The 57,671-nt window shown below is 46.9% G+C and carries 49 protein-coding genes (2 of these 49 running past the window's edge); 20 read left to right on the forward strand and 29 right to left on the reverse strand.

The window, feature by feature from the left end; all coding sequences use genetic code 11:
• Window positions 1–81 carry the end of an NAD(P)/FAD-dependent oxidoreductase gene (locus GV64_RS09135; RefSeq protein WP_020585151.1) on the forward strand. The gene continues 1,218 nt to the left of window position 1, outside the view, so only the last 81 of its 1,299 coding nucleotides appear in the window; its start codon lies beyond the left edge, outside the window; it ends in the stop codon at window positions 79–81.
• A gap of 109 nt (window positions 82–190) precedes the next feature.
• On the opposite strand, the gene GV64_RS09140 is transcribed toward GV64_RS09135, so the two are convergent.
• Window positions 191–682: a hypothetical protein gene (locus tag GV64_RS09140; RefSeq protein ID WP_020585150.1), complete on the reverse strand. Its 492-nt coding sequence runs from the start codon at window positions 680–682 to the stop codon at window positions 191–193.
• Window positions 683–794: 112 nt separating this feature from the next.
• Between GV64_RS09140 and GV64_RS09145 the strand changes: the two genes are divergently transcribed.
• Window positions 795–1,187, forward strand: a complete 393-nt coding sequence (locus GV64_RS09145; protein WP_020585149.1) for a hypothetical protein — start codon at window positions 795–797, stop codon at window positions 1,185–1,187.
• A gap of 35 nt (window positions 1,188–1,222) precedes the next feature.
• On the opposite strand, the gene GV64_RS09150 is transcribed toward GV64_RS09145, so the two are convergent.
• A complete protein-coding gene (locus GV64_RS09150; protein ID WP_020585148.1) occupies window positions 1,223–1,987 on the reverse strand; it encodes an SDR family NAD(P)-dependent oxidoreductase in 765 nt (254 codons plus the stop codon).
• Between the two features lie 304 nt (window positions 1,988–2,291).
• Between GV64_RS09150 and GV64_RS09155 the strand changes: the two genes are divergently transcribed.
• Entirely contained in the window at window positions 2,292–2,810 is a 519-nt protein-coding gene (locus GV64_RS09155) for a porin family protein (protein WP_020585147.1), read from the forward strand.
• Window positions 2,811–2,860: 50 nt separating this feature from the next.
• Here GV64_RS09155 and GV64_RS09160 read toward each other — a convergent pair whose 3' ends face one another.
• From GV64_RS09160 to cutA, 5 genes are all read right to left on the reverse strand, one after another.
• The gene (locus GV64_RS09160; RefSeq protein ID WP_020585146.1) at window positions 2,861–3,445 is read right to left on the reverse strand and encodes a DJ-1/PfpI family protein; all 585 of its coding nucleotides are present in this window, start codon (window positions 3,443–3,445) and stop codon (window positions 2,861–2,863) included.
• 29 nt (window positions 3,446–3,474) lie between these two features.
• A complete protein-coding gene (locus GV64_RS09165) occupies window positions 3,475–3,792 on the reverse strand; it encodes a DMT family transporter (RefSeq protein ID WP_020585145.1) in 318 nt (105 codons plus the stop codon).
• 151 nt (window positions 3,793–3,943) lie between these two features.
• Window positions 3,944–5,257, reverse strand: a complete 1,314-nt coding sequence (locus GV64_RS09170) for an amidohydrolase (protein ID WP_020585144.1) — start codon at window positions 5,255–5,257, stop codon at window positions 3,944–3,946.
• A 177-nt stretch (window positions 5,258–5,434) separates the two neighbouring features.
• Entirely contained in the window at window positions 5,435–6,220 is a 786-nt protein-coding gene (locus GV64_RS09175; RefSeq protein WP_020585143.1) for a hypothetical protein, read from the reverse strand.
• 40 nt (window positions 6,221–6,260) lie between these two features.
• Window positions 6,261–6,803 carry a divalent-cation tolerance protein CutA gene (cutA, locus tag GV64_RS25610; protein ID WP_201772474.1) on the reverse strand — a complete coding sequence of 181 codons (543 nt, stop codon included), beginning with the start codon at window positions 6,801–6,803 and terminating at the stop codon, window positions 6,261–6,263.
• 31 nt (window positions 6,804–6,834) lie between these two features.
• Between cutA and GV64_RS26240 the strand changes: the two genes are divergently transcribed.
• From GV64_RS26240 to GV64_RS09190, 3 genes are all read left to right on the forward strand, one after another.
• The gene (locus GV64_RS26240) at window positions 6,835–7,011 is read left to right on the forward strand and encodes an RING finger domain-containing protein (RefSeq protein WP_081622235.1); all 177 of its coding nucleotides are present in this window, start codon (window positions 6,835–6,837) and stop codon (window positions 7,009–7,011) included.
• A gap of 409 nt (window positions 7,012–7,420) precedes the next feature.
• Complete coding sequence (locus tag GV64_RS09185) at window positions 7,421–8,812, forward strand: DEAD/DEAH box helicase (protein WP_020585141.1); 1,392 nt, start codon at window positions 7,421–7,423, stop codon at window positions 8,810–8,812.
• Between the two features lie 32 nt (window positions 8,813–8,844).
• Window positions 8,845–9,282: a GNAT family N-acetyltransferase gene (locus GV64_RS09190; RefSeq protein ID WP_020585140.1), complete on the forward strand. Its 438-nt coding sequence runs from the start codon at window positions 8,845–8,847 to the stop codon at window positions 9,280–9,282.
• A 60-nt stretch (window positions 9,283–9,342) separates the two neighbouring features.
• Here the strand turns inward: GV64_RS09190 and GV64_RS09195 are convergent, their stop codons facing one another.
• Together GV64_RS09195 and GV64_RS09200 are read right to left on the reverse strand one after the other, a co-directional pair.
• Complete coding sequence (locus GV64_RS09195; RefSeq protein WP_020585139.1) at window positions 9,343–9,720, reverse strand: YybH family protein; 378 nt, start codon at window positions 9,718–9,720, stop codon at window positions 9,343–9,345.
• A 66-nt stretch (window positions 9,721–9,786) separates the two neighbouring features.
• Complete coding sequence (locus GV64_RS09200; RefSeq protein WP_020585138.1) at window positions 9,787–10,530, reverse strand: NYN domain-containing protein; 744 nt, start codon at window positions 10,528–10,530, stop codon at window positions 9,787–9,789.
• Window positions 10,531–10,740: 210 nt separating this feature from the next.
• On the opposite strand from GV64_RS09200, the gene GV64_RS09205 reads away from it, so the two are divergent.
• A complete protein-coding gene (locus GV64_RS09205; protein WP_020585137.1) occupies window positions 10,741–11,124 on the forward strand; it encodes a group II truncated hemoglobin in 384 nt (127 codons plus the stop codon).
• A gap of 70 nt (window positions 11,125–11,194) precedes the next feature.
• Here GV64_RS09205 and GV64_RS09210 read toward each other — a convergent pair whose 3' ends face one another.
• The 6 genes from GV64_RS09210 to GV64_RS09235 form a co-directional block, all read right to left on the reverse strand.
• Entirely contained in the window at window positions 11,195–12,823 is a 1,629-nt protein-coding gene (locus tag GV64_RS09210; RefSeq protein WP_020585136.1) for a hypothetical protein, read from the reverse strand.
• Between the two features lie 98 nt (window positions 12,824–12,921).
• Window positions 12,922–13,500: a lysophospholipid acyltransferase family protein gene (locus tag GV64_RS09215; protein ID WP_020585135.1), complete on the reverse strand. Its 579-nt coding sequence runs from the start codon at window positions 13,498–13,500 to the stop codon at window positions 12,922–12,924.
• A 92-nt stretch (window positions 13,501–13,592) separates the two neighbouring features.
• Window positions 13,593–14,630: a 2,3,4,5-tetrahydropyridine-2,6-dicarboxylate N-succinyltransferase gene (gene dapD / locus GV64_RS09220; protein WP_020585134.1), complete on the reverse strand. Its 1,038-nt coding sequence runs from the start codon at window positions 14,628–14,630 to the stop codon at window positions 13,593–13,595.
• A gap of 127 nt (window positions 14,631–14,757) precedes the next feature.
• Window positions 14,758–15,108, reverse strand: coding sequence for an ArsC family reductase (locus GV64_RS09225; RefSeq protein WP_020585133.1), 351 nt, complete (start codon window positions 15,106–15,108; stop codon window positions 14,758–14,760).
• 204 nt (window positions 15,109–15,312) lie between these two features.
• Window positions 15,313–15,732, reverse strand: a complete 420-nt coding sequence (locus GV64_RS09230; RefSeq protein WP_020585132.1) for a DUF1499 domain-containing protein — start codon at window positions 15,730–15,732, stop codon at window positions 15,313–15,315.
• A 38-nt stretch (window positions 15,733–15,770) separates the two neighbouring features.
• Window positions 15,771–16,448, reverse strand: coding sequence for a type 1 glutamine amidotransferase domain-containing protein (locus GV64_RS09235; protein WP_020585131.1), 678 nt, complete (start codon window positions 16,446–16,448; stop codon window positions 15,771–15,773).
• Between the two features lie 244 nt (window positions 16,449–16,692).
• Here GV64_RS09235 and GV64_RS09240 point away from each other — a divergent pair, with 244 nt between their 5' ends.
• The gene (locus GV64_RS09240) at window positions 16,693–17,604 is read left to right on the forward strand and encodes a pentapeptide repeat-containing protein (RefSeq protein ID WP_201772475.1); all 912 of its coding nucleotides are present in this window, start codon (window positions 16,693–16,695) and stop codon (window positions 17,602–17,604) included.
• Window positions 17,605–17,630: 26 nt separating this feature from the next.
• On the opposite strand, the gene GV64_RS09245 is transcribed toward GV64_RS09240, so the two are convergent.
• Window positions 17,631–18,131 carry an aminoacyl-tRNA deacylase gene (locus GV64_RS09245; RefSeq protein WP_020585129.1) on the reverse strand — a complete coding sequence of 167 codons (501 nt, stop codon included), beginning with the start codon at window positions 18,129–18,131 and terminating at the stop codon, window positions 17,631–17,633.
• A gap of 338 nt (window positions 18,132–18,469) precedes the next feature.
• Between GV64_RS09245 and nhaD the strand changes: the two genes are divergently transcribed.
• Window positions 18,470–19,852 (forward strand): sodium:proton antiporter NhaD, encoded by a 1,383-nt coding sequence (nhaD, locus tag GV64_RS09250; protein WP_026258659.1) that lies wholly within the window; start codon window positions 18,470–18,472, stop codon window positions 19,850–19,852.
• A gap of 69 nt (window positions 19,853–19,921) precedes the next feature.
• Here the strand turns inward: nhaD and GV64_RS09255 are convergent, their stop codons facing one another.
• The gene (locus tag GV64_RS09255) at window positions 19,922–20,521 is read right to left on the reverse strand and encodes an acyloxyacyl hydrolase (protein ID WP_020585127.1); all 600 of its coding nucleotides are present in this window, start codon (window positions 20,519–20,521) and stop codon (window positions 19,922–19,924) included.
• A 336-nt stretch (window positions 20,522–20,857) separates the two neighbouring features.
• On the opposite strand from GV64_RS09255, the gene GV64_RS09265 reads away from it, so the two are divergent.
• On the forward strand, window positions 20,858–22,027 hold the full coding sequence (locus tag GV64_RS09265) for a hypothetical protein (RefSeq protein ID WP_152553984.1): 1,170 nt from the start codon (window positions 20,858–20,860) through the stop codon (window positions 22,025–22,027).
• Window positions 22,028–22,117: 90 nt separating this feature from the next.
• Here GV64_RS09265 and gatB read toward each other — a convergent pair whose 3' ends face one another.
• The 3 genes from gatB to gatC form a co-directional block, all read right to left on the reverse strand.
• Window positions 22,118–23,566 (reverse strand): Asp-tRNA(Asn)/Glu-tRNA(Gln) amidotransferase subunit GatB, encoded by a 1,449-nt coding sequence (gene gatB / locus GV64_RS09270; protein ID WP_020585124.1) that lies wholly within the window; start codon window positions 23,564–23,566, stop codon window positions 22,118–22,120.
• Window positions 23,567–23,577: 11 nt separating this feature from the next.
• Window positions 23,578–25,029 (reverse strand): Asp-tRNA(Asn)/Glu-tRNA(Gln) amidotransferase subunit GatA, encoded by a 1,452-nt coding sequence (gene gatA, locus GV64_RS09275; protein ID WP_020585123.1) that lies wholly within the window; start codon window positions 25,027–25,029, stop codon window positions 23,578–23,580.
• A gap of 128 nt (window positions 25,030–25,157) precedes the next feature.
• Window positions 25,158–25,445 carry an Asp-tRNA(Asn)/Glu-tRNA(Gln) amidotransferase subunit GatC gene (gene gatC / locus GV64_RS09280; protein WP_020585122.1) on the reverse strand — a complete coding sequence of 96 codons (288 nt, stop codon included), beginning with the start codon at window positions 25,443–25,445 and terminating at the stop codon, window positions 25,158–25,160.
• 434 nt (window positions 25,446–25,879) lie between these two features.
• On the opposite strand from gatC, the gene GV64_RS09285 reads away from it, so the two are divergent.
• The 6 genes from GV64_RS09285 to GV64_RS09310 all read left to right on the forward strand — a co-directional run bounded on the left by GV64_RS09285 (window position 25,880) and on the right by GV64_RS09310 (window position 35,468).
• Window positions 25,880–26,917, forward strand: a complete 1,038-nt coding sequence (locus tag GV64_RS09285) for a rod shape-determining protein (protein WP_020585121.1) — start codon at window positions 25,880–25,882, stop codon at window positions 26,915–26,917.
• 283 nt (window positions 26,918–27,200) lie between these two features.
• Complete coding sequence (mreC, locus tag GV64_RS09290; RefSeq protein ID WP_020585120.1) at window positions 27,201–28,178, forward strand: rod shape-determining protein MreC; 978 nt, start codon at window positions 27,201–27,203, stop codon at window positions 28,176–28,178.
• Entirely contained in the window at window positions 28,175–28,660 is a 486-nt protein-coding gene (gene mreD, locus GV64_RS09295) for a rod shape-determining protein MreD (protein WP_020585119.1), read from the forward strand. Before mreC ends, mreD begins: the two co-directional genes overlap by 4 nt.
• Window positions 28,661–28,697: 37 nt before the next feature.
• Window positions 28,698–29,282 (forward strand): Maf family protein, encoded by a 585-nt coding sequence (locus GV64_RS09300; RefSeq protein WP_020585118.1) that lies wholly within the window; start codon window positions 28,698–28,700, stop codon window positions 29,280–29,282.
• 455 nt (window positions 29,283–29,737) lie between these two features.
• The gene (gene rng, locus GV64_RS09305; RefSeq protein WP_020585117.1) at window positions 29,738–31,228 is read left to right on the forward strand and encodes a ribonuclease G; all 1,491 of its coding nucleotides are present in this window, start codon (window positions 29,738–29,740) and stop codon (window positions 31,226–31,228) included.
• Window positions 31,229–31,508: 280 nt separating this feature from the next.
• Window positions 31,509–35,468 (forward strand): YhdP family protein, encoded by a 3,960-nt coding sequence (locus GV64_RS09310; RefSeq protein WP_020585116.1) that lies wholly within the window; start codon window positions 31,509–31,511, stop codon window positions 35,466–35,468.
• Between the two features lie 876 nt (window positions 35,469–36,344).
• Here GV64_RS09310 and GV64_RS09315 read toward each other — a convergent pair.
• On the reverse strand, window positions 36,345–37,988 hold the full coding sequence (locus GV64_RS09315) for a hypothetical protein (RefSeq protein WP_020585114.1): 1,644 nt from the start codon (window positions 37,986–37,988) through the stop codon (window positions 36,345–36,347).
• Between the two features lie 633 nt (window positions 37,989–38,621).
• On the opposite strand from GV64_RS09315, the gene GV64_RS09320 reads away from it, so the two are divergent.
• Window positions 38,622–39,353 carry a hypothetical protein gene (locus tag GV64_RS09320; protein ID WP_152553985.1) on the forward strand — a complete coding sequence of 244 codons (732 nt, stop codon included), beginning with the start codon at window positions 38,622–38,624 and terminating at the stop codon, window positions 39,351–39,353.
• 88 nt (window positions 39,354–39,441) lie between these two features.
• Here the strand turns inward: GV64_RS09320 and GV64_RS09325 are convergent, their stop codons facing one another.
• The 3 genes from GV64_RS09325 to GV64_RS09335 all read right to left on the reverse strand — a co-directional run bounded on the left by GV64_RS09325 (window position 39,442) and on the right by GV64_RS09335 (window position 44,498).
• Window positions 39,442–40,050, reverse strand: a complete 609-nt coding sequence (locus GV64_RS09325; RefSeq protein ID WP_020585112.1) for a YceI family protein — start codon at window positions 40,048–40,050, stop codon at window positions 39,442–39,444.
• Window positions 40,051–40,346: 296 nt separating this feature from the next.
• Window positions 40,347–43,397, reverse strand: a complete 3,051-nt coding sequence (locus GV64_RS09330) for an efflux RND transporter permease subunit (RefSeq protein WP_020585111.1) — start codon at window positions 43,395–43,397, stop codon at window positions 40,347–40,349.
• A 3-nt stretch (window positions 43,398–43,400) separates the two neighbouring features.
• On the reverse strand, window positions 43,401–44,498 hold the full coding sequence (locus GV64_RS09335) for an efflux RND transporter periplasmic adaptor subunit (RefSeq protein ID WP_020585110.1): 1,098 nt from the start codon (window positions 44,496–44,498) through the stop codon (window positions 43,401–43,403).
• A gap of 260 nt (window positions 44,499–44,758) precedes the next feature.
• Between GV64_RS09335 and GV64_RS09340 the strand changes: the two genes are divergently transcribed.
• The 3 genes from GV64_RS09340 (at window position 44,759) to GV64_RS25235 (ending at window position 50,383) form a co-directional block, all read left to right on the forward strand.
• Entirely contained in the window at window positions 44,759–45,367 is a 609-nt protein-coding gene (locus GV64_RS09340; protein ID WP_020585109.1) for a TetR/AcrR family transcriptional regulator, read from the forward strand.
• A gap of 493 nt (window positions 45,368–45,860) precedes the next feature.
• Window positions 45,861–47,300, forward strand: coding sequence for a metalloprotease TldD (gene tldD / locus GV64_RS09345; protein WP_020585107.1), 1,440 nt, complete (start codon window positions 45,861–45,863; stop codon window positions 47,298–47,300).
• Window positions 47,301–47,788: 488 nt separating this feature from the next.
• Window positions 47,789–50,383: an autotransporter outer membrane beta-barrel domain-containing protein gene (locus tag GV64_RS25235; RefSeq protein ID WP_020585106.1), complete on the forward strand. Its 2,595-nt coding sequence runs from the start codon at window positions 47,789–47,791 to the stop codon at window positions 50,381–50,383.
• Between the two features lie 77 nt (window positions 50,384–50,460).
• On the opposite strand, the gene GV64_RS09355 is transcribed toward GV64_RS25235, so the two are convergent.
• The 5 genes from GV64_RS09355 to GV64_RS09375 all read right to left on the reverse strand — a co-directional run.
• The gene (locus GV64_RS09355) at window positions 50,461–51,099 is read right to left on the reverse strand and encodes an NUDIX hydrolase (protein ID WP_020585105.1); all 639 of its coding nucleotides are present in this window, start codon (window positions 51,097–51,099) and stop codon (window positions 50,461–50,463) included.
• A gap of 11 nt (window positions 51,100–51,110) precedes the next feature.
• The gene (locus GV64_RS09360; RefSeq protein ID WP_081622234.1) at window positions 51,111–52,247 is read right to left on the reverse strand and encodes an AI-2E family transporter; all 1,137 of its coding nucleotides are present in this window, start codon (window positions 52,245–52,247) and stop codon (window positions 51,111–51,113) included.
• Between the two features lie 39 nt (window positions 52,248–52,286).
• Complete coding sequence (locus GV64_RS09365; protein ID WP_020585103.1) at window positions 52,287–53,777, reverse strand: carboxypeptidase M32; 1,491 nt, start codon at window positions 53,775–53,777, stop codon at window positions 52,287–52,289.
• Window positions 53,778–53,825: 48 nt separating this feature from the next.
• Window positions 53,826–55,247, reverse strand: coding sequence for a guided entry of tail-anchored proteins factor 1 (locus GV64_RS09370; RefSeq protein ID WP_157237129.1), 1,422 nt, complete (start codon window positions 55,245–55,247; stop codon window positions 53,826–53,828).
• Between the two features lie 1,070 nt (window positions 55,248–56,317).
• Window positions 56,318–57,671, reverse strand: partial view of an efflux RND transporter permease subunit gene (locus tag GV64_RS09375; protein ID WP_020585101.1) — the 3' portion only. The gene runs 1,775 nt beyond the window's last position; the window shows 1,354 of its 3,129 coding nt (coding positions 1,776–3,129); its start codon lies off the right edge, out of view — the gene reads right to left on this strand; its stop codon occupies window positions 56,318–56,320.

Here is a 57,671-nt window from a genome sequence, read left to right on the forward strand (position 1 = left end):
ACCTTCCCCGGTGGACGGTATTTCCGCTCGCCGCTACTGGCGCTGGGGATGCTGTGGTATCGGTTGAAAGAGGTTGTTTAGTTTGAGCTAACTGGGTTTTAGAATGCTGAAAAGCCGTTTGGGGCGCTCTTTTTCTCCACGATTCCGGTGTATGTTGAAGATGTTCAGACAATGAGGACATCCCTACAATTCAATGAATTGTTCTGCCCGAAGGGGAGGGCTGAATAGAAAAATGGTTTTGGCTTTCGGGTAAGAGTTGTAGATCCGGCCAACTGAGACTTAGCCACTCTTTGGCCTCATCGAGATGGTGCTGACAACACTTACAGATACGATGTTTTCTGGAAAATTCCAGCAGCGGTATCACGGTGCATTTTATAGCCCTGAGTAATGGGATCTTAAACTCTTCTGACAATCCTCCTGACTTTACCAGCGTGATAATCCTCCGGTAAGGGAAAACCAGAAACTCACTGGCTTTCTGAGGCATTTTCTGGCCTTCATACAGGGCTGCCAGATTATGCATAGTGGCGATCCACGCCATCATTAACTGAGGATTATCCAAATTCTGGAACCACTCATGCTCCAGCATCTGTGCAGCTTCCAGGTAAGCTGCTTCAGCTGGTCGCCATCTGCATTGATGAAAATTAACGTTCCCTTGATGAAGCTTCTGTTGCCACTGGCTCACGGTTAAGATCTCTTATTGCTTATTTTAATGAGAATGATTATCATTTGTATCTCAAAAAGTGGTTGATGTAAACTTTTCACGCTAAATCGTTGTTGATCAGCAGGAGGTGATTGTGTCAGACCAGTGGATTACCGATTCCTATGCGCTGCGCTGGAGGTGTGCACGTCCGGAAGTGTTGGGTTATATCATTCGATATGCAGAAATGTCTGATAACCCTGAACTGTTACCTTCCTGGGTAGAGCAGACCGTCAGAGTACCAAAGCTCTCAGTGAGTGAGCGCTGGCAGCGAATGCAGGATTGTATAACCCTTTTGCTGGAAACCTATGCAGACATGCTGAACCCTGTTCACTGGCGCAGTACCTGTCTCGATTTTCTTCACAGTTTACTGGCAGAAGTCGATTCGCTTGCTGGTATGGCGAAACAGCAGGAGCAGCAAAAGAAACTGCTTTGGGAAATACAGGTGACTGGTTTTTACTTTGACCCCTGTGCGAAAAGAGGCGTGTAAATATTGAGCCCATGGATAGAACCGGCAAATGCTGATTAAACCAGCAGTCTTCCTCCATCCACTGGCAGTGCCTGCCCGGTAATAAAGGATGCCTCATCAGAACATAAAAAGAGAGCAGCTCCAGCCACTTCTTCAGGTGTGCCGAATCGACCGACCGGGTAGCGTAACTTCAACTGAGATGTGAGCTCATTATCCGGCTTTACCACCTCGTCAGACATAGGTGTTTCAATGATGGCGGGGCAAATGGCATTCACTCTGATACCTTGAGCTGCATATTCTTTGGCGGCCACTTTAGTTAATCCGATGATTCCGTGCTTGCTCACGCAATAGGCAGAGGTCGCAAGACTGGCAATCAGGCCTGCAACGGAGGACATGTTGATAATCACGCCAGAACCCTGTTGAAGCATGATCGGGATTTCCTGCTTCATGCACAGCCACATGCCTTTCAGATTGGTATTCATCACCCGATCCCAAGTATCCTCATCGTAGTCAGCGGTTGCTACTTTAGCAGGTCCAAAGATGCCGGCATTGTTGATTGCATAATCCAGTTGGCCAAATTCGCTGATGCAGGTATCAACCATGGCCTGAATATCGTGCCTGCTGGTGACGTCCGTTTTTACAAATTGTGCATTACCACCATGCTTAATAATCTCTCTGGCAGTCTGCTCCCCCTCATCACTGCGTCGTGCAGCGATCACTACATTACAACCTTCACTGGCAAATGCCAGTGCAATGGCTTTTCCAATACCGGAGTTGCCTCCGGTGACCAGTGCCGTTTTATCTTCGAATTTTCTGTTCATTGATGATTTGTCGGGAAAGTGATGAGTTCACAGATAAAAGTAGATGAGTGTCTGCAGATTTTCCGAGCATTCAGAAAGTTTTTGGCATTTGATAAATGCTGATGATGCTTTATTAATCAGAGGGTAAATCTAAAACTGTAAGAAAATGAAGGGCTTTAATTCTGAAAAATAGATTTTGGTCAATAAGTGTAAGTTTTTCGTGTTTCTTTTGATTAAAGATCTTTACTTTTTTATGGCTATTTATAAGATTTGAGTCCGGTGAAAGTGTGTTTTCTTTTATTTTCTTTTGATAAGGATTGCTGCAGTGAACAAGCGTTCCGCCCTTGCCCTGATGCTCTCAGTGTTCAGCCCTTTTGCTTTAGCAAACATCTATGTTGGCGGCAGCGTATCTGCCATGGATTACTCTGAAGGCGGTATCGAAGATGTCGCTCCTGTCGCACTTTCTGGCCTGATGGGAATAAAGGCGAATGAGCATTTCTCAACAGAGGTGCGGGTCGGGTTTGGCGTAGGCAATGACAGTGCGAAATATCAGGGTGAGAGTGTTACTCTGGATGTGGATAATTTCTTAGGTGTCTATGGCCGTTTGGGGATGCCTGTGGGCAAGGTTTATCCTTATGTTGTTGCTGGCCTGACTCAGGTAGAAATGACCATCGATATGGCAGGTCAGTCTGTGTCTGAAACGGATTCCGATGTTTCCTACGGTGCGGGCATTGATTACAACCTCAATAAGGCACTCAAACTGAATCTTGAGTACATCAACCTCTATGATCGAAGTGACACCAAGATCAACTCCATCAATATTGGTGCGACCTATCACTTCTAAGCGGCAGTGGTCATGAGCTCATTGTGAACACTGTCTGGTTCTTTGTGTTATCAAGCCTTCTGCCAGTCAAACTCCATTTGTCTGGCAGTCTTTTCTGCCAAAGCTTCACTGTGCATACGGCTGACAATATGCAGGCTCATATCAATGCCTGCGGATATACCCGCTGATGTGATAACAGAGCCTTCATCCACCCAACGGGTGTTCCTGATAACGTTTAAATCGGGGAACTGCGTTTGCAAATCCGGAATATCTTCCCAATGAGTGGTGACATTCTGCTGGTTGCTGAGTAAGCCGGCTGCCGCCATCAGGAAAGCACCTGTACACACTGAAGCGGTCAGCCTGGCCTGTTTTCCTTGAGAATGAATCCATTGTAAAACGCTGGGCTTATCCATCTCTGCGTTATGGACACCACCAACAACAATCAGCAGGTCAATCGAAGGATGGTTATGAAAACCATAATCCGGTTGAACCCGGTAACCCCCTCTGGCAGTAACCAGCGTGCCGGATTCACTGACCAGAAAAGGGCTAAAGGCTTTTCCATTGAAGGAGAGGCGTGCCGCTGTGGCGAACACTTCATAAGGTCCAGAGAAGTCCAGAACTTCAGCCTGATCGTAAATAAAAATCCCTGTATTCATTATTATTCTTTATTACTGTGATGAAAAAATCAGTACGCCAGCTTAAGAGTGACCACGCCAGCAATAATCAATAATACACCCATATAACGCATGAGGCTGGCGGCTTCTCCGTAGAAAATAATCCCGACAAAGAAAGCCCCCGCAGCACCCAGTCCAGTCCATACGGCATAAACAGTACCCATGGGTATCTCTTTTTGAGCCAGCCACATGGTGTAACCACTGAGGCCAATGCATATTATTGCAGTAAATATGCCCAACCATCGGGTGTCAGGGCTTTGCGCCATTTTCAGGCCAACAGGCCAGCCGATTTCGAACATACCAGCCAGCAGAAGATATACCCAAGCCATACTCACTCCTGATTCCTAGAGTGTGGAACATAGTACAGGTTTGATAAGAACCAAGTATTTTGCTTATGCAATTTTATCGCCGTTTGGGGGATTGGTGTTAGGTTTAGTGTTTAAATCGGGGCAGGCTATAAAAACCTGCCCGGATATCTGTTTATTTGCTCAGGAAGGATAGCACCACAGAAGTTAGTGCGGTTGTACCTGTTACAATCGCTTCAGGTTCGACAACATAGCGTGGATTATGGTTCAGAACCTCAGGCAAAATTCCTTTTTCCATAAAGTTGCTATAGACATCTTTGGCTCCTGAGCCTATTTCAATATAAAGAATACGGGTGTCAGGATAAGGTGATCCCAGCATATGGAAATCTTCAGAACCCATAACTGGAGGCATTCCCCTGAGTACTTTATTTTCGCCAAGTGCCGCCTGCATGGCCGAGCGGGCTTGCTGGGTATCTCCTTTGCCGTTAATCACTGGCTTGGAATACCCCTTCATGGTGTAGGTTGGCATTCTATCGTTGGGTATGCCGTACATTCTGGCAATATTATCAGTCACTGACTTGATGCCTTTGATCATTTGATCCCTATCTGCTTCGGTATACCAGCGAAGGTTGACCTTGAGTGTGGCTGAATCCGGAATGATGTTATTACTGTCGCCAGCCTGAATGGCCCCAACCGTAAGGACTGCGGGCTGTGATTGGTCAACTGAGCGTGATACGACGGCCTGGTATCCCATAATGGCCATGGCCGCCATGATTACCGGGTCTTTTGCTGCATGGGGGGTTGAGCCATGTCCTCCAACACCTTTTATCAAGACATCCATTTGATCGGTGCCAGCCATTCTTCTTCCATCATGAATGGCAACGGATCCTGCCGGGACAACCCCCATCGTATGGCCAGAAATAATGATATCTGGTTTGGGAGCTACTTTATAAAGGCCATCATTGACCATGGCCGTTGCGCCAAGGATAGGTTCTTCTGCGGGCTGTGCGACCAGAACAGCAGTTCCTGACCATTCACTTTTTCGCGCAGCCAGCTGTTTGGCCAAGCCTATAAGCCAAACGGTGTGTGCATCGTGCCCACAGGCATGCATGACTGGTAGCTCAATACCATTTGCGTCTTTTTTTATCGCGGTGCTCTTGTAAGGCAGGTTGGTTTCTTCTTTTATCGGAAGTGCATCCATGTCACTGCGAAACATGACCACAGGACCGGGGCCATTTTCCAGAATGCCAACAACACCAGTTTTAGCGATGCCAGTATGGACTGCAAACCCATGACTTTTTAATTCTTTGGTAACCAGCGCAGCGGTCTCAACTTCCATAAAAGCATGCTCTGGGTTTTGATGCAGATGCTTGAAAAGACCAAGAAGGCGTTGTTCATCATCTGCTATGGATGTTGCAAGGCTAGCTGAAGCACTTTGTAAAAACAGTGAGTATAAAATGAGCGTTGTGATTTTTTTTATAATATTCATGTCGGGCTCGTAATGCTTTTTTACGTAAATACCAATAAGCAGGAATTTTCGTCCATTACTCTCGTTAAAATGGGTGGTGGTTGAGCGTTATCTATTGTAGAGAATTTATACGATAAGGCTGATCAATACTGCCTTGTGACAACTCAGCCTGTCAATTCACTGAAAAGAGGCGAGCTCTTAATTGCCCCAGTTTATTTCCTCTGCGGTTGTCTTGCCGACGACTGTCTGGGCAAGGCTTCCGGGCATCTGACTGGATGATTCATTTACTGGAATATGGCCACCCATTATTTCTGCAAAGCGTTGTGGGTGAAGTGGGGTTTTATCTGGCTCTGCGTAGCCATCCGGAAACATTGGGCTGCCTGTAGAAAGGTCGTATTTGTCAGTAGCCCCCAGGGTGTGCATTAACTCATGAACCATCACTACGGCATTGCTTTTAGTATAGCGCCGGTCGCCATAGGCATTAACAATACCCACCATGCCTTTTTGCAGGCCGACAGAGTGCTCGAGAACTGGCAGCAAATCCGGATCGTGATAAACAACATAGAGGTGGATATCAGCGCCAGCCAGAGGGCTCTCTCCCTTCATTTGCCAGTGCCAGAAGCGAAATTTCAGAGACCAGAGGAAAGATGAGAGCATGTTGCTATCGGAAGGCAGGGCGGGGGGGAGCTCCTGAATCGTATCTCCTAAGTGAACAGATACTGGTTGGGAGGATGACTGCCCATAAAGTGTGACGCGATAACGAGCAGCTTGAGTTGCAAGAAACAGTTCAATGTCATCGAAATGCCACTCTTCCAGACGGTTAAGGTATTGCAGGGTCTTACTGCTGCTATCACCACTGATGGGATGAATGGCTACAAACAGGGGGGCGTCCCAGTCGGTGCTGCGAATCTGGGTCAACCAGGTATTCATTCCAACGACAAGCAGAATCAGAAGTAGAATGGTCACCCTGATGGTCTTGAACATTGATAAATCCTTTTTTTGATGAGTCGTATCCGATCGTTTTTTACTGGCTGCTGAGCGTAGTTTCTTCCCTGACCCAGTCAAGGTACTCTGGCAGGCCGTTTTCTATGGGTATCATAATTACCTGCGGCACATCATAGCTGTGCTCAGCTTTAAGGTATTGCTCCAGTGCTGTATAACGTTCACAGGTGGTTTTAATACGAAGCAGTACTTCCGAGTCTGATTGAACTTCACCTTCCCACATATAATAGCTGTGAATTGGGCTGCTCTGAACACAGGCACCTAAACGCTTTTTTATGATTGCTCTGGCGTGGGCATCTGCTTCCTGTTGATTCGGGCAGGTAGTCTGTACCATACAGAACTCAGTGGAGTTTTTCATGGGCATTTGGCAACCGGTTAACATCATTATCAGCAGTAGCGGGAACCAGAAGGCTATGCGCTTTAAAAACATGCTGAGTTTGTAATCTATCAGGTTCATGGGAGAGAGAATAGAGCAGGCCTGAATCTCAGACCATTCATTAGCGCTTGATGAATTATTGAGGTGTTGGATACGGAGCTTTAAATATTGAATAGGGGCAGAGATCAATAACTCTTCTTATTCTTGGATTATAGTCTTTATGATTTCCTCTGGCTCATCATCCTCTTCTTTGAGTTTTAGCCCCGAATCTCATTGTGTTGTGTGCAGAAATAGGTTTGATTCGGGAGTATCGCTGAAAACATTCAAGTGCGGTCATACTTTCCACAAAGATTGCATAGATACATTGATTTACCACTGCCCCGGAGATACTGTGTAATTCTCTAATTGGCGAACTAATATCTTGAGTCGATCATAATAATAGATATGTATGTACCTTTCGCATAATCATAAGAGCATTTTGGTAGATGCAGAGGCGCGTCAACAGTCCCAGTTATCGGAGTAACCAGGCACCAGACTACCTGAGTAAAGGTTTGGTCTCAGAAAACAGCCTGGTTCGTATTCTCGCAGCCTGATCTGGCGCAGTGGCCGAAGCCTTTGAACTCTATGTAAAATGTAAAAGCATGAAACCAAGGCCCTTACTGCATTTGATTTTCTGGTAGGCAGGCTGGAATTCTGATGAAATTTGTACAGTTGCGAATGGTATATAGTGACCACTCCCTGTATGCTACAGCCCCCTCCAGAAAAGTCACTGCTATATAAATGGTGACCCTTAATGAGACAGTTTCATGACCTTCGCCAATCTCGGGCTCTCCCTTCCTATCCTGCAAGCTATTACTGAGCAGGGCTATGAACAACCTTCCCCTATTCAGGCTAAGGCGATTCCTGCTGTTCTGGAAGGTCAGGATGTCATGGCCGCAGCACAGACGGGGACTGGTAAAACTGCCGGGTTTACGCTGCCAATTCTGGAGTTGCTGAGTAGAGGCGAGCGGGCTGGTCCCAACCAGGTTCGGGCATTAATTCTGACGCCAACCCGGGAATTGGCCGCTCAGGTGGGAGACAGTGTTGCGACCTATGGCCGGCATTTGCCTATTCGTTCTACTGTGGTATTTGGCGGGGTCAAAATTAACCCTCAAATGATGAACCTGCGTCGAGGTGCGGACATTCTGGTGGCGACGCCGGGAAGGCTGATCGATCTGTACAATCAGAATGCGGTGAAGTTCAAACATCTGGAAATCCTGGTTCTGGATGAAGCCGACCGTATGCTGGATATGGGTTTTATTCACGATATTCGCCGCATTCTGGCACTGCTTCCCAAACGTAGACAGAACCTGATGTTCTCCGCGACTTTTTCGGATGAAATACGGCAACTGGCCAAGACCATTGTTCATCAGCCTGTAGAGATCTCAGTTTCTCCTCGAAACACCACTGCAAAGACGGTTAAGCAGTGGGTGTATCCAGTGGATAAAAATAAGAAACCAGCGCTGTTGACCCGGTTGATTAAGGAGAATAACTGGAGTCAGGTGTTGGTATTTACCCGTACCAAGCATGGTGCGAACCGTTTGACTCGCCACCTTGAGGGTAAAGGCATCCAGGCCGCCGCGATTCATGGTAATAAGAGTCAGGGGGCTCGTACCAAAGCGCTGGCCAACTTTAAGAGTAATGAAATTACGGTGCTGGTGGCGACAGACATTGCTGCCCGTGGTCTTGATATTGATCAACTGCCACAAGTGGTTAATTTTGACCTGCCTAATGTACCTGAAGATTATGTACACCGCATTGGTCGGACTGGGCGGGCCGGTGCTGAAGGCAAGGCCGTATCGCTGGTCTGTGCCGATGAGAGCAAGCAGCTTCGGGATATTGAGCGGCTGATTAATGAGTTATTGCCAAGAGAAGTGATTGCCGGTTTTGAACCAGTCAATGACGTTGCGGTTACCCAGCTTTCCAATAAGCCTCCCAAGCCGAAGAAGCCTAAAAAGCCAAAAGTGATGGATCGGGCACGTCAAGATGCACTTGAAGGTAGGCGTAATCCCTCAGAAAAAAAGCACCATCATAGCAATGGCAAAACGGGCAGAAGGGCTGAGGGCGATGGCGCTTCTGGTCGAGTATTTACTGATAACAACCGTAAACCAAGACGGCGTAAAGTGACAGATTCACAAAGCACTTCTCGCTCTTCATAAAACGGATACGTGAAAGGTATAGGGTTATAGCAATGAGCACGGAGATCAGGCTTTATCAGGATAGCGATGTAAATGCGTTGTTAGCTGTCTGGGAAGCCTCATCTCGTCTGGCTCATCCGTTTATGACCGAAGCTTTTTTTGGTCAGGAACGCCGCAATATACCAGAATTATATCTACCCAATGCAGAAACATGGGTTGTTGTGCAGGATAGGACTGTCGTTGGCTTTATTGCCCTGATAGGAAATGAAGTGGGTGGCTTGTTTGTTGATCCTGCTCTTCATGGCCAGAAATTGGGTAAGGCGTTAATGGATAAGGCCAGGGAGTTACATGGTAGTCTGGTGGTTGAGGTATTCAAGGATAATACGCTGGGGCGCCGTTTTTATGATCGCTATGGCTTTCAGCTTATTGAAGAAAAGGTGTTTGAGCGAACGGGTGATGTACTATTCCGGATGGAGTTGGCTGCCAGTTAATAAACGGATTGGATAGCGATGAGGCCAGAGTTTAATCTGCTGGCCTGTGGAATCAAAACGTTAACCGGTTACTTCAAAATCATCATCCCTCAGTTTGGCGAAGCCATCCTTCTGGAGCACCCACAATTCTCTGTGGATGACTCCAGAGGCTTTATTCATCTTCCAGCCAGAAGTCAGCAAAGCACTTTGTTCGTCCACCACTTCAAACGTTGGGTTAATGTATTCCACACTGTGAAAACCATCATCTATTAGTTTTTGCCAGAAAGACTCAATTTCTTTATGACCTGTGAAGGTACCAAATGGGCGGGCATGCATAACGGCATCTGGCTCATACTGGTCGGCACAGCCTTTAGCATTCCCGGAATTGAACGCTGCTTTCCATTCACTGCTGGCCTGCTTTACTGCTTTGATCAGAGGCGAATCTTGCTCATTCGTCATATCAAACACTCTTTGTCAAAGTAATCAGACAACTATAAGTTATAGCAGTCAAACGCACCAGAACCGCTAATGGCCACCATTCTGGATGTGGTTCCCCCGTCGTTTATCTCGAACACTCATCTGGTTGTTGTCCATTATCTGGGTTTCAAACAGGTCAACAGCCCTGATCAGGTCCCCCAGCTTTTTATAACCATAGTTACGAGGGTCAAAAGAAGCCTGATTCGATATAACTGCACCAATTCGGCCTAGATACGCCCAGCCATCATCGTCCTGTTCAGTGTCAATTGCGTTGCGTATCAGGTTCATCAGTTTGGTGTCGGCTTTCAACTCATGGCCACTTTTCTTGCTGTTTTCAGGGACTTTTTCAGGGTCTGCCTCAGGCTCATCCAGATAGAGAAAGCGTGAGCAGGCATTAACAAAGGGAGCTGGTGCTTTACGTTCTCCGAAGCCGTACACCACTTTTCCTTCCGAGAGCAATCGCATGATCAGTGGCGTAAAGTCGCTGTCAGATGACACGATGCAGAATGCATCCATTTTTTTTGTGTACAGGGTGTCCATGGCATCAATGGTCATCGCCATATCGGTGGCATTCTTCCCTTTGGTCAGGTCGAATTGCTGGATTGGTTGGATGGCGTACTCATGCAGCTGTTCCTCCCATCCTTTCACGGTATGACTTTTCCAGTTGCCGTAGGCTCGACGAATGCTTACAACGCCGTACTTCGCCATTTCAGAGAGAATCTTTTCAATTTTTCTGGCGGGAGCATTATCCGCATCAATAAAGAGCGCGATTTTCTGGTTTGACTCTGCCATTGGCATTCCTTGCTACGTATTATTCTTTTTGCTTGCTGAACAGTGTCCTCTGATTCAAAGAAATTTGCAAAAGAGAGCATTCTTATGGGGTTATCTGGTCGGTAAATTTCTAGTCCATTTGTGCTTGAGATTGGTGAATGCCCCTATTAAGCTGCGATCAGCAGTAATGACGTATGCTTGGCCAAATAAGGCGAACAGAGATTAATAACAATGACAGAACAGACGCCCTATCACCTGTTGGGTGAAGATGAAGGTATTCGAACCCTTGCCAATGCATTTTATGATGCGATGGATGACCTGCCAGAAGCGGAGCACATCCGGAAAATGCATGCCCGTTCGCTGACTGATGTAAAAGAGAAGCTTTATGAGTACCTCTGCGGCTGGCTTGGGGGGCCTCATCACTATCTGGAGAAGTATGGGACTGTTTGTTTAACTGATCCGCACAAGCCTTATGATATCAGTGAGTCGGCGCGTGATCAGTGGCTCTATTGCTGGGACAAGGCACTGGATGAAGTGGGTGCCAGTGCTGAGTTAAAAGGTATGCTGAAAGAGCCAATCTTTCGACTGGCTGATTTTATGGTCAATCAGCGGTAGTTTTGAAGCATTGTATAGGCTTGAGGTATATTTTCTGCTACTTCGAGCCTGCGTATTTTTGAGATGCTTGCTAGCAGCGTACAATATCCCACTCAAGATTATGGAGGGTGTTAGTTAGACATCGATAGGTCTCATCATGTTGCTTAGTTCTCAGTTCATTTGAAAACAGATTTAAGTTATCCAAGACCCTATCAATAGCCTCGCTTTCTTCGAGTTGATGTTGATGCTCTTTTATATTCTCCAGTATGGATTTTAGCTGCATCAATGAGTCTCTAAACTGGGTGAGTTTTCTTCTTTGAGTTCTTTTACACCAAGTGCCCCGTTTATCTTCAAGCTTTGCAATCAAAGGCTCTGCCTCAGAAAGAACTTGAGATTTTTCTCTTCTGTACGGTTCAATGGCTAAGATTGACATTAAACTGTTATAACTTTTACTCTCCAGGAAAAAACAGGTGAAATCTCTCATTCGCCGTATTAATTCGGAGATTGATACTAATTCCAGTCCAGGTTTATCAGGTAATGTCAGAGTGGATGCCTCTTTTTGCAGAACCTTTAGTCTGGCGATTAGATGTTCAAGCTTTATTTTTTTATGCTCATACTCTTTTTGTGCCCTGACTAAATCAGCCATTTTTTCATCAAAGATTTTCCGCAACTCTTCAGTTTCGGGAAGTGCTTTAAATTGAATCTCTCCATCTGAACGGATTGCTAAGTTTTCTCTGGCATCACGATAAGCATCCCACTTAGTGGTTTCCTCCTTGAGGTCTTTTACACATATAGTGATCTGCTGGAATAAAACTCTTTTTTTCTTCAAAATATTTTCGAGATTAATACGAGGTTCAGGAGTCACAGTAGAGAGGCTGCTTCTGCATTTTCGAGTCTCTTTAAGTGAAGGACTCATCTGATAAAAGGGGATAAAGTCAGTAACATCAAAGAGGCTTTCATCAAAATGGACTTTCTCACTTTCTTCCTCATTTGCTTCTCTGGATAACTCCAGAAAATCTTTCATCAGTGGTTGGTTGAGCAGCTTTGCATTTTCAAAAGGCAGCACAGCATTCTCAATAGGAGTGTCTGATAACCTGCTTTGTTGCAAGTAATCCGGACTTTTTGTTGTTTGAATCAGCAGAATTTTTGTATGAGGGACACAGTTTTTGGGGTGATATTTTTCTGGCCATACATTCCACTCAGGGCATTCTGACTTTGCTTCCATTTCCATCCCCGAGTCGAGCTGCTCACTTCTTTTAGCTCCTTTTGGTAGGTAACCGTACTTTTTAAAGAGTACTTCATCGTTTGGCACATTGTTTGGCTTCACCTTTCTGGCCTTGTTTTTCTCTGGTAGTCTATATTGTTCATCAAAGGGTAATTTCTTTTTTCTTTTCCGATTTGATTTTCTGACAGGGGGTTGGTTGTCTTCGGTACTGGTTTCTGAATATACAGCTGATTCTTGCCTTTTTTGATAATTGGTTTGGCCAATATTATATTCACCGATAGGCGTCTTGGTTAGAGGTACCTGTCCTGAAGGGATATATTTTTTGTTTTCTGTAGCACTGTCTGATTTATCTTGGCGTGGATGATCGGTCGGATAAATTAATAGGCTGTTCAAATTAGCATGTTCAGGTTTCATATTATTAGAATACTTATCTTTCAATTTTTTATGATGTGGATTTATTAAGCCTTTGATCCTCTTTTTCTTAAATGGTTCCATAGTTTTATTTATGAAACGCTTTATTGGTTTATGGTCTGCTCACTAGTTTGGTAGACCGGTGAACAGCCATATCAAAAGCATAAGTTAGTATTTTGGGGTCAGGTAAATTGCTTCGGGTTCTTACCAGTCATATGCTGATAAAATTCCTGTATCTTTTCCAAGTCTGATTCATAGTTGCCTGTAGTAAAGAACATGGGGCCAAAACCACCAACTTTCTTTTTAAAGTCTAGAAAACCCAGTGCTATGGGGACCCCAGCGCCGTGAGCCACGTGGTAGAAGCCACTTTTCCACTGGCGGACTTTACTGCGAGTGCCTTCAGGAGGAATGGCAATGGCGAAGTCCGAATAGTTATGGAAGGTATCTACCATCTGTTGAACCAGGCCATTGGCTTTGCTGCGGTCAACCGGTACGCCTCCCAGCCACTTCATTATGCCGCCAAGCGGACCCTTGAACAGGCTGCTTTTCCCCATCCAGAACACTTTCATACGGAAACAGAAGGCGAAGGCAATGGTCAGGACAAAGTCCCAGTTACTGGTGTGCGGAGCGGCAATAATGACGTACTTGCGGGCTGCAGGACGCTGTCCTTCTAGCTTCCAGCCAAACAGCTTCAGACCAAGACGGGATAAAAGGCGAAAACAGCTGTTAACGACAGGTGTATCAAAAATCGTATGACGCATTTTTATTGTAAAGACCTAGTCCATTGAATTGCCCCGTTATTATGCAACGGGGCTATCCAGACTATCTAGTACTTTAATGCGCGACAATATGATCAGTTATGAGAATGCAACTCGTCATTGAGCTCAATGGCGGACTTGTTGGTCAGGCATTCCAGTGCTCCAGTCAGTGAGTTTCTGCGGAACAGCAGGTCTGATTTACCCGCCAGATCGCCGGCTTTTACGACTTCAGCCACATTTTTCTGATCATCAAGCACTTGAACCTTACTGGCGGCTGTGAGGTAAAGCCCTGCTTCAATAATACAGCGGTCACCCAGTGGAATGCCAAGGCCAGCATTAGCACCGATCAGACAGTTTTCGCCCACAGAGATCACAATGTTGTTACCACCGGAGAGTGTTCCCATGGTACTGCAACCACCACCAAGGTCAGAGCCTTCGCCAACCATGACGCCTGCGGAAACACGGCCTTCAATCATGCTTTTGCCTTCGGTACCTGCGTTGAAGTTGATAAAGCCTTCATGCATCACCGTAGTGCCTTCCCCCACATAGGCTCCCAGACGAACCCTTGCGGTATGGGCAATACGAACGCCTGCAGGTACAACGTAGTCGGTCATTTTCGGGAATTTATCCACTGAATTGACGCTCAGAACACGACCTTCAGCACGAGCCTTTAGCTGGCGAGCGGGGAGCTCATCCAGATCTATAGCACCTTCACTGGTCCATGCAACATTGGGTAGCAGAGGGAAAATGCCTTGCAGGTTCACACCATGAGGTTTAACCAGACGGTGAGAAAGCAAGTGAAGCTTAAGATAGGCTTCTGGTGTGCTGGTGGGGGCATCATCAGTTTCCAGAATGGTGATGACCCGAGGCTGATGACTCTCTTCCAGGCTGCTGGTAATTGTGGCCAGCTCAGTTTGCTCAATATCGACAAACAGGTCTTCAAGGGCATGCAGTGTTTTGCTATCAAGCTCGATAAATTCGTTGCCACCCTTATAGTCAACCAGCTTGGCAATACTGTCTAACAGTTCAGGTGCAGGATTAAGAATAGGTTGTGGATAGAACACATCCAGCCACTGGTCTTTCTGGTTCTTACTGCCAATACCAATGGCCAGACTAAAATGCTGTTTACTCATTTATCATTCCTTCAATTTTCAGGAGCCTGTTGGAATTAAGACGGTCCTGCTGCGGTTACGATAAATTGGTCTAGAAATTCTCGTAATCCTCGTTATAGACGCTTAAGTTCGACAGACACCACGCTCGTTATAAAAGCTGGTCACTGTATTCTTGTTCAGAAAAACCCAGTAACTTCTGGTTGCCCGTATCCAGTAAAGGGCGTTTGATCATGGCTGGCTGTTCCAGCATCAGGCTAATTGCACGCTCGGCATTGATTGCAGGCTTCTCTTCTTCAGGAAGTTTCCGCCAGGTAGTTCCACGACGGTTCAGTAGAGCTTCCCAGCCCAACTCCTTTGTCCATGCTTCAAGCATGCTTTTTTCAAGGCCGTCCTTTCTGTAGTCATAGAAGCGGTATTCAATACCGTTACTCTCCAGCCAGCGCCGGGCTTTTTTAATGGTGTCGCAGTTTGGTATGCCGTATAACGTTAAGGTGACCACATTACCTCCTGTCTTTATGGAATACCTTTATCCCAAGGGTGTCTAACCCATTGATTTGTGTCGACCATAATCCAAACCAAAATGGCCCGGTGATCACTACACAAAATGAGCAAAGCTTACACGTTTCTGGCGGGGTTTGCCTAGGCTGACTGGTCTAACTGCCTGCTAGAGAGCTTGTTAAGGCTGTTTGGCTTCGGCTTTCTGTTATTGAACTGGAGTTAACGTTGCTCTCAGCAGTTCAACACGGCGCCGGTTAGCGCCGAAGTCGTAATATCCGATACGGGAGGAAGAGCGAACATCAACCCTGCCGTCAGGACGGATGATCAGTATCAGGTCATCTTTGAACTTAAGCCAGGGCGTTGTAAAAACAGTAATGACAACCTGTTCATTACTACTGATGACCTCTGCATTAGGCCAGCTCTGCAGAGTGTTCACCAGTCTTTCTTTTATTTGTGAGTTATCGGTATCGTTGAAATAGAGCGGTGAAATATTCTGCTTGCCAGAAACCAGGCTGCTGACACAGTTTGGGCTCTCAGGGCAGGGGAGCTCGTCCGAATCAGCTTGCACTGTCGTATTGATCATAAGCGGAAGTGCAAGCAGGCATAGGATCGCGGATTTTTTCACTGTTCTTGGTTCCTTGAGTTTCTGGTGATGCAATCTATCTACGCGAGCAGAGCGATAACGGCATCGGCAACGGCTTCCGAAGAGGCTGGGTTCTGTCCGGTTATTATAAGACCATCGTGAATCGTGTAGCTATTCCAGTCGGGGCCTTGTGTATAAATGCCTCCCGCCTTTTTGAGTTCGTCTTCCAGAGAAAAAGGAACAATTCCTTCCAGTTGTACGGCAACCTCTTCACTGTTACTGAAACCAGTGACCTTCTTGCCTTTAATAAGAGGCTCCCCATTTTGGTTAAGGGCTTTTAGAAGAACTGCCGGAGCATGACATACAGCAGAAACCGGCTTGCCCTGTTGGTAAAAACGTTCAATAAGGGCAATGGAGTCAGGGGCATTGGTTAAGTCCCAGAGAGGGCCATGTCCTCCAGGGTAAAATACTGCATCATAATCATCTGCAGAAACCTGGGCTAATTTGCCAGTGCTGGCCAGTTTCTCCTGAAGAGCTTGGTCTTGTGCAAAGCGTCGGGTTGAGTCGGTTTGAAAGTCAGGCAACTGGCTTTTGGGATCAACCGGAGGCTGGCCTCCGGCAGGAGATACCAAGGTAATGTCTGCACCAGCATCCAGAAAACGGTAATAGGGAGCTGCAAACTCCTCAAGCCAGAACCCCGTCTTTTCACCGGTCGCACCCAGTTCATTGTGGGAGGTCAGTATAAACAGAATTTTCATGGGAGGAGCCTCTGTTAACTATCAACTTTTCAGTGTGTTGAAAAGATGGTGATTTGTAAAGCGAATGGCTATTTAAACCCCTTCGTGAGTGCGCCGATATATCCATGAGTGTGGGCTTTTGCTGGCAGGTTTTGTTGTTGTCAGCACCGTAAATTATGGAAGATATGGGATTCATGGTTTGAATCAGTTGCAGGTTTCAGAGCATCAGTGCTCTTTTTTCGGTAAATCTGGCCGGTGTAAAGATTTGGCTGAATCGGGAAGTCAGTTTTGTTTCTGGCACGATCCTGATGCGGACAAAACCGGTGATGATGTAAAAGGAAGGCTTGAAGAGAGAGCGAAAAATGGACAGCCCATGGAGGGCTTTATTCTCCGAAAAGCCAATCTGGATAATGTGAATTTGGTCAATCATGGCAGCAGCAAGCCATTTCAACTGATCAATGGTGACCTGAGTCGAGCCAGTCTTCATAAGGCCCACCTGTATCGTATTGATCTTTCAGGTACACGCCTGTTAAAAGCCAATCTTTCCAATGCAAATTTACACCGGGCAAACCTCTCAGGGTGCAATCTGTTGGGGGTTAACCTGAAAAACAGTCTATTGGATCATGTCTATTGGGGCGATAAGCTGTATCAGGAGCAAGAAGCTGAAGCAGATCCCGATAATGCCATTACCATGTATGAAGAGGCGGAAGAGTCTGCAAGAAACATTCGGCGTCACTGTGAACATCTTGGAATGATGACTGCGGCGGGCCATTTTTTCTATCGAGAAAGGGTCTTTCATCGCCTGCAGATGCCGAAATATTCCCGGCAACGACTTATCTCTTACCTGGTGGATAAGATCAGCGGGTATGGTGAGTCACCATTGCGAGTGGTCGTTTTTTCCATCGTACTTATTATGCTTTGCTCATTTGTATACTTGTTTACCGGTGTACAGGATGGGGACACGGTTGTTCGTTTCAGCGAGAGTGCTGGATTATCTCAAAATCTGCTGTACTGGTTGGATTGTCTGTATTTTAGTGTCGTAACGTTTACGACATTGGGGTACGGAGACTTGACGCCCCTTGGGCTGTCTCGAATCTTTGCTGCCTGTGAAGCTTTCACAGGCAGCTTTTCCCTGGCTCTGTTTGTGGTGCTTTTTGTTAAAAAAATGATTCGCTGAATATTCAATTTATTGCCGGTAAATACTCAATTATCAGTTGCGTATGCATCTACCTCATCGGGATCACAACTGATAGCGGCATGGGGCTGTCCTTGAAGCAGTTTTTTAAACTGTTCTCTCTGGAGATGAATCAGCTCACGGTGGTTTCCACCCTGAAAGTATAAATCCTGAACAGCGTTGAGCTCATCATCCCAGCAGGTTTTCATTCCGTAAGCGATGCCCATGGCTGGCACTGCACCCATCTCACAGTCCGGGAAAAGCTCCTCAAGGCTATGTTCACTGACAAGGTGCAGGTGTCGGTTAAGCTTGGTGTTGACCCAGCGTAGCATGAGCTTGTTCATTGAAGGGACGATTGCCATTACGTAGCCATCATCGTCCTGAAGAACAATTGCTTTAGCCATGTTTTTAACAGGAACGCAGGCGACATGGGCTGTATTGAGTGCGCGGTCTGAATAAGGGTGACTGACCACTTCATAATCTACCTGGTTATGATTCAGAAAAGCCTGGAGTTTTGGAGCGATAGACATCAGACACTCTCTTTAAACTGAGAAATACATAGGACAGTTGTTTTATAAAGTCTATACGCAAATCTGTTGAAATATTGTTCAATATGAACCGGTTTTTAAGTTAATAGAGTATTAATAATTTATTTTTCAGAGCGTTTTAGTTTACAGGCTTGTATCCCCTGGCAGTTAGCACGTTTTGAATGCTTTTAAATAATACTTTTCAGGGTGATGCTTTTTTGCACTCTTCTGTCTGTAGCGGTATCCTTCGCGGCGCTCAATAGGCTCTTAGCTGATAAATTAACCAATTCAATCACTGGCTTTTAAATTAGAGCCTGTGGGACAGAATGATGACGACAATAATGAAAAGACTCCTTTCTGTAGGAGCATTAACCTGTCTACCAACTACTGCAATGGCTGGCGATAAAGTGCTTGGTGTGACATCAAACCCGCTTGCCTGGGCCTGCATTGCTATTTTTGTGATTGCTTACTGTCTGGTGATGACAGAAGAGCAGCTTCATCTGCGTAAATCCAAACCGGTCATTATGGCAGCGGGAATTATATGGGCTCTTATAGCCTTCATTGCCGCACAGAAGGGTGTTCCTCATGAAGAATTAAAACAGGCCGTCATGCATGATCTTGAAGAGTATGCGGCGATGTTCCTGTTCCTGCTGGTTGCTATGACCTACATCAACGCCATGGAGGACCGGCAGGTGTTTGCCACGCTTCGAAGCTGGTTGATCAGCAAGGGCTTTAATTACCGAAGCCTCTTCTGGATTACAGGTATCATGGCATTCTTTATCTCTCCGGTGGCTGACAACCTGACCACAGCGCTGTTAATGGGTGCAGTGATTATGGCCGTCGGGGAGGGCAACCCAAAGTTTGTCACGCTGGCAATGATCAATGTGGTTGTGGCTGCCAATGCCGGTGGGGCCTTCAGCCCCTTTGGTGATATTACTACGCTGATGGTCTGGCAGTCGGGTAAGGTTGAATTTTTTAAATTCTTCAGCCTGTTCTTGCCGTCTGTCATCAATTATCTGGTTCCTGCCGTTATCATGAGTATCTTCATCGATCAGGGGCGGCCCGTTGGAATTAAGGCCGATAGCTCCATTCGGCGTGGCGGCATGATGATTTGTTTCCTTTTTCTGGTCACCATTTTCCTGGCAGTCAGCTTTGAAAAGGCGCTTGGGCTTCCGCCGTTTATGGGGATGATGACCGGCCTTGCCTTACTGATGTTCTATACCTATTTCATGCATATTCAAGGGTTGACCAGTAATCGGAGGTTAACCGCTCGACCGGCAGCAAAGGATGAGAAGATTGATATTTTTCAGGAGGTTGCCCATGCAGAATGGGATACCCTATTGTTCTTCTTTGGGGTTATTTTCTCCGTAGGAGGGTTGCGCTATCTTGGTTACCTCGACCTTGCCTCGGAAACCATGTATGCCGACCTGGGAGCCACGTGGACCAATATTATTGCCGGTGTGGTGTCTGCGGTGGTAGATAATATTCCAGTGATGTTTGCTATCCTGGGTATGGATCCTGAAATGGATACGTTCCAGTGGTTGCTGATTACTCTGACAGCGGGGGTAGGAGGGAGCTTGCTCTCAATCGGCTCAGCTGCTGGTGTCGCCTTGATGGGAACCTCAAAAGGTGGCTACACCTTTATGACCCACCTGCGGTGGAGTTGGGCCATTGCTTTAGGGTATGTTGCCAGTATCTGGGCTCACTTCCTGGTTAATGGTTGATAACTGATCGTTAGGCCTGAAGGGGAGCGGGCAGCCTCAGGCCATTATTTTGTAAAAATTAGCTGTCAGTTAAAAGCGATAGGCCAGCTGGAGGGTTTGGAAATCAAGCCCTTCATTATCGCTGTTCAGGTTGGCATTTGAATAGTGCATCCAGCCATAGCTGACTTCAAATGGATTATCCTCTCCCAGTGTCAGGCCGACCATTGCCCGGGTTTCAAACTGCCAGTGTCCGCCCATATTGATTCCGGAAAGGTGCTGCTGCTCAATATCTTTTTCACTCTGATAACTAACGCCAACACCAAGATCAAGAAAAGGTGAGGTTTCACCAATTAATGGGCCGTTACTTGTGAAGCGAAAAATAGGGCTTAAGCTGATCTGTTTTACGCTGTCAGCACCTATTCGACGGCTGTCTTCAGTTGGGCTTAGAGTACTTTTCCAGTGACCTAAAGCCAGTTCTGCATAACTCTGCAGAAGAATTGACTCTGAGGACCACAGAGCGTCTGAAAGGTTCCAGGCAAGAGCCAGTCGATATTGATTGATCTCAGCCTGCCGGTCAGTAAATGGTGCAATAGACTGACCATAAGCCAGACTTATTTTATCGGGTTGCCAGTCAGCATTGGTGATTGAGGGCAGCAAGGCAAGAACAGCAAGAGATAATGCCTGTTTCATATGGAAGTCCTTTCTGGCTGTGTTGCTTGAAATCAAACAGCACGGCGCTAACAGTTATTATTATTTTTAATCAATATATTTCATAAGTTATCAAAAGACTACTGTTTTGGAAAATTATATTTAAATTGTCGTTTATTGTCCTATTGGCTGGTGATTGTTGAGTTTCAGGTGGGAAGAAAGCTTTTTCTAAGGGGCCTCAGGCACAAATGGCAGGAAGTATGAGTAAAGAGATACATTGCCAACACCTCCGAAAAGGTAAAAATGCTTGTTAGCGCTTGCATACTGATACCTCAACGCTAGTTTTAGGGGTTCGCACCATTTCATAGTGGCCAACTTATGTTTCCAGAAAATAAATACTCAGGACTTGATCCAAACTATGGGGTAGTGAAGGAGCAGCAAGAGCCGGCTGGTACAGAAGGCCGGGAGTTGGATGGAAAACAGAATCGATCCAGAGAGGTTCGACCAGATAGTGGGCCAATAATACCAATGCATCATCGTAAGGTAGATCCTTATGACCCCGGGTTTTCAAATAGTCCTCAAGGCTCTCCATTGAATTTGACTACACAACACCCTTCACAAACTGCCTCCTGTTCAAGTGGAGAGATGAACATTGCTAGAAGAGCGTACCTTGTGGAGTGTTTCGATCAATTGGTGGCAGAAATATGCCCCAGAGGTACGAAGTTCTCAGAAATTGGAGTTAATATCTTATGTGGGGAGTGGCGAGAAAAGCTGTTTAAGGTATGCCAGGGTTTGAAAGATGATCAGGGGTTTGCAAAAGAAGTATTAAAGAAATCATTGATGTATCTACGATCGGGTAACCCTGAAAAACAGGAGAAGATCCTTCCAATCACAATCAAAAACTTCCTTATGCCTTTTTTAGAAAGCTGGGTTGCCAGAAATTTTCAAAATGAGTTTGGTGCTATCACTTCAGCGTTGAGTAATTGCATCTTTTTCAAGGCTCTCAATGCTTGCATCGTCTATAGCAGACACCCCGATACCCATCAGCATCATCCAGCATTATCTTTGAACCTGCAAGGTACAGGCTGGAGCAGGCCGGTTAGCCTGACTTACTTTATTGAGAATGCTCTTGGCGGACATGAGCAAGGTTTTCGACATAGCATGCTGTTTGATCTTGAAATACTTTGTTTCATGAAGCAATGGGAGCATAGGCACAATGGTTTTCATGTGGATGTAAGAACCTCATTGAATTTCAGAGAATACAGCAAATCTATTTTAGAGATCATTCTGATCAACAATATAAACCGTAGTCGATGGACTGAGCCGCTTGATTTTTCAAGCTTTTTTCAAGTTGATTGTAATGGTCCCGAATTGTGTAAAGGTGATCTGCTTTTCAGGCTGGGCGAAATACATCAACAACTGGCCCACAACGAAAGTGGGCATAGAACTGGCGATGATGTGACAGAATACAAAAGCTTTAAAAAATTATACCTGGCGGAAAAAGAAAAACAGCTGTCGGGAAATACTACAAAGTTTGAAGCGTTATAGAAAAACGTTGATCATCGTATGATTTTATATGGACTGTGGATTTAATATGGGGGTTGACTCCCTCAGTCGCAAACTGAGGGAGGGACATATTTATCCATCCAGCTTCTGTTTTAGAATCTGGTTAACCATACCGGGGTTGGCCTTGCCTTTGGAAGCCTTCATGCACTGGCCAACAAAAAAGCCGATCATTTTTCCGCGCTTGTCTTCAGGTGCTGCGCGATAGTTTTCGACCTGCTGGGCATTGCTTGCCAGAACTTCATCAATCATGGCTTCAATGGCTCCCGTATCGGTCACCTGCTTGAGACCTTTTTTCTCGATCACTTCATCAGCGGTGCTGCACTCACCTTGCCAGAGGACTTCAAAGACTTCTTTCGCGATTTTGCCGGAAATGGTGTTGTCTTTGATGCGTTTGATCAGGCCACCGAGCATGTTGGTAGAAACCGGGCTTTCAGTAATGCTGATACCGTTCTGGTTCAGGGACTTGGAGAGTTCACCCATAATCCAGTTGGCAGAGAGCTTGGCATCATCACTGACACTGACTGTGGCTTCAAAGTAGTGAGCGGTTGCCTGATCTGCTGAGAGAATCTCGGCGTCATAATCGCTCAGACCAAAATCAGTGATAAAGCGTGCCTTTTTGGCATCGGGCATTTCGGGCATTTCTGCCTTCAGTTTTTCAAGGCGACTGTCGTCAATAATAACAGGCAGCAGGTCTGGGCATGGGAAGTAACGGTAGTCGTTAGCTTCCTCTTTGCTGCGCATGGAGCGAGCCTCTCCGGTATCGCCGTTATAGAGACGGGTCTCCTGAATAACGGTACCACCATCTTCAATCAGTTCAATCTGGCGCTCTACTTCCTTGAAAATAGCTGCTTCCATAAATTTGAAAGAGTTCAGGTTTTTGGTTTCTGTACGGGTGCCTAGTTCCTTCTGGCCCTTTGGACGAACAGATACGTTTACGTCAAAGCGCATGGAGCCCTGTGACATTTCGCCATCACAAATACCCAGTGTGGTGACAATAGAGTGCAGTTTTTTAGCAAAAGCCACGGCTTCTTCAGCATTGCGGATATCAGGCTCAGTAACAATCTCAATCAGTGGAGTGCCTGCACGGTTCAGGTCGATACCACTCATGCCGTGGAAGTCTTCGTGCAGGCTTTTTCCTGCATCTTCCTCCAAGTGGGCATGGTGGATTCGAATGCGTTTGGTGGAGCCGTCAGTCAAGGTGATATCAACGTGGCCGGCACCAACAATGGGTTTTTCCAGCTGGGTAGTCTGATAGCCTTTTGGCAGATCCGGGTAGAAGTAGTTTTTACGTTCGAAGACGTTGACCTTGTTGATCTCGGCGTCGATGCCCAGGCCAAACTTAACGGCCATGTTAATAGCTTCTTCGTTAACTACCGGCAGAATACCTGGCAGGCCAAGATCTACCGCACAGGCCTGAGTGTTCGGTGCTGCACCAAAAGCAGTGGAGGCACCGGAAAAGATTTTGGTTTTGGTGGCGAGCTGGACGTGAATCTCCAGTCCGATAACGGTTTCCCATTGCATGTTACTGTGTCCTATACCAATGCCGGAGATTTCTGGTGCCAGTCTGTCGCCTGCTGGAAGCGGTGACCAATATTCAGCAGACGGGCCTCATCAAAGTGCTGCCCTATAATCTGCAGACCTACAGGGCGATTATTTGCCATACCTGCTGGAACGGATAGTCCGGGAAGGCCAGCCAGGTTAACCGACAGTGTATAGATATCCGAGAGATACATGGCTACCGGGTCATTACTCATGGAGCCGATATCAAAGGCGGATGTTGGTGCATTTGGCCCCATAATGACATCACATTCTTTGAATGCGTTGAGGAAGTCATCGCGGATCAGACGGCGAATCTGCTGTGCCTTACGATAGTAAGCATCGTAATAGCCTGCAGAAAGGGCATAGGTACCAACAATAATACGACGTTTGACTTCTTCTCCAAAGCCTTCACTGCGGCTACGGATGTAGAGATCCATCAGGTCTTTTGGATCTTCACAGCGGTATCCAAAACGAACCCCGTCAAAGCGGGAAAGGTTGGATGAAGCTTCTGCTGGCGCAATGACATAGTAGGCAGGAATGCACAGCTCGGCATTGGGCAGACTGACTTCCTTAACCTTTGCACCAAGCTTTTCATACTCGGTGATAGCATTACGAATCTGCTGTTCGACTTCACTGTCCAAACCGGCCGTGAAATACTCTTTTGGCAGGCCGATGGTCAGACCTTCCAATGAATCATTCAGTGATGCTGTGTAGTCTGGTACTTCATGGTTCAGACAGGTGGAGTCTCTGGTATCGAAGCCAGCCATGGTGTTCAGCATAATGGCAGCATCTTCTGCAGAGCGGGTCATGGGGCCGGCCTGATCGAGGCTTGAGGCATAGGCGACCATGCCATAACGGGATACTCTGCCGTAGGTTGGCTTGAGGCCGGTAATGCCGCAGTGGGAGGCAGGCTGGCGAATGGAGCCTCCAGTGTCTGTGCCGGTAGCGCCTGCTGCCAGCAGTGCTGATACGGCTGCTGCCGAACCACCGGAGGAGCCACCCGGGATTGCTGATTTGTCCCATGGGTTTTTGACTGGGCCGTAATGGCTGTTTTCATTGGAAGAGCCCATGGCGAACTCATCCATATTGGTTTTGCCGAGCATTACTGCGCCGGCATCTTTGAATTTACCGGTTACGGTGGATTCGTATGGGGCAATAAAGTTGTCCAGCATTTTGGAGCCACAGGAGGTCTTAACGCCTTCCGTGCAAAACAGGTCTTTATGGGCAACAGGAATCCCGGTCATGGCATTGGCATTGCCTGCAGTACGCAATGCGTCCGCTGCTTTTGCCTGTTTCAGGGCTAATTCTTCAGTCACCGTAATGAAGCTGTTAATGTCACCATCATACTGCTTGATTCGGTCAAGATAACTTTGTGTCAGTTCGACACTGGATATTTCGCCACTGGCTAATGCCCGGCTCTGTTCTGTAATGGTTTTATCGTACATGGGATTCGGTCGGTTGGAAGACGTATTGTATAGAAGAGGCTCAGCTTCTACCGGACTCAGAGCAGTTACTATGAAAATAATGCCATTTCGGCTTTTCTACCATGTTTACTGCTTCAGCAACTATCGTGTTACTCAATAACACGGGGAACCAGAAAGAGGCCTTCTTCGACGGCAGGTGCACAGCTTTGTAATTGTTCCCGTTGATTTTCTTCGGTTACGATGTCAGGCCGCAGGCGCTGGATTGCATCCAGAGGGTGTGCCAAGGGCTCAACGCCCTGTGTATCTATGGCCTGCATTCTATCGACCAGTTCCAGTATACTGCCGATGGTGGCGGTTGTTGCTTCCACGGCATTGTCGTCAATGGATAAACGTGCAAGGTGTGCAACCTTTTTGACTCCAGAGGCGTCGATGGCCATTGGTTTGATTTCTCCATAAATAAACAACAATGAGTGAAAAAATCACTTATTGTGTAGTCAGGCTATGAAAGTGATTATCGAATTTCAGATAATATCACTTCTAAATAAATAAGGAGCTAATGTATGGGTTGGCCACTTATTTCTCAAGGGTTTCATGGATATGGATGCGGTAAGTCAGCGGAGTTCTCTCTATAGGAAAGGTAAGCAGAGTGCGGGTTGCTGTAAAAAATAAACCGCTATCCATTGGGGAAATGCATGGGCTGCCACCTGATTTTTCGGTAAATCCCAGTAATGGAGCCTTTGTCCGAATGCTTTCACTGAGGTAAATGATTCAGGCACAGTTCCCACAGAGCACAATTGCTGCTTGCCCTCTGGAGACAGCATTGTTAGAGTTTCTAGAATTACCCAAGCCTTGAATCAAGGTACACCATAACATGCTGAAAAGGTTACGTGGCCTGTTTTCCAGCGATCTCTCGATCGACCTTGGAACTGCCAACACTCTGGTCTATGTCCGTGAAAAGGGCATAGTGTTAAATGAACCCTCCGTGGTTGCTATCCGCAATCTGGGCACCCAGAAGAGCGTTGTGGCCGTTGGTGCCGATGCTAAGCGGATGCTGGGTCGGACGCCTGGCAATATCACCGCAATACGCCCAATGAAGGATGGCGTTATTGCAGACTTTGATGTCTGTGAACGAATGCTTCAGCACTTTATTAATAAGGTGCATGAAAACAGTTTTATTCAGCCCAGCCCGAGAGTGCTGGTCTGTGTGCCCTGCAAGTCAACCAAGGTTGAAAAGCGGGCCATCCGTGAATCGGTACTTGGTGCCGGTGCACGGGAAGTGTATCTGATTGAAGAGCCTATGGCTGCCGCCATTGGTGCCGGGCTGCCTGTTGAAGAAGCCAGCGGCTCCATGGTGGTGGATATCGGTGGTGGTACTACTGAGATTGCGATTATATCCCTCAGTGGCGTGGTTTATTCTGAATCTGTGCGCATTGGCGGGGACCGCTTTGATGATGCCATTGTGACCTATGTTCGTCGCAACTATGGTAGCCTGATCGGTGATGCTACCGCTGAGCGTATCAAGCAGGAAATTGCTATCGCTTATCCAAGTGATGAGTTGTTGGAAATTGATGTGCGTGGTCGTAATCTGGCGGAAGGTATTCCACGGAGTTTTACCCTGAACAGTGGTGAGATTCTGGAAGCGCTTCAGGAGTCATTAACTGCAATTGTTCAGGCCGTGAAGAGTGCTCTGGAGCAATCTCCACCTGAACTGGCTTCGGATATTGCTGAACGTGGCCTGGTACTTACCGGTGGTGGAGCACTGTTGCGTGATCTGGATAAACTGATTAGCGAAGAAACCGGCTTGCCAGTTTTGGTTGCTGAAGACCCTCTCACCTGTGTGGCCCGTGGCGGCGGCCGGGCGATTGAAATGATGGATAAACACCGTATGGATCTTTTATCCACTGATTAATCAGGTGCTCCAGCCTCTGTTAGTCAAAATTTATTTGCAAAATAATCAGCAATATTTCCTGTGGAGATATTGCTGATTTGCTATTTTAGACTGCCGTCAGGCAAAGTTGATTATTGCTTTTTAATCAGCGACCCGGTTTCTGTTGTGTCTATACCTCTTGGGCTTCAGAGGTTTATAAATGGTCGTTGATAATTATCATTACTTCACACAGCGGATCGCTGGAAAATGCCAGTCTCAGTCAGGCTGACAGCACAGTTTTTGTAAACCATCATAATCTGGAGAGGTGGGTGAATTTACAAATGGCATTTTCAATGTAAGTAGCATACTGAGGCCTGGTAAGGAGCAGGTTATTAAACCGATTTTCAGTCAAGGCCAGTCACTGGTTACACGATTTGTTTTGCTAGGCATCTTGTCACTGGCATTATTGTATTTTGATCATAGCTATCGAGCACTGTCACAGGTTCGCCAATGGTTGACCGTCGCCGCTACTCCCGTTCTCTTTCTTGCGGACCTGCCTGGGCGTATATGGGGGACGGCATCACAAGTTGTTATATCGCATAATGAGTTGTTGCAGGAAAATGCCCGCCTGAAAGCCAGAAACCTGATTCTTGAGCAGAAAGTTCAGAAGCTGGCGTCACTTACAGCACAAAATATTCGTTTGAGAGAATTGTTGAACTCTTCTGAACTGGTGGATGAGCAGGTGCTGGTCTCTGAAGTTGTCGGTGTTGATCCTGACCCATTCAGGCATCGTGTGGTTATTAATAAAGGCTCTTTCGATAAAGTCTATGAAGGTCAGGCCATCCTGGATGCTCATGGTGTTATGGGACAGGTGGTTGAAGTCAGTCCTGTGAGCAGTCGGATATTGATGCTGACTGATTTGGCTGCGCGAGTCCCTGTTCAGAATAACCGAACCAAGTATCGAGCCATTGCTGCAGGCACTGGCCGGGCAGACCGTCTTGAGTTGTTGCACATTCCGACCACAGAGGATTTTCAGGAGGGGGACCTGTTAACCAGTTCCGGTCTTGGAGGTATCTATCCGGAAGGTTATCCCGTCGGTGTGGTCACTCATGTCAGGCATAAACCGGGTGATGCCTTTGCCACTATTGAGGTTCAGCCTCTGGCAGAAGTGAACCGAAGCCGGGTTGTGCTTCTTGTTTTTCGTGAGGTTAAGGATCTCATTGAGCCGGTGGAGCCAGTACTATCAGAACCCATAAAAGAGCCAGAATCGATCAAAAAGACTGAAGAGGGGCGGGCGTTATGATTCAGCAGGCTAATGCCCACTGGGTTGTTTGGATGACCCTGCTGGTTGCTGCGATGTTCAGTATTATGCCGTTGCCAGAGTGGTTATCACTGATGCGCCCGGCATGGGTGCCTCTTGTTGTCATTTACTGGGTTTTGGCGTTACCTGAACGATTCGGTTTGTTATTTGCCTTTATCACTGGCTTGTTGCTGGATGTATTTCAGGGAAGCCTGTTTGGCCTTAACTCCCTTGGCATGTTGATGGTTGCATTTATTGTACTCAGCCTGCATCGGCGATTGAGGTTGTTTCCTGTCTGGCAGCAGGCATTTATGGTGTTTTTAATGGTTGGTTTTTACCAGGTATTGCTTCTTTGGGTGCGAAGCGCTGCTGGGGATACGGTTCCATCAGTCTGGTATCTTCTGCCTTCCGTTTCCAGTGCTGTGATCTGGCCCTGGGTTATGTCCGGGTTGCGCTTTTTGAGGCGTTATTTTCGCGTAGTGTAGCCTTATACTCCCAAGGCGACCGAATACAGAGTTTAAGATGATCTATCTTGCTTCCCAGTCCCCACGCCGAGCTGAATTGCTGAAACAGATAGGCGTACCTTTTCAAAAATTGATTTGTGACATTGATGAAACGCCTTTCTCGCAGGAAGCTGCCTCTGACTATGTACTGAGAATGGCTCGGGAAAAAGCAGAAGCAGGCTGGCAGGAAGTGCTTTCGTCAGGTTCAGTCAAAATGCCGCTTCTTGCTGCTGACACTACGGTTGTCTGCAATAACCAGATTCTTGGTAAGCCCCGGAATACAGACGATGCTCGTCACATGTTAAAAATGCTTTCCGGTAACACCCATCAGGTGATGAGCGCCGTAGCCATCACGGATGGTGAACAACACCATTCAGAAATTTCTGTGACAAATGTTGTGTTTAATAAACTGACTGATCAGTTAATTAAAGACTATATTGCAACGGGTGAGCCAATGGATAAAGCAGGCGGATACGGTATTCAAGGTTACGGTGCAGTTCTTGTTGCCAGTATATCCGGTAGCTATTCAGCGGTAGTTGGGCTGCCGTTAATGGAAACTTCTCACCTTCTTGATCACTTTAATATCCTGGTTTGGCAAGCTTAGGGGCTGGGCATATGACTAATTGTGAACATCCACTTGTGACTTTATGCTTTTATTTTGGACTGTAATGTCTGGATGAGGGTTTTAAAGAGTTCGGAATAATAAATACAGTAAGAAAAATACAGTTATCTTTCGCCTGAAAGTCTCTTGGAACAGTTTTTGGTATAAAGTTTGTCAGGAAGCAAAAAACGCACACTGATTACTGGTATGATCGAACTAACTGGACTGTATATCTGTCAGGAAGCTGCCGGACTTAGCCGATCGTAGCGAGAAAAAATGGCCAAATCCGGCTTTTTCTATGTAGGTCAGTGGTAAGTCCGACAGCCTTCTGGTACATCAGCTCTACTAAAGGATTGGTGACAGTGTATTGACCTGTGGTGCCTCAATTTCCGAATCAATTTTCGGGTAAAAAAACCAGGCATTACAGGTCAATGCATTAAAGGAATTGAGGGACTGGGATGAGCGAAGAAATTCTCATGAATATCACGCCCATGGAATCACGGGTGGCTCTCGTTGAAAATGGGGTGCTGCAGGAGATCTATGTCGAGCGGGCTCGTAGTCGCGGTATTGTTGGCAATATTTATAAAGGTAAAGTCGTCCGGGTTCTGCCAGGTATGCAGGCTGCTTTTGTCGATATTGGCCTTGAGCGAGCTGCGTTTATCCATGCCAGTGAAATTGCACCAAGGCAGGAAAAAAACAGCGAGGATACTCAGGAACGTCCTATCTATGAACTGGTGCATGAAGGCCAGTCTCTGGTGGTTCAGGTCACTAAAGACCCGCTTGGAACTAAAGGGGCCCGTTTAACCACGCACATCTCAATCCCTGCCCGCTATCTGGTACATATGCCCAAAAATAACCATGTGGGCATTTCCCTTCGCATAGAAGATGTCGAGGAGCGCGAGCGTCTCCGACAATTGGTAGAGTCCTGCCTTGAGGGCCAAAGTGAAAGCCCTTCTGAATATTCTGCAGACCCGGGCGGCTTTATTTTGAGAACGGCTGCTGAAGGTATTGGTGATGCTGAGGTTCGGGCGGATATTCTTTTCCTGCGCAGGCTGTGGGATACCATTGAAGAAAATATCAAGGACAGTAAGGCCCCCGCGACGGTTTATGAAGATCTTCCTCTACATCTTCGAACCATGCGAGACCTGGTGAATCCGAACATTGAGAAAATTCGAATTGATTCTCGAGAAACGTTTGAGAAAGTTTCCAAGTTCGTGAAAAAACTGGTCCCAGAGATCGACGGCCGGGTGGAATATTACCCTGGTGAACGGCCAATTTTTGATTTATTTGGTGTTGAGGATGAAATTAATAAGGCGTTAAGTCGTAAGGTTCAGTTGAAATCAGGGGGGTACCTGATACTTGATCAAACTGAGGCAATGACGACCATTGACGTCAATACCGGTGCATTTGTTGGTCACCGGAACCTGGAAGAGACTATATTCAAAACCAACCTTGAGGCCGCTGTGGCCATTGCCCGCCAGCTCAGGTTACGGAATCTTGGTGGTATCATTATCATTGATTTTATTGATATGGAAGATTCGGAGCACCAGCGCCAGGTTCAGCGGGCCTTTGAAAAAGCAATGGAGCAGGATCACGCCAAGACCAATTTTACGGGTGTCAGTGAGTTGGGTCTGGTGGAGATGACTCGCAAGAGAACCCGGGAGTCACTGGAGAATGTTCTGTGTGAGTCCTGTCCAACCTGTGAAGGCCGTGGCACACTGAAAACTGCAGAAACGGTATGTTATGAAATCTTCCGGGAAATCCTCCGGGCTGTTCGGGCATACGACGGTGACAGTTATATGGTGCTGGCATCTGAGGCGGTCATTGACCGCTTGTTGGATGAAGAGTCCAATAATGTGGCTGACCTTGAAGAGTTTATTCAAAAGCCGATTCGTTTTCAGGTTGAACCCATTTATACCCAGGAGCAGTTTGATGTAGTTCTGGTTTAACTGGCGAATTTGGTACTTTTAGAAATGCGGTTTCTCATTAGTTGTGAGAAGCCGCATTTCGTTTATGAAAATACTGTTTATTTTGTCATGAATATTATTGAGCTGGGGTTGAGGTTTCATTGATAGTTATTGTTGTTTTGGGCCAGTCTGATTCTGGGCAGGTTGATGGTTTGTCAGGGCAGGGCCACGGTTGTTGAAGCGGATTTTAAACAGCCTTAAGCGGACTACTCCGCTCAAACGGAATCCAGAGGGTGTAAAGACTCAGTCTGGTGGCATATCTATGCTCAACAGTTTGATGAAGTGGAGCTGGAGACTTCTGATTACAGGACTGAGCATTCTGGTGGTTATGGTTGCTTTTGGGCGCTTGATGTTCAGTGCATTGCCTGTCTTACAACCTGAATTTTCCCGTTTTCTCAGTGGTCGTTTAAATGCTGACCTTCAGGTTGAGTCCATGACGGCTAAATGGAATGGCGGTGAGCCATGGCTGTCTCTGCGAGGTCTGACACTTAAGGGAAAAGAGGCGGACGTTACCGGCTTCAGCATTGAGCAGCTGGATATGGAACTGAGCCTAAGGGAGTCATTACTTCACTGGGCACCGGTATTTACGGCTCTGGAAGTCAAAGGTGTGAATATTGACCTGGTGCAGGGTGATGGTGCCCGATGGACCCTCTCGGGCATCCAGCAGATTGCCGGCTCATCATTACAAACTCCGGAATACCGTAAAGGCTCCTTACTGGAGTGGCTGTCTCTTCAGCAGATGGTTGATATCCACAATATTCGACTGAATCTGAGGAAGGCCAATGGCGAAAGCAGTGATATTAATGGCCGTTACCTGACGGTTCTGACGGATGATAATCGAAAAGAGTTGTCCGCCAGGCTTGAAGTTGGCGGTGGTTACTTTGAAATTGAAGGTAATGGCACCTCCAGTCGAGGCTTATTTTCACAGTGGCAGGGTATCGCGAAAGCCAGTGACCTTAATGCTGAACAGCTCTGTGCGTTATGGGCGGGTTGTTATGATGATGTGCTGGTTGCCATGGTTGAGTTCGATACCCAGTGGCACTACGACAATGAACACTGGCAGGTGCAGGGGCGTGTTGCGTCTCCGGATGTGGCTTATGTTGATAACTCTGGCAACCTGAGCCATCTCTCAGGGCAGTCGCAGCTGTTTATCCAGGGAGAGAGAGAGTCCAGCTGGCAGATCTGGTTGAATGATCTGCAGTTGGAAAATCGCTTGCATAACGGTGCTAACTATCAGTGGGAAAGCAGTTGGTATCTGACCGGTGGTCGAACCGATGAGTATACGATTACTGCTGCGACAGAAACACTGAACCTTGACCTTCTTAAGCGTTGGGTTCTGGATACTGATGCATTACCAAAACCGGTAGCTGATCTGATACAGACCCTGAACCCCAAAGGTCAGTTGAATGATCTTGCCATTCGCCTTTTCCCTTCCCGAAAACCCTTTGATTTTGATTTGAGTGCGCGCCTGGATAATGTGTCCGTTGATGCCTGGGAGGGGGCGCCCTCGGGAGGCAATGTCAGTGGTCAATTAAGGATGAACCTGTTACAGGGGTATCTGGATCTTGATACCCATCAGTTCCAGCTGGGTTTTCCTGAACTGTTTCGCGAAACATGGACATTCGATACGGCCCGGGCTCGACTTTATTGGGACGTTATCGACGACTTTTATATTCTGAGGTCTGATGATCTTGCCCTGAAAGGACCTGAAGGGGATTTAAAGGGTAAATTAAGGCTGGATGTCCCATTACTGTGGAACGAAGGTGAAAGTCTGGATATGGCGCTTACCGTCGGCATGAGTAATGGTGATGCTCGATATACTGGGAAATATCTGCCGGCTCTGATGCCTATGGACAGTGATCTGACTCACTGGCTGGATACGGCGATTCGCAAAGCCGATATTTCTGGTGGGGGCTTTATATACAACGGTGCCCTTGTTGGTGGCGACGAGGTTGGAGGAGGCAGTTCTGGTGATGGCTCTCAGGATTCCCGCTGGGGACTGTTTTTTGATATCAGTAATGGAGAACTGGATTACGAGCCAGACTGGCCTGTCATTACCGCATTGAAAGGGCAGGTTTATGTTAATGATGACCGGGTTGAAGTGCTGGCTGAAAGTGCTGAATCAGCCGGTGGCAGGCTAGATAATATTGTGGCCAGCGTTCCCTTGACAGGGGAGTCGATTCTCAAAATCAGCAGCCACCTGAATGCTGATGGTGAAACACTCAAATACTTTCTTACGCAAACACCGATTAATGACTGGATGGAAGGGGAGGCCAGAAAGTGGCAGCTGGATGGTGGGTTGAATGCGGGGCTTAATTTGACACTTCCTCTTGATGATCTGGACCGTTCAGCAGTGGATATTCGGTCAGCCGTTAATGACTTCCGGTTCGCTATTCCAGACCTCAATATTGATGTGAATGGCATTGATGGCGATTTATCGTTCAGCACTGAGCGCGGTCTATTTGCGAAACAACTGTCCGGCAGGTTCTTTGGTCAGCCAGCTAACTTCCAGATTCGTTCTGCGGTTGTGAATCAGCAGCCCGTGACCACCGATATAGACTGGAGTGGCAGAATATCTGTTCCTTCCCTTCAGGACTGGTTGAAGCTGGACTGGCTTAGTTTGCTGGAAGGTGAAACTGATTATCGTGCCCGATTATCACTCGGGCTGGATCAAGGGAGCACCGAACTCAGAGTGGACAGTGAACTGCTCGGGGTTGAAGTTGAATTACCGGATCCCATCGGTAAAACGGCTGATACGCCACTCCCTCTTGATCTTTCCCTGGTTAAAAAAGAGGGACATGAGTTGTTGAATGTTTCTCTGGCCAATCTGGGCAGACTGGAGATGAAAATGACGCCAGAATTTGCCCCGGAGTCTGCCTTGATTACCCTTGGGGATGACCCGTCAGCCCATCAAAAATCGGTAGATTGGCAGAGAGCTGACAGCAATACGTTTCTAGTGACGGGGAACTTACCGGTTCTGGATATTGATCCATGGAAGGAACGTTTTGAGGGGCAGCCTGGTAAGCCCGGTGAGCAACAGCTGGCTTCACGTATAGAAGTCGACAATGTTCGTATTGGCTTATTGAAGTATGGTGAATATCAATGGCCGGATGTTTCAGTCTCGCTTCAGCAGCAGGCTCAGCAGAAAGAGACTCAACTTGAAAGAAAAGGGATGAAGCTGAGTGTTGATGGGCAGAAACTAAGAGGTGATTTATGGATCCCAGAGCAGCGGGTAACCCCCTGGAAGCTGACTGTTGATCACGTTTATCTGCCTGAATCCGACTCGAAAGAAGTGCCGCCTGACAAAGGAAGTAAAGAGCCTGTTGATAGCCTTGCGGACGTGAATCCGGCAACGTTGCCCAATCTTGATGTGAACATCAGCCGTATTCAGGTGGGGAGCCGGGCACCGGCAAGTATTGGCTTCAAGCTTCGCCATGCTCCGAATGGCGTTAAGGTTGATAATATTACTGGTGAACTGTCGGGTGTCTCTCTCTCAGGCCTGGCGGACTGGGTACAGATGGATGGTGAGCAGCGTAGCTGGGTTCAGGGAACATTAAAGGGCTCCGGTATAAAAGATCTTCAAAAGGCTCTTGGTTTTTCAGGCTTTCTTGAAGCAAAAGAGAGTCGCTTTGATGCCAGCCTCAACTGGGAAGGGTCACCGATCGGAGGTGAAATTGCTACCATGAAAGGTCGGGTTGACCTCCTGCTGAAAAAAGGGCGGTTGCGGAAGGTGGATAGCAGCTCCTCTGGAGCGCTGAAAGTGTTTGGTATTTTTAATACTGAAGCGCTGGCACGCAGAATCCAGCTGGATTTTTCCGACCTTTATTCATCCGGTATTAGCTTTGACCAGATTCGGGGGAGCCTGAATTTTAACCAAGGTGTTATAACCTTTGATTCACCCATGGTGATTGAAGGTCCTTCGTCTGATTTCAAACTGGACGGCACTATCGATACCAATCGTGAAGAACTGGATTTGAGCCTGGTAGTTACTCTGCCGGTCTCGTCTAATCTGCCCATTCTCAGTGTTCTTTTAGGAACAGCGCCTCAGGTGGCTGGGATTATCTATATTGCCGACAAGCTCGTGGGCAAACAGGTGGATCAGCTGGCGAGTATTCGCTATCGGATTAAAGGGTCTTTTGATGACCCTAAAATGACACTGGATAAGCTGTTTTCCAATAAGCCTCGGAAAAATCAGGGAAAGAAAACAGGCAGTAGTCCTTAGCCTGAATATTTCATATTAACGAAGGGGGAAGGAGATCCCCTTTGCTTTTAGGCGGGGTATTAATAATCAACCAAACTTTTTTCTGCCCCCATTGTTCTACTCTGGGAGCGTTACCATGCTGTGGGGATTTTTTTGAACCACAGAGAGCACAAAGGAGAAGAAGAGCGCTTCTTCATGATCCTTGCGATCTATATGGTTCTGATTGTTAACCCATGAAAGCAGGGAGCAGATGCTTAAACCTGATCGAGCTTAGTGGGCTTAGAGATCGAAGACCTGTGCGGATTTCATCAGGGCTAGAGGTGAATATGGCCTCATCCCAAGGCCGGACTCTCTATCAAGGAAGGGGGGAGTATTACTTTTTAGCCATTAAGGAAAATTGATCTTTATATCCTGGGACGGGCGGTCCATAGATTGTAAATCTAAGTGTACTTCTGCCTCAGCCAATATAGCTGACTAAGCTGTCTTCAAACAGAGTCGGAACTTTGCTTATGGCCACTTTCCAGCTTATGATTGGCATCGTCTATTTGCTGGAAGCATCTTAACGTTAAGGCGGTTTTAAGAGGGACTCATGGAGTGTTTTCGTAACCCAGGTGTTTCTCACGCTCAGTGTTTAAAGCTGTTTCAATAGCCACCTTGGAAAGCACCTGTTCGTTGTAGCGAAGTCGTCAAGATTACTCGGATTTGATGGATTGGAAAGCTTCTTTAGCAAAAGCTTCAAGTTGTCTGGTATCCATGTCTGCCTACCTCAACCACATTGGGTTTGAAGATAGGCAGAAACACAGTTCTATCTACAGTCTCCAGGCCATACATAACCAAGTTTTTTTGGTGGTGTTTACACACCACGATTTTTCACCATTTTTCGATTTGCCAGAAGGTTTATATCTTCTGTGATTTGAGGTGATTCGTTATATGAGCTACAGCTTTAGTATTTGCTTCGCATTCATACATTGAGCCATTCCAAAAAACCAAGTCAATCATGCCTGCAGTTGCTCTATCTACTAAATCACGATCACCTAATCTATCCTTTGTAGCTGTGTGTATTCGACACATATGTGGCGCTAGATGATTAAAAATCAGAGTCATTATTGGATTACTAAATTTCGTAGTACCTGCTTTTGTATAAGCGGCTTGCAAGTCTGATCCAACGCGTGAGGCTGCAATACATGGAAGAAGAAACAATCCATTTTGAGTACTAGGGGCTCCAGGATTAGCTACTTTAAATGCGAGGTTTGGAAAGGATTCCTGGAGTTTATTAAGTAATTGATCCATTACTGGAGTGATTCGTTCATCCTCATGACTACATGGGGGGATATAGAGAGTAATTGGCCTGTTATTGTCAGTTGGAATATCCGCAATATTTTGTACCTCGGATGAAGAGCCTCCTCCAACTGCTCCATCTTGAGGATCCTTATCAGTGATTTTTTCTTTAACAACGTCTGAAACTGTTTTCATGCTCTTGTTATTTAAAACACAATCATAAACTTCACCTTGCCAAAATCGGAGATCAACTACACCCATAGACCCAGGACCGGGAGAACTTTTATCAGTTAAGTTCTTGTATGTGTCAAATGGATCGCGAACATGTTCTGCCTTTGAATGAAGAACAAGAATCAATGATTTAGAATCAGGACTTTGACTAACAGCACAGCGAATTTGTTTTGAAAGATCCTTACTATCGTTAGCGTACAAAGGAATAATAGCTAGACTATCAGAGCTTGAATCTCCAGATTCTTCAAAAACGCACCCAGGTATTTGTGTGCGAAGTTGTTTGATAACCTCCTGAACTAATTCTTTTTGTATGCCATTTGCAATAACTTTTTCTGGAATAAAATACTTTAATGTTTTATTCACAGCTTCTGGCCTGTCTTCTTGTAAAGCAGCTACGGATTGATTTTCTAAACTGCTTGTTGTCTGTTGTTGTAACATTGACCCAGATTTAGCGTTTAATTTTTCCGCTCGGAGATTCTCAAGTTGCATTCTCTCACTTTCTTGAACTACGGGCGTTTGAATTTCTGACCTGCCTTTTTGTGCAGTAGCTACGGTTTGATCTTCTAAACTACTTGTTGTCTGCTGTTGCACTGATTCTGATTTATCATTAATTTTTTCCAGTGCTTCCATTCTTTTTATTAATTCTTGTTGCATCAATGCTTGCTGTTGCATCAATGCTTGATGTTGCATCTCATAATATTCGCGTTGCACCATATTATCTTTTTGAAGCTCTGCTATTAATTTGTCCTGCTCTTCAACTTTTAGCATAAGTTCTTGAGTCATCGCGTTGCTATGTTCGCTCTGCACCTCCAGCATGGAAGCGTTGGTATCGCTAACTTCAATCTTTCTTTTTTTTCCGGCACTGTCATTAAGTGAGGCACAGCCTGGGCTCTGTGATAAAAAATGAACTGAAGTATCAGCTTTAGTCCAGCGAGAAGGGGTAGCACTGCTTTCCTCAGATTTGGGTAAAGTAGTCTTGCACGTATGAAAAAATGAATCCGGAATGGCTGAGCCTGAGTTAATACTGTCCATAATGCTGTTAAACCTCCTTGAAATGCTTTTAAATTAATGTGCGCACTAAACTGTTGAGTTCAACAAACTCAAAAAGTTCAATTTTTTCCAGAAGTTTCTCGACCTTAGTAGGATTGAGAGTAGTTGATCCAGTTCGTTGATTGAGATTTTATACATGATTCAAGGCCTGCCCTTGAATTTGAGCTGATGAGTTTGCTGATTAATGTGAGTTCGATGTTCAGAAAGTGATTATGATGATCTTTCCCCGTTGCTTAATCAGATGTTTAGGTGATTGATTGCTTTTGTTCAACCAATGGTGCTTTTTATACAGCATGGAAAGCGATTTTCTCTCTCAATATTGTTTAAAGGTTTTTTTTAGGAACTTTAATCGTAAATAATAATCAATATTAAATATTTTATTAGATAAAAAAATAAGGAGGTTTTATGGAGCCTGTCTCAGGAATGTACTCCTCAGGATTGCTGTATTCAACTTATGAGCATGATTCAAATGTTTGTGAATTAGGCTCAAATGACAGATTTTCCAAAGTAGCTCAGTCAGATCGGGTTCTGAATTTTAAAAAAGAGTCTAATTATGAAAATGGTTCTGAGCTTGGAAATAAACCGTGTGAAAAAAGTATTTTTACACGTGCTTATGTGGCAATAAAAAAATGTGTTGCTTATCTTGCGTTTAAAATTCATTGGGCTTTGGGATATACCCTCAGTGAACCTATTGAAGCGTTAAAACTGATTATTCCATTAATAAAAGGGAGGAAAGAAACATTTACCAGCTATGAGCTAAATAGTAGAACCATCCGACGACATGAGGTTCCTCTCATTATGGCGCATGGTGATGCGTCGAATCAGGGTGTCTGGACACACCTTGGTAAAGCATTGAAGGAAAATGATGCTGGCCCGGGGTTCACCGTTAATATGCCTGAGGATCGAGCCAAACGAGCTGATGTCTTGCTGGAAAGGATCAAAGATGTTGCGAAGGCTGCTAACTCCAGCCCTGAGTTAGGTTCGGTAACAGTGGACCTGGCTGGTCAGTCATGGGGGGTGAGGACTGTTCTGGAAGTCATACCAAAGCTGCCGGACAATATAAAGGTTCGAAACTGTTTCCTTATGAGTCATTCACGTCTTCCAATTCAGAATGAGTTAAAAAATGGAATAGAGAAGTGTCAGGGGCAAATAGTAACTTTCCATGGAGGCTGTGATCCATATGAAATCGAAGACAAAGAAGATTGTTATTATATTGAGGATGAGTGTGTCTGTCCCTCTGTTGTCATTGATACATCGGGTCATTTTGGGCTACTCACCCATAAAAAGGTTATGAATAAAATTGTTGAAGTCCGGAGGCAACAAGGAAGCCTGTCACAGGGGGGATGAATGGAGATAAGCTACCTTCCATGGCTTACATCCTATCAGCAGTAATAACCTTTCTGACTTCCCCATGACTTGCATGGGGGTTGTAGAATCAGGATTCCGGCTGATTTGCTTCTGTACCGTCGAAACGCAGTCTGAAAGTCACTGGTACGGATTGAGAGATGCTCTTCACACCTGCCAGATCGATCAATTTCTGAATACCAGGCATCAGTCCATAGTCACTGACATCCAGCAGTATGGGTTTGGCGGTGGCTACTTCAACGGTTTTCTTATCAAGCAGGGTGACATTTATGAACTCACGGAATCGCTTGGTTTTACCATGCAGTTTAACTTTGGCTGAGACCCGCACTTTTTCAGTTGCACCCACGCTCAGGCGTTTATAAATATCTTTACTCAGGCTGATTTCAACATCAGCGGTAGGGTACTTCGACGTATCAAAAAAGATATTCCTGAGCCGGTTGTCTCGTTTATCAATCCCTGTGCTCAGGCTGGCAAGGTCAATGGTCAGCTTTGCTTTTCCATCATCGGTGACATTGGCATCAAATGATTCAAAATGACCCACCGTGCCAATCTGGGCTGCTTTGATAAAGGTGAAATACAGTTCTGACTGGCTCTTATCGAGACTCCATTGTGCCTGGGCATTGCCAAAAATGACCAGACCGAAAAGTGTCAGTACTTTCAAAAGCGTGTTAAACCGCATAGAACTTCCCTGAGTTAGCTTTATTTTTATAAATCGAGGTTGAATCCTAAAGGGAGTGTTGTGGATATTACAACGTTAGAATGGATGATTGTTGAAAAAACATCGATATTCTGGGGGGATATGAAGTATTTATTGCCAGTGTCATCAGATAACGATTGAACCACAGAGATCACAAAGTACACGAAGAAGGGCTTTCTTTTCCTTTGTGCGCTTTGTGATCTCTGTGGTTCAAAAAACATCACCGAAGCTTGGTCTGACCCTCCTGGCGAATCAATGATTCAGAGGCAGGCAGTGACTTAAGCCTCTTCAATTTTCACCCGGAAAAAGACCGCATAAAACAGTGGAATGACCACCAGCGTCAGGATGGTGGCAAACAGAAGACCAAACATAATGGTCACCGCCATGCTTTTGAAAAACGGGTCTATCAACAGCGGGGCCACACCCAGTATGGTGGTCAGAGCGCCCAGTAACACGGGGCGGGCACGGCTGAGGGCTGCGTCAATAATGGCGTGATATGGCGGCTTGCCATCTCTGATTTCCACATCGGCCTGATCCACCAGAACAATTGCATTCTTCACCATCATGCCGATCAGGCTTAAGAAGCCAAGAATCGCCATAAACTCAAAGGGTGTCTGGAAGATCACCAGACCAGCAGCGACACCCACCAGTGCCAGTGGTGTTGTCAGCCAGATCACCAGAGGCTGGCGAAGGGCGTTAAACATAAAGATCACCGACAGGATCATCGCCGCAAAACCATAAGGCGCAGAAATTACCAGACCTTCGTTGGCGTCTTTTGATGCTTTAAATTCTCCATACCAGGTCAGCTCATAGCCAGGCGGCATTTCAATGGCTTCGATTTTGCTGCGCAAGAGATTGAAGGCATCTGCCGTCAATACACCGGGCGCCGGATCAGCCTGTACCAGAATGGTGGGCACTCGGTCGATACGGCGCAGAATGGCATCCTGATAAACCACATCCACCGATTCCACCAACTGGCTTACCGGAATAAAGGTATTCGCTTTCGGGCTGAATACTTCTGTGTTTTCGATGGCTCGTTGATGATTGCGTTCACCTTCAGGGGCACGAACCACAATGGGAATTAAGTCATCCCCCTCCCGGTAAACACCCACATTTCGCCCGGTCAGCGTTTGGGCGATGGCCTGGTTGATCTCTGGTGTGGTCAGACCAAACCGTTGCGCCTCTTCAGCGGAATAAACCGGTCGGAGTACAGGCACCTGTTGACGCCAGTCGTCTTGTACTGCGATCAGGTTGCTGTCGCTTAACATAATGGCCTTGGCCTGTTCCGCCAGCTGGCGCAGTACCTGACTGTCCGGGCCTTTGAAACCGGCTTCGATTTTCTTGCCACCACCCCGGCCCAGCATGAATTTCCAGACTTTGATGGACGCATCGGGATATTTGCTGGCCAGCTCGCTCTGCAGTTCGCCGATCAGTGGGGCAATTCTGGTGTAGTCGTCAATGTCGATCAGCAGCTGGCCATAACTTGGGTTTCTGGCCTCCGGTGAATAGGTCAGCATAAAGCGCAGACCACCACCGCCAATAAAACTGGCGATATTGGTGATGCCTTCTTTGGCTTTTACATCCTGCTCGACATCGGCAATGATTGCCTCAGTACGCGTGATATCGGAGCCCTGTGGCAGGTAAACATCAACGACAAATTGTGGGCGCTGTGAATCGGGCATAAACCCCGGAGGTACAAACTGTACTCCCCAGATAGCTACCGCCAATGTGCCCATAAGTAGCGCTGAGCTTATCAGACGATGTTTAAGTACCCACATTAACAGTGCTTTATAAGCCGTTACCATTCGGCCCGGTTTCTGGTCAGCCGCTATGGCTTTTACTTTTAGAAAGTCATGGCAGAGCATCGGGGTTACCGTGACCGCAAATACCCAGCTGAGGAGCATGGAATAGAGAATTACCCAGAACAGTGAGCCGGCGTATTCCCCCATATCGGATGGAGAAAGACCAATGGCGCTGAAGGCGCAGATGCCCACAACGGTACCGCCCAGCAGAGGCCACTGGGTAGATTTTACGATCTCTGACGCCAGGGCTGCACGGTCTTCATCGGGGTTTTTCTGCAGACGCACCAGAATACCGTCGGTGACCACAATGGCATTGTCCACCAGCATGCCGAGGGCAATGATCAGTGCCCCGAGGGAGATACGCTGCATGGCGATATCTTCAACCAGCATAATGCACAGTGTACCCGCCACGGTCAGCAGTAACACAAAGCCAATAATGACGCCGGAGCGCACCCCCATAAACAACAGCAGTACGACAAAGACAATGGCAACGGCAGCAATCAGGTTATCGATAAAGTTGGCCACTGATGCGCGTACGGAATCGGATTGCATGGAAATTACATGCAGCTCCATACCCAGGGGGCGCTGGCTTTCCAGTTCGGCAATTCGGGCTTTAACCGCATCACCCATATCCACCACATTACCGCCGGTGACATTGGAAATACCAAAACCGATGGCCCGTTCACCGTTATAACGCATCAGCATGGATGCCGGTTCCTGATAGCCACGCTTCAGGTCAGCAATATCACCCAGGCGCAGCACGGTACTGTTCTCACCAACGCCCACCTGCAGATTTTTCAGATCATCAAATGAGTGCACGCTGGCGTCGGGGATCACCGGAATACGCATGGAATTGGTTTCAATACTGCCAGCAACGGTCACCAGATTTTGCTTTTGCAGTACTTGAAGAACCTGCTCGGCAGACAGGCCAAATTTGGCCATACGTTCACTGGAAATCTCGACAAAAATGGTCTCCTGCTGTTCGGCTAGTGTGGCCGTTTTGGCAACACCCGGCACCAGTACCAGCTCACGACGCAGTGTGTCTACATAGTCCTGCAGCTGTTTATCGGTGAACCCTTCACCGGTTACTGCAAAAAAGAGCGCATACACATCCGAGAAATCATCGTTAACAATGGAAGGGCCAGCCCCCGGTGGCAGTTGTCGTTGGACATCACTGATTTTTCGACGCAGTTTGTCCCAGACCTGTTGTAAATCCGCAGAGCTTTTGGCGAACTCCAGCTGAATTTCAACGGTCACTTCCGACATGCCCTGTTTGGAGACGGATTTTACCTCCTTTAACTCCTGAAGCGATTGAACAGCGCCTTCGATCAAATCCGTGACTTCATCAGAGACTTCCTGGGCTGTGGCTCCGTAGTAAGGGGTATTAATAACCGCTTGACGAATCACGAATTCCGGATCTTCAAAACGACCCAGTTTCAGGTAGCTGATATAGCCGCCAATCAGGGTCAGGGCAATAATGACCCAGACGCTGGTTCGCTTTGCGATGGTATAACGTGCAATATCCATGCATCAGGCTCCAGCGTTTTTCTGAAGAGAGTCGTCGCTGTATGGACGAACTTCCATACCCTCTTTAAGGCTGGATACACCTGCGGTGATCACGCGCTCCCCAAGAGACAGGTGTTTTTTGATAGTAATGCGGTTTTTGCTCAGACTGCCGACTTCTACGAAGCGCTTTTCTACCTTGTTGTCACTGTTAACCACCCAGACAAACTGTTTCCCCTGGTTATCAGGAATAATTGCGGTCAGGGGTACAGTGATATTCGATGGTCCGATGTTGCCTTTTGACTGGGTGCTGGCAGCGATTACTTTAACTGCCATACCTGGCAGAACACGGAAACCTTTCAAATCCTCAAAACCCATGACGACCGGATAAGTCTGGGACATAGGGTCCGCCTCTGTGGCATAGGTACGCAGAGCCAGTGGGAATAATTGGCCAGGTATGGCTGATAACTCGGCATTGGCGGCGGTTTGGTGCAGCCCGGAAAGCATGACCTTATGGGGGAGATTGATGACGACTTCCAGGTCGCTCAGGTCATGAAGAACAAGAACCGGGCTGTTGGCCTGGATCTGGATATGGTTATCGACAAACTTGCGACCAATAATACCGTCAAAAGGTGCTCTCAGTTCGGTGTATTCAAACTGTCGTTTTGTTTCATCAACACGGTTTCTGGCCAGGTTGTAACGGGTCGTAATGGCATCCAGATCACTCTTGGAAATAGCCCGGCTTTTCTCAAAAATGGCCTTTGCCCGTGTATAGTCATCTCCAGTGCTCTTAAGCTCCAGTTCGGCAGATTCCAGAGCGGTCTTCGCATCCCGGGCATCCAGTCTGGCCAGCAGATCACCCTGTCTGACGTGGTCACCCTCTTTTACTCGAATATCAGTGAGCAGGCCTCCCACACGAAAGGCAAGATTGGCTCGTTCGGCAGAACGTACAACACCATTGAAACTGAGCTCATCACTGACTGTATTGGTTACAAGTTCTGTCAGAGCAGGCTGAATAACCGCCGTTTTGGTTTGTGCCGCGTCTTCTTTACCGCATCCTCCAAGAAGGAGCGATGCCAGAGCAATGCCAGCTGCCAGTCTGGTGACTTTTATCGATGCCAACATAGTGACCTGTCTCTAAAAAATTCTGATCAGGTGTGACCAGTTAAAATGAAAGGTTTTTTGGAAAGTCCGTTTTGAGTAACTCAAAAGTAAACTTATGAGTTTATATTATGCTTGCGCTCATTAAATGTAAACTCTATAGTGTACTTCGTGTGTTGCTTTATTTGCCCCTTAACTCCTGCAATGTGCAGGAGCGGGGGCGTTCAAGTTATTAGTTGATAAAGCGGATGCGCAGGATGAGGTGATAAAAGGGAGAGGAACCAGTGACACGCTCTGAGCGAAAACGTCAAGCTATCATCGATGCGGCGAAAGAAGAGTTTATCCAATACGGTTTTCTTGCTGCCAATATGGATAGAGTTTGTACCGCAGCCGAAGTGTCCAAGCGTACGCTTTATCGTCACTTTGAAAGCAAGGAGCTGTTGTTTGAATCGGTGCTGACCATTATTCAGACCTCGGCGTATGAGGCAGTACGCTATCCCTTTGATTCGAAGCTTAGCCTTCATTCACAACTGACAACCATCACTTTTAAAGAAGTTGAAATTCTCTATCAAACCTATGGCATTCCGCTGTCACGCACCATCGTGATGGAGTTTCTCCGTCAACCGGACATGGCGCAAAACCTCATCAATACGCTATACAGTACAAAAGCCGTGACCCAATGGTTCAAGGAGGCCATGGGGGCCGGTCAGTTGAATGAAGCTGATCTTGGTGTGATCACCAATATATACATCAGTCTCTTTCAGGGAATGTTGTTCTGGCCGCAGGTCATCAAAGGAGAGCCTGTACCGGAAGGCAAAACGCTGGAAGAGAAGGTTGAGGTTGTAGTGACTACCGTATTGGGAGCGTGTGAGGCAAAAAACAAACTACAATAGAGCTCTCGGTTTTCAGGCTCTCACTGGTTAAGTATGTTTTCTCTACCAGAGCTTCGGTTTATTAATAATAAAGATTAAATTGTTCCGGGCATTGATCATCCATTAACGCTTGAAAAAAATTCCCGGTTATTGTGTGGAATGGAAGAAGCGTTCAGATTAAAGAAATAGTTATGATTTTCATCAAGGCTGACGATGCTGGCAAGTATACACCGGAGCAAAAGTCAGCGCTGAAAAAGCAAGCTATGTATATTATTGATAGAGTCAAGAAATCCCATCCAGCCTATTTTAAACATTGCTTATCAACCTTTTACAGGGAGACCCAATGCATGTAATTGCCTCGCTGTTTTCAGCGAATGCACGCCAGGCTTGCTGGCCAAAAACTTTAAAGCAAACACCAAATACTCCTTGAGTTATCCCGTTCTCCGAGAGTACGCTTGCAATAAGAATAAATCAGTGTGAAGCCACGCTGCTGACAAAAGTGGTGACAAGATCTATGACCGATATTATTACAACAGCCCGAGACCAACTGCTGACCCCGGCCAATATCGGCGACAGCGAACTCAGCCGAATTCTGGATACCATTCTGGGTCACAATGTGGATGCTGCTGACCTCTATTTTCAATCCATGCGCCATGAGTCCTGGGTGCTGGAAGATGGCATCGTTAAGGAAGGCAGTTTCAATGTAGACAGTGGTGTTGGTGTTCGAGCCATGAGTGGCGAGAAGACTGGCTTTGCCTATTCCAACGAAATTATTCTCCCGGCATTGGAACAGGCTGCTGGCGCTGCCCGGAGCATTGCCAGGGTTGGGCAGCAGAAGCAGGTTCAGGCATGGCAACGGAGCCAGCCATTGGCTCTGTATGGAACATCGAACCCCCTGGATTCCTTAACCAGTGAAGATAAAGTCGATCTTTTGAAGAAGCTGGATCAGGAAGCCCGCAAAGCTGACCCAAGTATCAAACAAGTAACCGTGAGTCTTGCCGGTGTTCATGAAGTGGTGCTGGTGGCAGCATCCGATGGTACCCTTGCCGCCGATATTCGACCGCTGGTTCGTCTCAATGTCAGTGTTATTGCTGAGAAAGAGGGACGCATTGAGCGCGGTTCAGCTGGCGGTGGCGGTCGTGGCGACTATCTACAGTTCCTGTTGAATGATACCGGTCTTGAATATGCCAGAAAGGCCGTTCGCCAAGCCATGACTAACCTTGAAGCTGTCGCTGCTCCAGCGGGTGCAATGCCCGTGGTGCTCAGTTCTGGTTGGTCCGGTGTACTGCTTCATGAAGCTGTCGGTCATGGTTTGGAAGGTGATTTTAACCGCAAGGGCTCCTCATCTTATGCAGGGCGAATTGGAGAACGGGTAGCCTCACCTCATTGCACGATTGTTGATGATGGTACCTTGGGAGGTCGTCGTGGTTCCATGAATATGGACGACGAAGGTGTACCCACAGAAAGTACCGTATTGATTGAGAACGGTATTCTCAAAGGTTATATGCAGGATAAGCTGAATGCCCGATTGATGGGGGTTGCACCTACCGGTAATGGGCGGCGGGAGTCTTATTCACATCTGCCAATGCCGAGAATGACCAACACCTATATGCTGGCTGGCAAGCATGACCCTGAAGAGATTATCAGCAGCGTCAAGAAAGGCATCTACGTGGAAAACATGGGCGGTGGCCAGGTTGATATCACCTCCGGTAAGTTTGTATTCTCCACCAGTGAGGCCTGGCTGATCGAAAATGGCAAGAAGACGGTGCCGGTGAAAGGGGCAACCCTGATTGGCAACGGCCCAGATGTGATGAACAAGGTTTCCATGGTGGGCAATGACCTTGAGCTGGATCCTGGCGTTGGCATCTGTGGTAAAGATGGTCAGTCGGTTCCGGTGGGCGTTGGTCAACCAACATTGAAGATTGATGAAATCACCGTGGGTGGAACCGCCTGAACTACCCGCCTTTCACCAGAGCTACGTAGTCGGTAATCCTGAAAGGACTGCCGACAGCGCCTCTTGTCCTCTTGTCGGCAACCCGACGGGTTACCAGCCTACGCTTTTTCTTCCTCGTTCCGGTGGTGTTCCATGGGAGCACCTGCTACTCCTCACACTTCATATCCAGTGCGCTCTATCTGTATTTCCATGTTAAGCGTGAGAGCAACGAAATCCCACAAACTCGAGAATTACAGAGTATTTCTTTCAGACTGGAAATAATGCACTGAAAAGGATAAAACTTTTTTGTTAACACCCCTTGATTATTTGTTTTAAGTGATGATAACACTAGTCACTGCAGCCTTTCGGCTTTGCTACACCCCTACGCGCACAGGGCTTCTTTTTACAGGACGTGAAAAGATCGTGCGGAGTTTGTTTGGTCGACAGGGGATTGAGTACGCTGCAAATTGAATTCAATGCGCTCAATGTTGACTTAAGGGACAAAACACATGCAAGGATACAGGAAGTCGATTCTCAGCCTGGCTATTAGTGGAGTGCTGACCGGTATTATGGCTTTGCCAGCCTATTCAGCAGATACAGCAATTACTGAGGCAAATGATGGAGGGCTCGTTCGTGCCAGTGCTGTTTCTGATCCTGAAGATGTGCAAGTCGCTACAGGTAATTCTATCAGTATTGCTTCTGACGTTGCTATTACAACAGACGCCACTGGAAGTGGACCTGCTTTGACAGTGGACTCTGAATCCACTGCCTATGAATTAGACATTACTGTTGATGGTTCAATCAATGGTACGCTGCAAAGTGATAATACCACTGCGGCAACAAGAGATGGTCTGCAGGTTACGGGTACCAGCAATATTACTAGTGATATTACTATAAATGGTAGCATCCTGGGCTCAGGTACAGGCCTTAACATTATGCCCAGTGCCGGATCTTTCACCGGGGATATTATCATTGGGACTGGTGCATCAGTAATTGCGTCCAGTGTGGCCTTCAGTATGAGTCGGCAGTTCATAGGAAATATTGTCAACAATGGTTCTGTCGGAGACAGTACGACAGCAACTGCTTTTAACACCGCCCAATGGACTGGTCAGATTACCAATACAGGCTCGATTACAGCTTCTGATAATGCTTTTAATAGTGCTCAGACCGTTACGTTAGTCAACGCAGCCAGTGGCGTTATTACCGGTGATTTATCGAACAGTGGTAGTTATACCATTACAAATAACGGAACCATTACTGGTGATTTGGAAGCAACAGGAACTAATACGCTGACCAACTCAGGGACATTTACTGGGGATATTAACGGTGGGACTAACACCCTGACAAACAATGCGGGAGGTGTTGTCAGTGGTGCCATTATTGATGTTGATGGTGGCTTACTAACCAATGCCGGAACGATTACAGCCACTGGTGCTTTAACCGCCCTTGGTATTACCAATGATGGTTCAATCACGGCTGATTCCATCAACTCCGGATCTGCGGCGCTGACGAACAATGCTGCCGGTACGATCAATGTTACTAACGCTCTTACTATTGGTGCAGCCTCCAGCAATGCCGGAACCATCAATGCAGGTAGTTTTGCCGCGGGAGCCAATGCGTTCACTAACACTGGCACAGCAACACTGGGCGTTATGGCCAGCACTGGAACAGTGACTAACTCCGGTACGCTCTCTATTAATGAAGGCTCAACTGTTGCCACCTATGATGGTTCGGGAGGAACTTTGGAGCTCGTTGCTACCTCCGGTGCAGGTGCCTTGTTGACAGCATCTTCAAGTGCCACATTGGATGCTGACTCAAAAATCGTTGTAAACGGCAGTGATGCTTTTGTTAGCTCTGCCAGTGCAGCGACCAATATTGAATTAATTTCTGGCACATTATCAGCTACTGGATTTTCGACGGACAACATTTCATCAGGCTCTGCTCTTATCAGCCTGTCAAACCTGACCCTTGCAGGAGCATCGGTTGCAGCGGATGTTGAAGTGCTTTCAGCGGACAGTGTTCTTGATGGATCTGGAGCGACTGAGTCTACTCAATCATTGGCCTCGGATTTCCAGACTCTGAGTGCGGAAGAGCAGGTTGTTACAGGCGTATACGGAACACTTATCGATAATTCTGGCAGCACTTCGGAGATGAACGACTACCTGGATGAGATTCGTCCGGATGATTCGGGCTCTGCCGCATTAACGGTAAGTGATGCAACTGCAGCTGCAATGAGTAACATCAGAAATAGAGGAGCCAGTCTGCGTGGCATCAGTTTTGGTGATCTACAGACTGGTGACAATCTATGGATTCAGGCGCTCTACAGTCAAGCGGATCAGGATGCCAGGGGGGGCAATCTTGGCTATGAAAGTACGCTTGCCGGCTTCACCTTTGGTGCCGATCGGGATATGGACGGCCAGACATTTGGCTTTGCCGTCAGTTATGGTGACTCCCACATAGATTTTGATGGTCGTGACCAGCGTGATGAAGTGACTACTTATCTGGGTTCTCTCTATCACTTTATGCGCCGTGACACTATGTATATTGACAGCAGTCTTACTCTGGGTGGATCAGACCATAAAGGTCGCAGGCTGAGCGGTGCTGCACAGATGAACTCAAAATATCACTCCGAGCAGGTGGGGGTACAGTCGCTTGCAGGAATGTATATGCCAAGAGGCCGGTTTATGTTGGAACCGATGGCGGCTGTTCGCATGAGCATGGTTAAGGTGGATGGTTATACTGCGAGCAATGGTGATGGTACCCTGACTGAGCAGGTTGGCAGTACCAACTATCATAAAATCGAAGCCGGTATTGGTGGTGCAGTCAGCACCAGCTGGGAAACAGATAAAGGCATGATGACGCCTCGAGCATCAGTGATGGTCTATCACGATTTTGTTGGAGACTCTATGGATAATCAGGTGACTTTTGCTGGAAATGATTACACCCTTAAAAGTACCACACCTGAGAAAACCAGTTATGAGGCTTATCTTGGCGTCGATATGGACAGTGGTGAGAATACCACGGTTAATATGGGGTATACCCGCGTAATGAAGAGTGGTTTCAGTTCAGATAACTTAAACGTTAAATTGAAATACACTTTCTGATACTAAGTCTGAAGTGAAAAAAAACGGTGCTTGATAGCACCGTTTTTTTTGCATTGTTATCAGCTTTATTGGGCACTCTAATCAAAGTAAGTTGGCAGCTCAGGCTTATTTCTGTGTTCAAATAACAACTGAATATCTTCTGGCAGTGTTCTACCTCTGGACAGTTCTGGTAAATCATCAACATCAAAAAAGCCGATGTCTGAGATTTCGATATTCTCTTTGGGGGCTCCCCCTGTCAATTCACAAAGAAAAATCAATTTATAAATATGGTATGGGCTTCGTGGGCAGTAGGGGTGTCTTTGGGTATCCCGCAGTGCCACCAGCTTTATGGCTTTAGCGGTATATCCGGACTCTTCCATAACCTCCCGCTCAACACCATAAGCGGGTGGTTCGCACACATCTCCCCAGCCTCCAGGCAGAGTCCAGCCCCCATCCGCACGTTCTTTCACCAACAGTATTTGATCATCAAGGAAAACACCGCCACGAAGATCCACTTTGGGTGTGGCGTAACCGTGGTCAGGTAAAAAGTAATCATCTACCTTTTCTATTGGTGCACCCGTTAACAGGGCTGTCATCTCATGAGCAATGGTTTGCAGCTGATGGTACCGCTCCAGGTCAAACTCATCCCTGGAAAAGGTAAGCCCGTTCTGGGCTATAGCTTTGATTTTTTCTGCCCAGTCGGTCCAGGGGTTCATCACGGCAAGATCATCAACCATCGCAGGCTCCGCTATTTGTTATCTTGTGAGAGTTGCTCAGCGCTTTGTACTAATGGTTTCTCAGCACTGTCATCAGGCCCTAACAGAATAGCTACATTCCGCCATCGTTTTGAAGATTCCATCATGATTTTTAAAAACATGGTGAGAGGAACGGACAGGATCATGCCCACAGGCCCCAGCAGCCAACCCCAGAAAATCAGTGACAGGAAAACCACCAGAGGAGAAAGGCCCAGCCCCTGTCCCATCACGTTGGGCTCAATGATATTACCGATCATGACGTTAATAGCCAGATAGCCGGCCATAATCAGCATGGCGTCGGTATAGCCGAACTGCAGAAGGGTGAGCAGGATGCCGGGAATGGCGGCAACAATGGAGCCGACATTAGGAATAAAGTTGAACAGAAAGGCTACCAGTCCCCAGAGAACATAAAAGTTGACCCCTTTTGCCCAGAGCATTACACCGACCAGCATACCAGTGAACATACTGATCAGCGTTTTCAGGGCTACATAGCGGTTGAAGGATCGAAGAAACCGGCGCATGCTCTGTAATTCATGGTCTGGGGATGATAGTGCAATGCGCAGCTTACCCGGCAGAAGAGGGGCTTCCAGCAGCATGAATATGGTGGCGATCAAAATCAGCAGGGCAAAGCTCATGGTGCTGCCGAGTTTGCCAATCATATTGGTCAGCAGGCTGACCAGAGCCGATGGGTCAAAGGAATCAGTAAACGTTTTCAGGTCAACATGGATATTTTTCTCAGCGAGATAGACCTGTGTGTTTCTGAAAGTCTCTGTCAGTTGTTCACGGTAACCGGGCAGGGCTGCGGTAAATTCCTGAGCTGTGCTGGCAACATTGCCAAGAAAGAACAGAGCGAAGATAACAAAGGCCGTCAAAGTAAATATAATCCCAAGGATGCGTGGGATTTTAAACCGGGCCAGAAGGTCAACCAGCGGGTTTGCCAACAGGGCAAGCAGTGCAGACAGCAGCAGTGGTATGACCAGTGTGCTGCCCAGCTTGATGCCCGTCATGATAATGATCAGAGCCGCCAGCCCCTGAAATATATGACGGACATGTGTCGTTTTGATGCCCCGCATCAGGTTAACCTCAATGAAAATTGGAAAGCTTACTGCCAGAGCAGTAGATTTCATCATAGTTAACTTGAGCGTGCTATTGATAAAAACGCTATTTGTTTAGCCGAGGTATCTTTCTTTAAGGTGGTTTTTGAAATAACTGGCCGTTAATGGTTCTCCGGTAGCTCTGGTCATGAGCTCGGCAGTGGAGTACTTTCGTCCCTGTGACCAGATATTGGTTTTCAGCCAGTCAAAAATGGGCATCAGGCTGCCATTTTGAATTTGCTTCTCAATATCTGGCATTGCTTTTTTCTGGGCAGCAAACAGCTGTGCAGCCACCATAGCGCCCAGCGTGTAACTTGGGAAATAGCCAAAAGCCCCCATAGGCCAGTGAATGTCCTGCATGCAGCCATTTTTATGATCCCCCGCCACATCCAGACCCAGGTAATCTTTCATTTTCTGCTGCCAGAGCTCAGGAATATCATCGACTTCGATGCTCCCTTCAATCAGGTCGCGCTCGATTTCATAGCGAAGAATAATATGGGCAGGGTAGGTGATTTCGTCAGCATCAACCCGAATAAAGCCGGGGCGAACCTGTGTGTAGATTTTTTCAAGATTATCCAGAGCCATATAAGGCGGTTGCTTGCCATCGCAAAGATGTTTAACGATCAGGGGCTGTATCAGTGACAGGAATGCCGGGCTGCGGCCCAGCTGCATTTCAAAGAACAAACTTTGCCCTTCGTGGATACCCATGGACCGGTAGGACGAAACAGGCAGCGCTCGATCCGTTGGTAGACTCTGGTTGTAGCGAGCATGCCCTGTTTCGTGAACGGTGCCCATCAGCGCTTCAACAAAGTTATCTTCGCTATAGCGGGTTGTCATTCGAACATCTTCACTGACACCGCCGCAGAACGGGTGAGTACTGACATCCAGACGACCATGATTGAAGTCAAAGCCAAGCAGCTTCATTACTTTCAGTCCCAGGGCTTTTTGTTTCTCCGTTGGGAATGTTCCTTCAGGCTCAATAATCGTAACTGAATCCTGACGATCTTGGGCTTCCTGGATAAAACCGGGCAGCCAGGTTTTCAGGTCGCCAAACAGCAGGTCAAGTTCCTGAGTGTTCACTCCGGGTTCATAAAGCTCCAGAAGTGCGTTGTAAGGGCTCGTATTACTTTTCTCCGCGCGAACGCCAGCTTCCTGACGTGAGAGGTTGACGACCTCTTTCAGGTTTTTGGAAAAGCCTTCCCAGTCATTCTCTGGACGCTGGCTGCGCCAGGCATGTTCACAGTGGGTGGATGCAATGGTTTTGGCTTTCACCAGGTCATCCGGAATGGCGCTGGCATGCAGCCATTCAACAGCCATCTCTTCTACGGATCGAATGGTTTCCTCACTGGTTTCCTGACGCTGTGCTTCCTGCAGCCATGACGCCACTTCAGGAGCGGTGAGCAGCTTGTGCAGGAGAGCGTTCAGCTCGGCCAATGCAGCACCTCGAGCCTGATTCCCCCCGGCTGGCATCATGGCTGCCTGATCCCAGCCGGCAATTGCCCCAAGATGCTGCAGGTGATACATCTGTTGGAATCGGTTCACCAAGTTTTGATAGGCGCTACTCATGAAATCACTCTTAGAAATTATGATGATTAAAAATAGTATCAGGCTTTTCTATGGTCTTTGAAAATATCTTCTTTGATGTCGTAATATCTCTGAGGATACCGGCTGGTCGTCAGGTCGTTCATTATCTACTGGGTTTGGAACAACCACTCCCCCTTGTTGGTGAACCGTATCCAGAAAACCTCCTATTCCTTCAGGCCTTTGAGTCTGCCATTGCTCTTCAGTTGTTGGAAAGTCCCTGAAATCATCCAGAATCATCTGCCGGGTAATATTAACTGCCCCTCTGAGCCCTTCTCGTTCAAGGCGCTTATGGATTCGTTCCCAGCGGACACGATCCAGTGTTCCAATGGGCGTATTACTTGCCGTATCAATTAATTGGTACAGGCTCCCAATGGCGACAACCGTGACTCGCTCATGGCCTCGTTGGGTCATCAGGTTATTCCCTTCGGTCAGTTGCCAACTATTTTTTGCAATGGTTTTCCTGTTTTCATCGGTTAGCTGTTTACCGCCTAATAGATTAAAAATAAGCTGAAAATCCTCATCGCTCATATCCAGAAGGTGATCGGTATCAATTGAGGGGTTATTCAGTGTTTTTATTAATAGAAGACGGTCTTGAATTTTTGGGGAGGGGGCAGTAGCGGTTACTCTATGTCCTTTTCTGGAAGCTTCTTCCATCTCGGCTAATTGATGTGGATACTGATGATCAGATTTTAAACGTTCATAGCGATGAATGACTGTACGAAAAACCTCTATGATCTTATCCACCCTTTTTGTTGCTTTGACTATGTTTGTTCTTGCTTGCTCTCTCTCCTGATCACAGAGGTCGGCCATACCAAATATACATATTTGATTTTCAAGATCCTGACTTAGCTCCTGAAAGAGAAAGTAAAGAGGTTGGTCATCACCGGGGCGTACTTGGTTGGGTATGATTGCCTGATCATTGTTGATCCATCTTCTGACTCTGAGAAAGTCTTCTGCTGACTGGATTCTATTGAGTGCATCGGTTAGCTGGTTCCAGGTATACCGGCATAAATGATGTGTTTTTTTATCAAAAAAGAGTTCTATCTCGTCAATTGCGGACTCGATTTGGCTTTGCAGATGCTGAAGACCCTGGATGGTTGCAGACCCTTCTGTTGCCAGTGCTGATGTTGCTGAAGCGCACCAGCTTTGAATCAGATTCGATGTTTCCAGACCATAGCAGCGGTGATAGATTTCGATATTTTGATCTATCTGTTTATTAAGCGCCTGGAGTTTTCGATTAAGCTTTGCGTATTTTTCTTGACCTTCAGTGGTGTGCTGGTCAATTTTCCTCAGCGAGTCAGCAACTTCATGTCTTTCTTTCATCAGTTTTTCTGTTTCTTGAAACAGAGTCGCTCGAGATGGCCGCTCTGAAATACCTATGCCTCCAATAGCTCCTTGTTGTATCGATGCTGGAGGAGCGTCTGATCTTTGGGCTAATGCAAGATCAGACATTGAGTGTAATAGCTGCCTTGCTTTCAGCTCAGCTTGGATCGTGCTTATGGCTGTTCGCCATCTTGCTAAGATTTGGTTATTTGAGTCCAGCTGAATAAGCTCTGTCATTAACTGCTGACATCGCGTGTCAGGGTTTCTGTCTGAATGGATAGCTGATAAAAGGTTATGGCATTTTCTGGAAAAGCATATTCCTCTGAGAAGATTAGATAGATTTCTCAGGTCTTCATATGCTCTCATTTTTGGGTTGTTATGTCGGATTAAATCAGTATTTCTTATAAATTTATTCAATTGTGATATATCTTCTTGAGAAATATCACCACTGCTGCGCAATAGTGAGAACTGAAAAATCTTCCAATAGAGCATTGATAGAGGATCTTGACCATTAGTATCGTTCGGCAAGTGTTGAAATAGTTTTTCCATGGCGTTATTTAAATTGAAGTGGAACTCTCTCCAGTCAGGTAAATCAGGTGCGGCGGATTGCTGGTGCGACGGAGTTTGCAGTCGAAGTCTGAGAGTTGGCTCCGAAGAAGGTGCTGGTAATACTTGAGTAGTGGTCCTGCTATCGGGAGAGTGTCTCATCTGTCCTGTTGCAGGGAAAGTCCATAAAATTGTTGGAGACGGTGAGAAGAAATCCCAGTTTAATAGGCTAGATATGCAGTGCTCACCCTTAATCTTATATTTAGATAGCTTATTTTCTGGCAAATAAGCTTCTGGAATTGTTTTTTTGGTTTCATTCTCATTCTTAATTACATTATCTCGGCATGATGATGTTGAGAAATGGGTAAGGGTATGACTTCCTAACCTTGGGGCGTCAGGTGTTTGCTGCAAAAGATCAGCCGCATCATGTTCTCCTGTTTCCTGGGGGGGAGTAGCCCTATGAACTGGGCTTAAAAGCGAAGGAAAGTTTATTTCAGCCATGGTAAATCCAATCATTCAGCCGTATGTAAAATCCAAGCCCCTCTGATTTTTATGGCTTGAAACGCTCGGTGTTAGATTACTCAGGCTCTGAATTGGTTCCCCTGCATAAAAAAGGCCTCCACTGTGGAGGCCTTGGGATAAAGCTAACTGAATTAACAGTTAGCCTTGTTGGGGTCAAAGTGCTCGCGCAGCTTTTGCAGCAACAGATAGAACACTGGGATCAGCAGAGTACCAAAAATCGTGGCTGCCAGCATACCGGAGCTTACGGTAATACCAATAATCTGACGGCTTGCAGCACCAGCCCCGCTGGCCAGAACCAGAGGCAGTACCCCGAGAATAAAGGACAGAGCGGTCATCAGTACCGCACGGAAACGCAGGCCGGCAGCATTCACCGCAGAGTCAAAGATACTGTTGCCTTCCCGGCGTTGAACCATGGCAAACTCTACTATCAAAATCGCTGTTTTTGCGGCAATACCGATCAGCAGTACCATACCTATCTGGGCGTAGATATCATTGGCCAGCAGTGGGTTCCAGTTGCGCATCACGTTAATGCCTACAAAGGCACCGAAGGTGGCGATGGGTACGGCAATGATGATGGCAATGGGCATGGTCCAGCTTTCGTACTGGGCTACCAGGAACAGGTATACGAACAGGAAGGCCAGGCCAAAGAGGATTGGGGCCAGGTTACCGGCTTCAATTTCCTGTAATGACTGTCCAGACCAGGAGTAGGTGTAACCATCCGGTAGGTTCGCTGCCAATTTTTCCATGGTAGCCAGTGCATCACCAGAGCTGTAACCCGGTGCGGCCTGACCACTGATATTGACCGAGCGGTAGAGATTGTAGTGACCAATGTTACTGGGGCCAAGAATTGGCTTCAGAGAGGCAACGGTGGTCAGTGGAACCATCTCACCCTTCATATTGCGCACATAGAACTTGCTCAGGTCAGAAGGCTCAGCCCGGTCAACACTTTCAGCCTGCAGGTTGACCTGGTAGGTTCTTCCCAGCATGGTGAAATCATTCACATAGAGCGATCCCAGCTGAGTCTGCAGAGTCATGAAGATCTCGGAGAGTGATATTTCCTGAGCTTTGGCCTTGTTGCGATCAACCTCGAGGTAGTACTGAGGAACATTCGCCCGCCAGGTAGAGAATACACGACTGAGATCTGGTTGCTGATTGGCTTCGTAGATCAGTCCATTCAACACCTGAGACAGCTCCTGGGGAGAACGACTCATGGTGTCCTGCAGGCGGAAGTCGAAACCACCGGATGCACCAAGGCCTGGAATTGGCGGGAAGGCAAATGCCATGGCCTGAGCTTCCGGAAGCCCCCAAAGTTTGCCCTGTGTATTATTCAGGATTGCGCTCTGGTGAAGTTCCGGGCTTTGGCGCTCATCCCAGTTATCCAGAACCACAATGGCCATACCACCGTTGGAGTTAGCGCCACTGAAAATACTGAAGCCGGAGACGGTGATCACACTGTCGACACCCTTTTCAGTACGGACTATATCC

Origin of the sequence: Endozoicomonas elysicola (assembly GCF_000710775.1) — a bacterium.
Taxonomy (GTDB): Bacteria; Pseudomonadota; Gammaproteobacteria; order Pseudomonadales; family Endozoicomonadaceae; genus Endozoicomonas; species Endozoicomonas elysicola.

Bases quoted from the DNA above. Each gene is read 5' to 3' on its own strand.
- rng (WP_020585117.1), top strand. From the start codon at position 29,738: ATGAGCGAAGAAATTCTCATGAATATCACGCCCATGGAATCACGGGTG.
- GV64_RS26240 (WP_081622235.1), top strand. From the start codon at position 6,835: ATGATTTCCTCTGGCTCATCATCCTCTTCTTTGAGTTTTAGCCCCGAA.
- GV64_RS09370 (WP_157237129.1), bottom strand. From the start codon at position 55,247: ATGTCTGATCTTGCATTAGCCCAAAGATCAGACGCTCCTCCAGCATCG.
- GV64_RS09190 (WP_020585140.1), top strand. From the start codon at position 8,845: ATGAGCACGGAGATCAGGCTTTATCAGGATAGCGATGTAAATGCGTTG.
- GV64_RS09265 (WP_152553984.1), top strand. From the start codon at position 20,858: ATGTTTCCAGAAAATAAATACTCAGGACTTGATCCAAACTATGGGGTA.
- nhaD (WP_026258659.1), top strand. From the start codon at position 18,470: ATGAAAAGACTCCTTTCTGTAGGAGCATTAACCTGTCTACCAACTACT.
- GV64_RS09315 (WP_020585114.1), bottom strand. From the start codon at position 37,988: ATGGACAGTATTAACTCAGGCTCAGCCATTCCGGATTCATTTTTTCAT.
- GV64_RS09195 (WP_020585139.1), bottom strand. From the start codon at position 9,720: ATGACGAATGAGCAAGATTCGCCTCTGATCAAAGCAGTAAAGCAGGCC.
- GV64_RS09210 (WP_020585136.1), bottom strand. From the start codon at position 12,823: ATGGAACCATTTAAGAAAAAGAGGATCAAAGGCTTAATAAATCCACAT.
- GV64_RS09205 (WP_020585137.1), top strand. From the start codon at position 10,741: ATGACAGAACAGACGCCCTATCACCTGTTGGGTGAAGATGAAGGTATT.
- dapD (WP_020585134.1), bottom strand. From the start codon at position 14,630: ATGAGTAAACAGCATTTTAGTCTGGCCATTGGTATTGGCAGTAAGAAC.
- GV64_RS09170 (WP_020585144.1), bottom strand. From the start codon at position 5,257: ATGAATATTATAAAAAAAATCACAACGCTCATTTTATACTCACTGTTT.
- GV64_RS09235 (WP_020585131.1), bottom strand. From the start codon at position 16,448: ATGAAAATTCTGTTTATACTGACCTCCCACAATGAACTGGGTGCGACC.
- gatC (WP_020585122.1), bottom strand. From the start codon at position 25,445: ATGGCCATCGACGCCTCTGGAGTCAAAAAGGTTGCACACCTTGCACGT.
- GV64_RS09365 (WP_020585103.1), bottom strand. From the start codon at position 53,777: ATGAGTAGCGCCTATCAAAACTTGGTGAACCGATTCCAACAGATGTAT.
- gatA (WP_020585123.1), bottom strand. From the start codon at position 25,029: ATGTACGATAAAACCATTACAGAACAGAGCCGGGCATTAGCCAGTGGC.
- GV64_RS09160 (WP_020585146.1), bottom strand. From the start codon at position 3,445: ATGAATACAGGGATTTTTATTTACGATCAGGCTGAAGTTCTGGACTTC.
- GV64_RS09355 (WP_020585105.1), bottom strand. From the start codon at position 51,099: ATGGTTGATGATCTTGCCGTGATGAACCCCTGGACCGACTGGGCAGAA.
- GV64_RS09285 (WP_020585121.1), top strand. From the start codon at position 25,880: ATGCTGAAAAGGTTACGTGGCCTGTTTTCCAGCGATCTCTCGATCGAC.
- gatB (WP_020585124.1), bottom strand. From the start codon at position 23,566: ATGCAATGGGAAACCGTTATCGGACTGGAGATTCACGTCCAGCTCGCC.
- GV64_RS09165 (WP_020585145.1), bottom strand. From the start codon at position 3,792: ATGGCTTGGGTATATCTTCTGCTGGCTGGTATGTTCGAAATCGGCTGG.
- GV64_RS09310 (WP_020585116.1), top strand. From the start codon at position 31,509: ATGCTCAACAGTTTGATGAAGTGGAGCTGGAGACTTCTGATTACAGGA.
- GV64_RS09245 (WP_020585129.1), bottom strand. From the start codon at position 18,131: ATGTCTATCGCTCCAAAACTCCAGGCTTTTCTGAATCATAACCAGGTA.
- GV64_RS09325 (WP_020585112.1), bottom strand. From the start codon at position 40,050: ATGCGGTTTAACACGCTTTTGAAAGTACTGACACTTTTCGGTCTGGTC.
- GV64_RS09150 (WP_020585148.1), bottom strand. From the start codon at position 1,987: ATGAACAGAAAATTCGAAGATAAAACGGCACTGGTCACCGGAGGCAAC.
- GV64_RS09185 (WP_020585141.1), top strand. From the start codon at position 7,421: ATGACCTTCGCCAATCTCGGGCTCTCCCTTCCTATCCTGCAAGCTATT.
- GV64_RS25235 (WP_020585106.1), top strand. From the start codon at position 47,789: ATGCAAGGATACAGGAAGTCGATTCTCAGCCTGGCTATTAGTGGAGTG.
- GV64_RS09255 (WP_020585127.1), bottom strand. From the start codon at position 20,521: ATGAAACAGGCATTATCTCTTGCTGTTCTTGCCTTGCTGCCCTCAATC.
- GV64_RS09175 (WP_020585143.1), bottom strand. From the start codon at position 6,220: ATGTTCAAGACCATCAGGGTGACCATTCTACTTCTGATTCTGCTTGTC.
- GV64_RS09200 (WP_020585138.1), bottom strand. From the start codon at position 10,530: ATGGCAGAGTCAAACCAGAAAATCGCGCTCTTTATTGATGCGGATAAT.
- mreD (WP_020585119.1), top strand. From the start codon at position 28,175: ATGATTCAGCAGGCTAATGCCCACTGGGTTGTTTGGATGACCCTGCTG.
- tldD (WP_020585107.1), top strand. From the start codon at position 45,861: ATGACCGATATTATTACAACAGCCCGAGACCAACTGCTGACCCCGGCC.
- GV64_RS09215 (WP_020585135.1), bottom strand. From the start codon at position 13,500: ATGCGTCATACGATTTTTGATACACCTGTCGTTAACAGCTGTTTTCGC.
- GV64_RS09300 (WP_020585118.1), top strand. From the start codon at position 28,698: ATGATCTATCTTGCTTCCCAGTCCCCACGCCGAGCTGAATTGCTGAAA.
- GV64_RS09335 (WP_020585110.1), bottom strand. From the start codon at position 44,498: ATGTTGGCATCGATAAAAGTCACCAGACTGGCAGCTGGCATTGCTCTG.
- GV64_RS09330 (WP_020585111.1), bottom strand. From the start codon at position 43,397: ATGGATATTGCACGTTATACCATCGCAAAGCGAACCAGCGTCTGGGTC.
- GV64_RS09360 (WP_081622234.1), bottom strand. From the start codon at position 52,247: ATGATGAAATCTACTGCTCTGGCAGTAAGCTTTCCAATTTTCATTGAG.